Here is a 56,359-nt window from a genome sequence, read left to right on the forward strand (position 1 = left end):
AAAATGTGTTCCGAAAAGTACAGGCTGTGTGGTAGATTGAGTCATCAAAAAGCCTCTTTTGTGGTATGCAACTTGATTGGTCTCAAGTAGTTATACGCACGAAGGGGCTTTTTGTTTTATCTCTTCATGAATTTTTCGGGTTAGGGTTGCTCACCTTTTCGGGTTCACACTTTTCTTTCCTGGGCGCCGGAGCGCGGGGGTTCAGCGGCGCTATCTTAGTACAGGGAGGCGGGAGGGGGCAGCGAAATCGGGGGCTTCTTTTTCGAGCGCCGGGGGCCGGGTTTTGATAGAATAAAAGACTTATTCCATCAGCCAGACGGGGGGGAAACGATGAAGGAGACCATACGTTTTACGCTGAACGGAAAAAAGACGGCGGTCGAGGTCGAGGGGGACCGGAAGCTCCTCTGGGTGCTCCGGACCGAACTCGGGCTGACCGGGACCAAGTACGGGTGCGGGACGGGCATCTGCGGGGCCTGCACCGTCCTGGTCGACAAGGAGGCGGTGCGCTCCTGCATGGCCGACGTCAAGAGCGTGGCCGGGAAGACGGTGACCACCATCGAGGGGCTGGCCGACGGGGAGAAGCTCCACCCGCTCCAGCAGGCGTTTATCGAGCACGGGGCGGTCCAGTGCGGCTTCTGCACCCCGGGGATGCTCATGAACGCCGCGGCCCTGCTCGAAAAGAACCCGAAGATGACGCGCGGGGAGATCCTCGCCGGGATGGAAAACAACCTCTGCCGCTGCGGGGCGCACAAGCGCATCGTGGAGGCGATCGAGAGCGTCGGCCGCGAAAGGAGGGGATGATGAAGGAGAATCCATACGCGCCCCGCTACTCCCGCCGCGACTTCGCGAAATTCGTGGGAAGCGGCATCGTGGTCTTTTTCACCGCCCAGGGACACGCCCAGGCGCCCAAGGGGAAGATGCCGGGCTTCGGCCCCCCCGCCGGGGAGTCGGACTGGAACGCCTACCTCCGGATCGGGGAGGACGGGCGCGTCACCGTCTTTTCGGGCAAGGTCGAGATGGGGCAGGCCAACACCACCGCCCTGGCCCAGATGGCGGCCGAGGAACTCGCCGTCTCCGTCGACTCGATCGACATGGTCATGGGCGACACCGCCCTCTGCCCCTGGGACATGGGGACCTTCGGGTCGATGTCGGTCCGGGTCTACGGCGCCGCCCTCCGCTCGGCCGCGGCCGAGGCGCGCGAAATCCTGCTAGAGCTCGGTTCCGAGCGCCTCTCCCTCCCCGTCACCGGGTTGAAGGCGGAGAACGGCGAGGTGGCGGGTTCGGGCAAACGGGTGGCCTACGGCGAGCTCGCGCGGGGACAGAAGATCGCGCGCAAGGCCGCGCGCAAGCCGGCGCTCCATACCCCGGCCGAGTTCAGGGTGATCGGCCAGCCGGTCGAGCGCCTCGACGGGCGCGCCAAGGTCACGGGGGCGGCGAAATACACCGGCGACCTGCGCTTTCCCGGAATGCTCTACGCCGCCGTGCTGCGCCCCCCGGCCCACGGCGCGACCCTCAAAACGATCGACACCTCGGAGGCCGAGAAGGTCCCCGGGGTGCGCCTGGTAAGGGAGGAGGGGCTCGTCGCCCTCCTGGCTGAGGACCCCGAAACGGCCCGGCTGGCCCGCTCAAAAGTTAAAGCTGAATATGATGTTCCTTCTGTAGATGTTGATCATAACAGTATTTTCACCTATCTGCTCGAGAAGGCGCCCAAGCCCCAGCCCCAGGAGCGGCGGGGGGACCTCGCCGAGGGGGAGAAGGCGGCGGTCCAGATCTTCGAGCATGCGTACTACAACGGGTACGGGGCGCACGCCCCGATGGAGCCGCACACCGCCCTGGCCCGGATGGAGGGGGACACCCTCACCGTCTGGCTCTCCACCCAGACCCCCTTCATGGCCCAGCCCCAGATCGCCTCGCAGCTCAAGATGGCGCCGGAGAAGGTGCGCGTCATCCCCCCCCACCTCGGCGGGGCCTTCGGGGGGAAGAGCATCACCAACGAGGCGCACGAGGCCGCCCGCCTGGCCGTCGTGACCGGGAGACCGGTGATGGTGGCCTTCGACCGCAGGGAGGAGTTCTTCTACGACGCTTTCCGCCCCGCCGCCATCGTGAAAATCCGCTCGGGCGTCGACTCCGCCGGAAAGATCTGCCTCTGGGACTACGAGGTCTACTACGCCGGGAACCGGAGCGCCGAGCAGTTCTACGACGTCCCCCACAACCTGATGCGGGTCTACGGGGGGTGGATGGGGATGCCGGGCACCCACCCGTTCAACACCGGCACCTGGCGCGCCCCGGGCGCCAACATCAACGTGTTCGCCCGCGAGAGCCAGGTCGACATCATGGCCGCCCACCTCCGGGCGGACCCGCTCGAGTTCCGGCTCCAAAACACCTCCGACGCGCGCATGCGGCGCGTGCTCGAGGAGGCGGCGAAGCGCTTCGGCTACTCCCCCGCCCCCGCCCCGTCGCGGCGCGGGATCGGGATGGCGTGCGGCATCGACGCCGGCAGCTACGTGGCCGAGATCGCCGAGGTCGCCGTCGACGGCGGGCGGATCGCGGTGCGGCGCGTCACCGCCGCCCAGGAAATGGGGGTGTCGGTCAACCCGAAGGGGTCCGTCATGCAGATGGAGGGGTGCATCACCATGGGCCTCGGCTACACCCTGACGGAGGATATCGAATTCGAGGGGGGGAAGATCCTCACCACCAATTTCCACCAGTACCGGATCCCCCGGTTTTCCATGCTCCCGAAGATCGACGCGTTCCTGGTAAAAAACGACGCGCTCGACCCGCAGGGGGGCGGGGAGCCGGCCGTCGTCCCGGTGGGGGGAGCGATCGCCAACGCCCTGTTCGACGCGACCGGGGTGAGGGCGTTCCACATGCCGATGACGCCCCAGCGCGTCCGGGCGGCGGCCGAAAACCCCAAGACAGCCAAATAGGACCCCGGCCGCGCACCGCGGCCGGGCATTTTCACGGAAAGGCACATTCATGAAGATCATCGTCACCGAGAGAATCGCAGAGGAGGGGCTGCAGTACCTCCGCGCGGAGGGCTTCGACCTCGACGTCCGCTACGGTATCTCCCGCCAGGAACTGCTCGACATCATAGACCAGTACGACGCCATCATCGTCCGGAGCGTCACGAAGGTGAACCGGGAGCTGATCGAGCGCGGGACGCGGCTCCGGGTGGCCGGGCGCGCGGGCAACGGCATCGACAACATCGACGTCGACGCCTGCACCGAGAGGGGCATCATCGTCGTCAACACCCCCGAGAGCAACACCATGGCCGCCGGCGAGCTCGCCATCGCCATGGCCTGCGCCCTCTTCCGCAACCTGACCCGGGCCAGCGCCGCCTGCCGCGCGCGCGACTTCCGCCGCAACAAGTACATCGGCCGGGAGCTGGACGGCAAGACCGTGGGCATCATCGGGCTGGGGCGGATCGGGTCGATCGTGGCGCGCAAGCTGATCGGGCACAACATGAAGGCGATCGCCTACGACCCCTACATCACCGACGACAAGTTCGCCCGGGTCGGGGTGGAGAAGTGCGCCGACCTCGACGACCTGCTCCGGCGCGCCGACCTGGTCACGATCCACACCCCGAAGACGGCCGAGACGATCGGCATGGTGGGGGAGCGGGAACTGGCCCTGTGCAAGAAGGGGGTTTACGTCGTCAACGCCGCCCGCGGCGGGCTGATCAACGAGGCGGCCCTGGTCGCCGCCCTCCGGAGCGGGCACGTGGCGGGGGCCGGCATCGACGTGCTCGACCCGGAGCCGGGGTACGACAAGCCCCCCGAGGAGCAGACGTACCAGAACCCGCTCCTGGAACTGGACAACGTGATCGTCACGCCGCACCTGGGCGCCTCGACCGAGGAGGCCAACTACAACGTGGGGACCGCCATCACGAAGCTGGTCGGTGACGCCCTCCAGGGGAAGATGGTGGCCGCCGTCAACATGCCCCCGCTCAAGAGCGGCGACCTCGAGCAGCTTCGGCCCTACCTGACCCTGGCGGAGATGCTGGGGAGGATCTACTACCAGGTGGAGAAGGAGACCGTGGAGAAGGTGGAGATCGTCTACTCGGGGGACCTGGCCGACAAGGAGACGAAGGTGCTGTCGCTGTCGGTGCTCAAGGGGCTCCTCGACCCGGTCGTCAAGGAGACGGTCAACTACGTCAACGCCGAGCTGATCGCCACGGGGATGGGGATCGAGCTGGTCGAGAGCCGCAGCACCCACCTCGACAAGTACACCAACCTGATCACCGTCCGCTTCCACTCGAGGAGCTGCACGCGCGAGATCTCGGGCACCGTCTTCGCCCGCGAGGAGCTGCGGATCGTCGACTTCTTCGGCTACCAGCTCGACTTCGAGCCGACGCCCTACGTGATCGCCATCCAGAACATCGACATGCCCGGCACCATCGGGCGGATCGGCACCCTGCTGGGCGGCCACGGCATCAACATCGCCGCCATGCAGTGGAGCCGCAAGGGGGAGAAGGCGGTTTCGTTCGTGAGCGTCGACGGCGAGGTGAGCGACGCCGTGCTCAGGGAGCTGGTCGCCACCGAAGGGGTCCTCAAGGCCACGATGATCCACCTGTAAGCCCGCATCACGGCCGGTTCCCGGGGCTGCGGCCCCGGGAACCGGAGTCTATTCATGCCTGCCGTTGGTCGGGCGGATCTCCTTTTCGTAGGTGGACAGGTCGGTCGGGATCAGGTGGGAGACCTCGGGGACCAGGTACTCGTACACCTGGGCGGCGGTGGCCAGGGTCAGGGCGCGTTCGGCCACCCGGCGGGCGTCCTCGAGCGGGACCTCCCCGAGGGCGCGGCGGATGGCGGGGATGGCCAGGGGCGTCATGCTCAGCTGCCGGAACCCCATCCCCACCAGGAGGACGGCGAAGAAGGGGTTCGAGGAGATTTCGCCGCAGATCCGCACCGGCTTCTGCATCCGCCCGGCGACCTCGGCGATGCGCCCGAGGCACGAGAGCACCGAGGGGTGCAACGGCTGGCAAAGGTAGGCCACCGCCGGGTTCCCCCGGTCGGCCGCCATCACGTACTGGATCAGGTCGTTGGTCCCGACGCAGAGGAAATCGGCCTCCCGCGCCAGGTTCTCGAGCACCAGCACCGCCGCCGGGACCTCGATCATCACCCCGAGCGGCACCGGGACGGGCGAAAAACCCGAGTCCTCGAGCTCCGCCCGGACCCGGGCGACGAGGTCCCGGGCCTGCCAGATCTCCTCCACGGTGGATACCATCGGGAGCACCATCTCGATGTTCCCCTCCCCCGCGGCCCGCAGGATCGCCTCGACCTGCTCGCGGAAAACGTCCCGGTGCTCGAGGCTCAACCGGATCCCCCGCAGCCCCATGCTCGGGTTGGTCAGCCGCTCCTCCCCCTCCGGCAGCCGCTCCGCCCCGGCGTCCAGGGTGCGGATGGCCACGGGGTGGGGGCTCATGGCGAGCGCCAGGGTCGCGTAGACCGACCGCTGCTCCTCCATGCAGGGGAAGCCGTTCGGGTGGGCGAAGTAGAGGAATTCGGAGCGGTAGAGCCCGATCCCCTCGGCGCCGCAGGCCACGGCGGCCGTCAGCTCGTGCGGGAGTTCCGTGTTGGCCCTGAGCGAGAGCGCCACCCCGTCGGCCGTCGCCGCCGCCGTCCCCTCGGGGCCCGGGGATTCGGCCGCGGCCGCGAGCGCTTCCTTCTGGTGCCGGGCGTTCTCGAGGTGCCCGGGCGCGGGATGGACGATCACCTGACCCCCGTCGCCGTTGACGAGGAGCAGGTCGCCCGTCGCCACCGAGGAGAGGACGTCGCGGAGCCCCATGACGGCGGGGAGCCGCAGCCCGCGGCTGAGGATGGCGGTGTGGGAGGTGCGCCCCCCCGACTCGAGCACCAGCCCCCGCACCCGCCCGAGGTCCATGGTGGCGAAGTTCGAGGGGTTGAAGTCGCGCGCGACCAGGATGACGTCCTCCGGCAGCCGCTCCAGGCTGAAGGAGCGGTCGCCCGAGAGGTTCACGAGCATCCGCTCGGCCACGTGCTCGATGTCGCTGTGCCGCTCGCGGAAGTATTCGTCTTCGAGCGACTCGTAGGCCGCAATCAGCCGGTCGGTCGCCTCGGTGACGGCCCACTCGGCGTTCGCCCGCTCCCCGCGGATGGCGGCGATGATCTCCTCGTGCAGCACCCGGTCGTCCAGGATCAGGAAGTGGGCGTCGAGGATGACGCCGTGCTCGACCCCCACCTTCTCCTCGAGCCGCCCCTTGAGCCCCTGCAGCTGGATCTTCGACAGCTCGACCGCCGCGAGGAACCGGGCGATCTCCGCCTCCGGGTCCGCCACCTCCACCTTCGGGATCACGCGGTTGTGGCTGTCGATCTTGAGCGCCCGCCCCCAGACGACGCCCGGCGACACGCCGTGCCCCCGGAGGATGATTTCAGGCTTCGGCGCCATCACGCCTCCTCCCCGAACCCGCTCTCGAAAAGGCGGCGGATCGCGCGCTCCGCCTCCGCCTCGTCCTCCCCCTCGACGCTCACCACCAGGCGGGTCCCCCGGGAGGCGGCCAGCATCAGCACCCCCAGGATGCTCTTGGAATCGATCCGCTGGTCGGCCCCCTCGCGCGCGAGGTGCACCTCGCTCTCGAAGCGCGAGGCCAGGCGCACCAGCTTGGCCGCCGCGCGCGCGTGCAGCCCCAGCCGGTTGGACACCTCCATCGTGCGGCGGATCATGCGTCGAGGAAATCGCCGGCGGTGGCGATGCTCCTGCGCCCCTGGTCGCGCACGGTGCGGGCGAGCGATTCCAGCGAGTCCGCCTCCTTCTGGCTGACGATCTTGATGATCATCGGGAGGTTGACCCCGGTCACGATGTCGATCTTCCCCGGTTCGTGGAGCGCGAAGGCGATGTTGCTGGGGGTGCCGCCGAACATGTCGGTCAACACCAGCACCCCCTTCCCCCCGTCCAGCTCGGCGATGCGGCGCTCGATGTCCTTCTGCGCCTCGTTGACGTCGTCGTGCCAGCCGATCGAGATCGCGCGGATGTGGGCGATCTCCCCCACGATCATCTCCGCGGCCGCCACCAGTTCCTGCCCCAGCTGCCCGTGTGTCACCACCAGCGCCCCGATCATGTCAGCTCCCTTCGTCCCTGTGCAGCACCTGCAGGCTGCGCTTCGGCCCCTTCAGCACCTTTCCGAGCTCCTCGGCGATGAAGACGGAGCGGTGCCGCCCCCCCGTGCACCCCACGGCGACGGTAACCTGGCTCTTCCCCTCCCGCTGGTAATGGGGGAGGAGGTACCGCAGCAGGTCCCCCACCCTCCCGACGAACTCCCCGGTCTCGGGGAAGGAGCGGAGGAAGGTCTTCACCCTCCGGTCCCGCCCGGTCGACCCCCGCAGGCGCGGAACGAAAAAGGGGTTGGGGAGGAACCGGGCGTCGAAGACCAGGTCGGCCTCGAGCGGGATGCCGTGCTTGTAGCCGAAGCTCATCACCACCACCTTCAGGCCCGAGCCCGCGGAGCGGCCGCGGAACTTCTGCGCCACGATCGCCTTGACCTTGTGCACGGTCAGGTCGGAGGTGTCGATCGTCACGTCGGCCAGCTCCTTCAGCTTCCCGAGCCGCCGCCGCTCCCTGCGGATCGCGTCCCGGATCGATCCCCCGCCGATCAGCGGGTGCGGCCGGCGTGTCTCGCTGAAGCGCCGCACCACGACCTCGTCCCGCGCCTCGAGGTAGAGGACGAAGAGGCGGAAGGAGGACTGGCGCAGTTCGGCCAGCATGCGCACGAGGTCGGACAGCCCCTCCCCGGCGCGGATGTCGATGACGAGGGCCGCGCGCTTGAAGACGCCGCCCGAGACGTTGAACACCTCCAGGAATTTCCGCATCAGCGGCACCGGGAGGTTGTCGACGCAGAAGAAGCCCAGGTCCTCGAAGGTCTTGAGGACCGTCCCCTTCCCGCTCCCGCTCATGCCCGTGACGATGACCAGGTCCTCGAGTGCCATGCGCCCCCTCTCTCCCCGCCGGGATTCAGTGCCCGCATTGTACCAGACGGTCAGGAATCGTGCTGCAGCAGGTTGGTCTTGTGCCCCCGCTGCTGCAGCAGGTAGATGCGGGCGGCCACCTCCACCAGGGTGGCGACGTTGCGCCCGGGGGCCACCGGGAGGTCGATCACCGGGACGCTCACCCCGAGCCACTCCACGCTCGAGCGCTCCAGCCCCAGCCGGTCGTACTCGGCGTCGGAGCGCCAGCGCTCCAGGCGCACGATGAAGTCGATCGCCTGGGAGGTGCCGGTCGCGGAGATGCCGAACATCTCCCGGATGTCGATGATGCCCAAGCCCCGCAGCTCCATGTGGTGCGGCAGCGCCTTCCCCCCCTCCCCCGAGAGCGCCTGCGCCCCCTGCCGGGTGATCTCGAGGTAGTCGTCGGCGATCAGGCGGTGCCCCTTGAGCACCAGCTCCAGCGCGCACTCGCTCTTGCCGATGCCGGAGGGGCCGAGGATGACGACGCCCAGGCCGAAGATCTCGAGCAGCCCCCCGTGGACCGTGATCCGCGGGGCCAGGCGCCGCTCGAGGTAGCGCGCGATCTTTTCGATGGAGCCGTCGCCCGGGGCCCCGCTCCGGATGACGGGGATCCGCCGCCCGGCCGCGAGCTCGAGCAGGCCGGCCGGGATCTCCACCCCCTGGGTGACCACGATGCAGCAGATGTCGTATTTCCTGAGCCGCTCGATCGCCCGGCCCCGGTCCTCGTCGTCGAGCGAGGCGAGGTAGCCCGCCTCGGTGCCGCCGATGACCTGCACCCGGTCGGGGTGCACCCCGCCCGAGCTGCCGACCAGGGCCATCCCCAGCTTCTGCGGGCGCGGGGAGCGGATCCGGTTGGAGATCCCCTCGTGCCCCTGCAGGAGCTCGAGGTTGAGCTCCAGGGCGGGGTCGCTCAGCAGTTCGCCGACCGTGACCCCGGAGCCCGGGAGGCCGGACGTGGTGGAATCGTTCATGGCTGTCCCGGGGGGCGCGCCGGGCGCGACCCCGGCTCCGCCCCCCGCTTTCGGTCTAGCGGGTGTGGACGAGGCGCATCGACCCGTCCTTGCGCCGGTACAGGATGTTGACCTCCCCGGAATCGGCATTCCGGAAGGCGACGAAGCCGTAGTCGGAGCCGGCGAGTTCCAGCGCGGCCTCCTCGACCGTCATCGGCTTTTTCTGCACCGTCTCCTCGCGCACGACGGCGCTCTTGGGCGCCAGGGAGCGGCTGGTGGGCTCCCCGATCCCGAGCTTGGTGGCCACCGATTTCGCCTTCGCCCGCTGGCGCTTCCCCTCGATCAGCTTCCCCTTGTGCTTGAGCGCCTGGCGTTCGAGCTTCTCGATCGCCTCCATGATCGAGTTGTACATGTCATCGGACTGCCCCTTGCCGGCGAGGCTCAGCATCTTCGTCTTCAGCAGGATTTCGGCCTTCTGCCGGTTCTTCTCCACGTCGACGACGACGTGGAACTGGATATCCTCCCCGAATACCTTGGTGAACTTGCGCAGCTTCTTCAGGACATACGCGCGGAGCGCGGGCGTAATCAGTATTCGTCTGCCGGTGATTTCCACCTTCATGGTATTCCCCTTCCAGGCTGAATGTTTCTTCCAGGATTCCCATACCCTAGACGGCCCGGGGCCGTCAGACCGGGGCCGGTCAGACCAGGTACTCGAGCCTGCGCTCGCGCGACCCGGCGATCTGCATCTGCTCCCGGTATTTGGCCACCGTGCGCCGGGTGATGAAGATGTTGTCCCGGCGCAGCATCTGCCCGATCTGGTTGTCCGAATAGGGCTTGCTCTTGCTTTCCCCCTCTATGATCGATTTGATTTTGAGTTTGACCTGCACGATCGAGAGGTCCTCCCCCGCGGGGTTTTCCACCCCCATGGTGAAGAACTTTCTCAATTCCATCACCCCCTGGGGGGTGTCCACGTACTTGTTGGTGACCACGCGGCTGATGGTGGAGCTGTGCACCCCCAGCTCTTCCGCCACGTCCTTGATCAGCATCGGGCGCAGGCGGCTCATCCCGTGCTCCAGGAACTCGCGCTGCCGGTTGACGATGGCCACGCTGACGCGGTAGATCGTCTGCTTGCGCTGGCTGACGCTGCGGAGCAGGTCCACGGCGGAGCGGAACTTCTCCTTCAGGAAGGCCCGGGTCTCCCCGTTGACCCCGTTGCTCTTGAGCAGGTCGCGGTAGGAGGGGCTCAGCCGGAGCTGCGGCATCCCGTCGTCGTTGGGGAGCACGAGGAACTCATCGTCCACCTTGACGATCGTCACCTCGGGTTCCACGTAGCTGGGGGCGGCCGCGTTGTACTTCTGCCCCGGGCGCGGGATCAGCCGCCGGATCCCCTCCACCGCCTCGAGCACCTCCTCGAAGGAGGCCCCGGTATGCGCGGCGATCTCCTTGTAGCGGCGGTTTTCGAGGAGCGGCAAACACTCCTCCACCATCCGGCGCTCGAGCGTGTCCATCAGCCCGAGGCTCCCGAGCTGCAGGAGCAGGCATTCGCGCAGGTCCCGGGCGGCGACGCCGATCGGGTCCATCGCCTGCACCACCCGGAGCGCCGCCTCGGCCTCCTCCTCCGTCGCCCCGGCCGTGGCGGCCAGTTCCTCGAGCCCGATCAGGAGGTAGCCGTCCTCGTTCAGGTTGCCGATGATGTGGCGCGCGATCTCCGCCAGGCGCGCGGGGACGTCGGTGAGCCCCAGCTGCCACTCGAGGTGGTCCGAGAGCGAGGGGGCGCGGGTGAGGAAGGCCTCGAACCCCGGCTTGTCCGGGTCCTCCGCCTCGCGGCTGCGGTACCCGGTGTCGAGGTACTCGTCGAAGAAATAGCGGAAATCGATCTCCTCGAAGGAGTCGCGCTCCCCTGCGGGCGCGCTTTCGGCCGGGGGCGTCTCCTCGGGTCCCGTGTCCATCCCGGTGTCGGGCGGCGGTTCCGCCGCCTCCTCGAGGACCGGGTTCTGCATCAGTTCCTGGTTGAGCATCTCCTGGAGCTCCAGCTTGTTCAGCTGCAGCAGCTCGATCTTCTGCAAAAGAGAGGGGGTAAGGGCCAGTCTCTGCGTGAGACGAAGATCCAGACTCTGCCTCAGAAAATGTCTCCGGTTCATAGGCGCCTAAGCCAGCCTGAAATTCTCGCCGAGGTACACTCTTCTCACCTCATCGTCACGCGTCAGCGCGTCGGGAGATCCTTCTCGTAAGATCTTTCCGTTGTTTATTATATAGGCACGGTCGGTGATATTCAAAGTCTCCCGGACATTATGGTCGGTGATGAGGATCCCGATCCCCTGGCGGCTGAGCGCGCCCACGATGCGCTGGATGTCCACCACGGCCAGGGGATCGATCCCGGCGAAGGGCTCGTCGAGGAGGATGAAGCGGGGGGTCAGGACCAGGGCGCGCGCGATCTCCAGCCGCCGCCGCTCCCCCCCCGAAAGGGTGTGGGCCCCCTGGTGGCGCAGGTGATCGATGCCGAATTCCTCGAGGAGCGCGACCACGCGCTCCTCCCGCCCGGCGGGGGTGAGGGGGAGGGTCTCGGCGATGCAGAGGATGTTCTCCCCCACCGTCAGCTTGCGGAAGACGGAAGCCTCCTGCGGCAGGTAGCTGATCCCGGCGCGCGCGCGCCGGTACATGGGGAGCCGCGTGATGTCCTCCCCCTCGAGCAGGACGCGGCCCCCGTCGGGGGAGGCCAGTCCCACCATCATGTGGAAGGTCGTGGTCTTGCCCGCCCCGTTCGGGCCCAGGAGCCCGACGATCTCCCCCGGGGCGAGCCCGAGACTCACGTCGTCGACCACTCGCCTGCCCCGGTAGGACTTGGTCAATCCGGTCGCCTGCAGCATGCACTTTGCCCAATTTAAATATTTGAAATAACAATACTTAGATCAGATCCATCACTCCCCGAGCAGAATCCTATCATCGGCCTGGAAGTATGTCAATCGACGCGCGAGCGAGCGCCCCCGCTCCGGGTCGTCGATGACGGCCGGGCGGCCGACGATGACGAAGCGTCCCTGGGCCGGGAGCCACTCGGCCGAATCCCCCCGCCCCTCTCTCCCCAGGTGCCCGATCCGCACCTCCCCCCGCGCCTCGGCGCGCCGGATGTCGCTTTTCTCCGGGTCGATCCACACGTCGATCTCGCGCGCCTCGAGCCGGACGTCCTCCGACTCGAGCCGCACCCCCCCCGAGTAGGTGACGAGGTGCCGCCGATAGCCCACCCCCTCGCTATGGATGACGGCCCCCCGGAGGGAGGCCCCCTTCCCTTGCGGGCCGGGGAAGATCCGGTGCAGCACCCCGCCCGAAGCCTGGAGCGTCCCCTTCCCGGCCGCGATCTCGAGCGTCCGGGCCTCGAGCTGCTGGCTCTCCCCCAGCACCCGCACCCCCCCCTCGTAGCGGACGGCCCCGGGCTCCCCCCCCTCCGCGCCCCGGAGCTCGAGCCCCGGGGCGGTGATGACCACGGGAGAGCGGCCCAGGCCCCCGAGCAGTTCCCCCGCGCCGCCGGAAAGGACCGACCGGACCCCGCCGGTGAAGCGCAGCACCTTTTCCGCCCGCCCGTAGGTGGCGCGCGCGCCGGTCGTGACGGCAGAGGCCTCGACCACCCTCACCCCGCCCAGGAGGGTCAGGGTGTCCGTGGCGGCCTCGTAGTCGCATCGCTCGGCGGAGGCGGAGTAGGCGGCGTCGCGGTAGGAGAAATCCCCCTCCTGCGCGGCGTGCTCGACGACGCTCTCCCCGTCCCGCTCCGCGAAGCGCACGCTCATCCGCTCGCTCGCGGTCTCCAGCCGATCCCGCCCGCCCCCCTCCGCCGCGGCGGTTTCGAAAAGGGTGCGGACCCCCCCCTCGGCCTCCACCCCGCGCGGACGGCCGCTCCCGGGGAAGAAGGTGAAGCGCATCCGCGCGGAGGAGAGGGTGCGCTCGAGCGCCGACCCCGGCTCCAGCTCCGAAACCCGCACGCCGCCCCCGGCCTCGGCGGTGAGCGGGCGCCCCCCGTCGCCGGCGAACTCGATCTCCAGCCGCTCGGACTCGAGCCTCCGCTCCGTTCCCCCCCCGGCCGCCGGGTGGAGGCCCCAGCGGACAGACCCTTCCGCCCGCAGACGCCGCGGCGCGGCCGGGGCGCCGGCGAAGTCGAGCCGCACCCTCCGCGCCTCGAGGGTGTGGCGCTCCCCCGGGGATCCGGAGAAGGAGAGGAGGCCCGAGCCGTCGACCTCGACCCGTTCGAGCGCGGCGCCCGCCCCGAACACGGCCCGGACGCTCCCGCCCGAAACCTCCGTACCCTCCCCCCCCCCGGATGCCATGAGGAAGCGTACCTCCCCGCGCGCCCTCATTTCACGCGGGGCGCCGGCCGGGTCGAGGTCGAGGTCGATCTCCCCGCCCCTCAGCCGCTCCTGCCGCCCGGCCGAACTCCAGCGCAGTCCCCCCCCCCGGTGACCCGCACCCGCTCGAGCCTCTCCCCCCCCGCGACGCCGAACTCGATCCGTCCCCCCTCGAGTTCCCGCACCCCCTGCCCGTCGGCCAGGAGGGCGGAAGCCCCCCCTTCGGCGGCGAGCGCCTCCACCCGCCTTCCGGGCCCGAGGGCCAGCACGATCCGCTCCCCCCGGATCACGCCCGAGCGCTCCGAGGCGATCTCTCCGCCCCCTTCGAACGTGATCCGGTCCCCGCCGGGCGCCACCGTCGCCCGGTCCGCGGAGGCCCGGAAGCTTTCGCCCCCCGCACCCACCCTCAGCCGGACCTCCTCGAGGAGCTCGATCGTCTCCCGGGCGCGGTCGTAGCGCGCCCCCAGGGCGCTCCCGGCCGCCTCCCCCGATTCGATTTCGATCCGGTCCGGGGTGGAGGCGGTTTCACCCGCGATGTCGTAGTGGAGCGAGCGGGTCTCGAGCCGCAGTCCCTTTCCGAGGCGGAGGCGCACCTCCCCGGAGAAATCGATCGTCCCCCCCTTCGCGTCGTAGCGTGCCTGCCGGCTCCGGATGGAGTGCCGCGCGGCCCCCGCGGCGTCGAAGTCCCCCGCCTCGATTCCTTCGAGGAGGTGGACCCCGGCGCGCGTCTCCAGGAGGCGCTCCGCGCGGATGCGCAGGCGCGCCGCCCCGTCCCGGTTCTCGGAGTACTCGATCCCTTCGGCCGCCCGCCGGAGTTCGGAGCCGAGCTTTCCGGGGAGGTCGCCCGCCCTGCGCATCTTCGCGATCCAGGAGTGGGCCGCGTTCCAGGCCAGGGCCAGGGCCACGGCCAGGATGATGCCGGTCAGCAGCCGGCGCAGGTGGAGAAGGAGACGGGGGTTCATGGTTCAGAACAGGCTGCGGGCATTGAAGCTCAGGGGAGTGATTTCCCCGAGGGAGATCCGGACCTGCCAGATGTACTCCTCCGCCCCGTCCGGGCCGTCGAACGTCACCCGCACCCAGTACAGGTCCTCCCCCCGGCGGACGGCCCCCCACCCCCTGAATTCGAGCCCGGGGTCGTCCCCGGCCACCATCGCCGCCAGCTTCTTCTGGGACTTGAGCACCAACTCGTAGGCCTGCCGCTCGATCTCCCCCTGCCCGTAGGGGAGCCCGTCGTCCGGGGCCTCGGGCGCCGCCGCCGGCGGCGCCGGCGAAGGCGCCTCGCGCACCAGCGGGGGGGCCTTGCGCGCCCCCTCGCCCCCCTGGGGCACGAGGCGCGGGCGCGTCCGGGCGCCCGCGGGCGCCGCGGCGGGGGGCGCCTTTACCGGGGGCGTAGCCGCCCTAGCCGCCGGAGGCGGCGAAGGCGGCGGCGAAGGCGGCAGTTCGAATTCCTCGGGGTAGGGTTCGGCCGCCGCCCCCGCCGTGGCCATGGCGGGCGCCGGCTCCCCCGTGATCGCGGCCCGGAGGGAGTGCGCCCGATCGAAGAGGCGGTGGCGCAGCCCGGGGACGACCCCGAGCGGGATTCCCACCAGCAGGACGAAGACCGCCAGCCCCATGTAAAACCTGCGCCGGATGTCCGCCATATTCTCCTCCCCTTCGGCCCCGCCCCGCGGCCGCCCGCTAGGCGCGGCCCCGCACCCCCCGGTGGACCAGGTACTGGTAGATGAAGTCCTCGATGTCGCCGTCGAGCACCCGGTCGGCGTCGGACGTCTCGTACCGGGTGCGGTGGTCCTTGACCATCCGGTAAGGGTGCAGGACGTAGCTCCGGATCTGGCTCCCGAACCCGATGTCGAGCTTGCTGTCCTCCACGGCCTGCAGCTGCTGGCGCTTCTTCGAAAGTTCCAGCTCGTACAGGCGCGCCTTCAGCACCGTGCGGGCCATTTCGCGGTTGCGGATCTGGGAGCGCTCGTTCTGGCAGGCGACCACGATCCCGGTCGGCAGGTGGGTGATGCGCACGGCCGAATCGGTGACGTTGACGTGCTGCCCCCCCGCCCCCGAGGAGCGGTAGGTGTCGATGCGCAGGTCCTTTTCGTCGATCTGGATCTCGATCCGGTCATCGATCTGGGGGTAGACGTAGACGCTGGCGAAGCTGGTCTGGCGCTTGTCCATCCCCCCGAAGGGGGAGATCCGCACCAGGCGGTGCACCCCGCTCTCGGTCGACAGGTAACCGAAGGCGTAGTCCCCCTCGGCGATGAAGGTGGCCGACTTGATCCCGTCCTCCTCCCCCGGCTGGTAATCCAGCATCTTCATGGTGTAGCCCGCGCGCTCCCCCCAGCGCAGGTACATCCGCACCAGCATCGCGGCCCAGTCCTGGCTGTCGACGCCGCCCGCGCCCGGGTGGATGGTGACGATGGCGTTGCTGGCGTCGTGCTCGCCGCCGAGCAGCATGCGGATTTCGGTGTGCCGGATCTCGGCCTCGAGCCGGGTCACCTCCCCGAGGAGCTCCCCGGCGCAGTCCTCCCCCTCGCCCGCCAGTTCGGCCAGCGCCAGGAGGTCTTCGCCCTCCCGCCCGAGCCGCGAGTCGGTCTCGATGTCCTTCTCCAGCCGGCTGCGCGCCTGCAGCGTCCTCTGCGCATCCTCCTGGTCGTTCCAGAAATCGGGCTTCGCTATCGCCTTCTCCAGCTCGAGAATCCGGGCGCGCTTGTTTTCCGCATCAAAGATAACCTCGGACCATCGTTATCTTTTCCTCGACCGCACTCACCCTTTCCTTCAGCTCCTCGAGCATCATCGCCTCCGAAGTTGTCTCCGCTTTTTCCGTTCCGCCCAGAGGACGGAAACCAGCAGAATGATAGCACACAGCAAAATGAAAACGTCCCCATAACGGGTGTAGACGCCCTGCTCCCGCACGAACCGGAAGCTTCCCCGCCCGAGAGCCTGATGGAGGATCCCGGTGGCGGACTGGATGCGGCCGGTCGGCTCGATGCAGGCGGTGACCCCGCTGTTGGCCGCCCGCAGGAGGTAGCGGCGGTTCTCCACCGCCCGGAATCGGCTGATGGCCAGGTGCTGGAAGGGGGCCGCGCTCGGGCCGTACCATTCGTCGTTGGTGAGGTTCAGGAGCAGCCCGCTCCCGCGGCGGGTGACCTCCCGCGCCAGGGAGGGGAAAACCGCCTCGAAGCAGATGAGGGCGGAGGCGGGGTTCCCGCCGAGCGAAAAGACCCCGGGGTCCCCCCCGGGCGAAAACGCCCCGATGTCGCTGGAGATCCTCTCGACGAAGGAGAGGAAGCCGGACCCCGGGATGTACTCCCCGAAGGGGACCAGGTGGATCTTGTCGTAGATCCCGGCGACCTCCCCGCGGCGGTCGATGAAAAAGGCGCTGTTGAAGTAGCGTTCCCCCTCCAGCCGGATGTTGCTGAGGACCAGCCCGAGGGGGAAGCGGGCCGCCAGCTCCCGCATCGCGCGGCGGTAGCCCGCGTCGAGCTGCCAGATGCTCGGGGCCGGGGATTCGGGCAGGACCAGGAGGTCGATCTCCCCGGGCGGGAGGCGGTCGGCCATGGCGACATACCCCTGCTGGAATTTTTCCGCCTGGGCCGCCTCCGACTCCCCCGCACCGATGTTCCCCTGGAGCATGGCCGCCCGGTAGCGCGGCTCGACCTTTCCCCAGCGCTCGAGCTGGTGCGCGCCGTAGAGGAGGGAGACGAGGAGCAGGGCGCCCGCCGCGCCGAGGGGGGCCAGGCGGGCGCCCCACCCCCCGGCCACGAGGGCCCGGGCCGCGGCCGTGTTGAGCGCGAGGACGAGGAAGGAGACGCCGTAGACCCCGGCGAGGTCGGCGATCTGGATGACGGGGAGCCAATCGGCCTGGGTGTAGCCCGCCAGGAGCCAGGGGAGCCCCCCGAAGGGGGAGAGGGAGAGGGCGTATTCGCCCAGCACCCAGGCTGCGGGGAAAGCGAGGATCCACCCCCTCCCCCCCCGCAGCATCAGGTGCTTGACGAGGAGGCAGGCGGCGGCGGGGTAGAGCGCGAGCAGCGCCGCGAGCGCCGCGTAGGCGCCCCAGGCGGGAACGGGCGCCATGCCGCCGTGGCGCACGAGCACCCCGGGGATCCATGCGAGCAGGATGCCGGTGTAGATCCCGGCGGCCAGGAGGCCCGCCCCGAAGGCGCCCCCCCGGCCGCGCGCGCGGGCGACCGCCACGAGGAGCGGGACCCACGCGACCCACGCGAGCGCCCCCAGCCCCGCGGCCGGGAAGGAGGCCGCGAGGAGGAGCCCGGAGAGGACCGCCGGGAGCGCCCTCTTCAGTTCGCCTTGATGAAACACTTGAAGCCGCTGCTTTTGAGCCGGAGCTGCATGGCGGCCGCCTCGGCCCGGGTCCCGAACCTCCCGACCTTGACCAGGTAGAACCCATCGGGGGAATCGGGGACCTCGATCCTGCCGGTGAACCCCTTCTCCCGGAGGCTGCGCCCGGCGCTCTCCGCTTCGCGCCGCGCCCGGAACGCCCCTACCTGCACCGAATAGGTGACCCCGTCGGAGGCCGCCCGGGCCTGCGGCCGCCGGGCGGGCGGGGAGGCCGGGGCCGCCTGCCTGGGCGCCGCTTCAGCTTTCGGCTCCGGCTCGGCCTTCCCCGCGGGCCCGGGGGCGGGGTCCAGCCTGGGGGCGATCGAGGGATCCCCCTCGCGCCGGTTCACGCTGCGGTACCATTCGAGGTCGCTCTCGGCGATCTCCTCTTTCGGCCCGGCGGCCGCGGATTCCCCCGGCGTTCCGGCCGTCGGCGCCGGGCTTCCGGGCGCCGTTTCGAGCGCCGTCTGCATCCCGTCCTGGAACCCCTGCCGCCGCCCCTCCATGAAGCCCAGGACGAAGAAGGCGCCGCAGATGGCGATCAGCACGGCAAAAGCGATGATGAGTTTTCGATTATCGAGCACCAGTTCGTGTCCGGCCTCAGGTTCGCGATCCGTCATGAAGATTTACCCCTGTTTCCTGGGTTCCATCCAGGCCTTGATCATGTCGATGGGCACGGGAAAGACCACGGTGGTGTTCTTCTCCGTGCCGATTTCGGTCAACGTCTGCAGGTAGCGGAGCTGCAGGGCCACCGGTTCCCGGTTGATGATGCCCGCCGCCTCCGCCAGTTTCGCCGACGCCTGGAACTCGCCGTCGGCGTGAATGATCTTAGCACGTTTTTCCCGTTCCGCCTCGGCCTGCTTCGCCATAGCTCTTTGCATCTCCTGCGGCAGGTCGACCTGCTTGACCTCCACCAGGCTCACCTTGATCCCCCAGATGTCCGTATGCCGGTCGAGAATCTCCTGCAGCCGGACGTTGAGCATCTCCCGGTGGCTCAGCAGGTCGTCCAGGTCGACCTCGCCGAGCACCGAGCGGAGCGTCGTCTGCGCCAGCTGCGAGGTCGCGTAGAGATAGTCCTCCACCTCCACGATCGCCCGCGGGGCGTTCATCACGCGGAAATAGACGATGGCGTTGACCTTGACCGAGACGTTGTCGCGCGTGATGGTGTCCTGCGGGGGGACGTCGAGGGTGACGGTCCGCAGGCTCACCCGCACCATCCGGTAGACGGGCCAGAAAATGAAGACGATGCCCGGCCCCATCGCCTTGGGGACCAGCCGTCCCAGGCGGAAGGCCACCCCGCGCTCGTACTCCTTCAGAATATGGATCGTGCTCCAGAGGTACAAGAGCACGATGATGAGGCCCAACATCCACATCGATCCCATAACGCCCTCCCTTAGGACTCCAGACGGTCAGTCACCCCCGTCGGTCGTTTCCTCCACCGTCAGGGTGAGGTGGTCCACCCCGACGACACGCACCCGCTTCCCCGCCGCGATGGGGGCCTCCGCGCGCGCGGCCCAGTACTCCCCCCGCACCAGGACCCGGCCGGCGGCCCCGATGGCGGTGTCGGCCACCCCCTCGAGCCCCACCATCCCCTCGTCCCCGGTGGCCGCCCGCTGGCCCAGGGACCGGATCAGCGCGACCAGGAGGATGAGCGAGATCACCGCGAAGGGGAGGGCCAGGGCGAGGGCCGTGTAGAGGCCGATCCGGACCGCCGGGTCCGGGGAATCGATAAGCATCATCATACCCATGACCATCGACACGATCCCCCCGATCCCCAGCACCCCGAAACCGCCGACCTTGACCTCGGCGACGAGCAGCCCGACCGCCAGCAGGAGGAGGAGCACGCCGACATGGTTGATCGGCAGGAGCGAGAGCCCCAGGACCGCCAGGAGCACGCAGATCCCGCCGACGACGCCGGGGACGATGAAACCGGGGTTGGAAAATTCGAAATAGAGGAGGATCACCCCCACGAGCCCCAGGAGGAGCGCCAGGTTCGGCTGCGACACGGCCGCGAGCGCCCGCTCGCGCCACGTCATCTCGTAGCGCACCACCGCGGCGCCCGCCGTGGCGAGGATCCGCTCCTCCCCCGAGAACATCCGCACGCGGCGCCCCTCGAGGGCCCCGAGGAGTTCCGCCTCGCTCCCAGCCACCAGGTCGATGAGCCCCGCCGCCAGCGCCTCCGCCTCCGTGAACGACTTGCTCTCGGTCACCCCCTTTTCCGCCTCCTCCGGGCTGCGCCCCCGCCGCGTCACGATGCTGCGCAGGTAGGCGGTGGCGTTGCTGGTGACCTTGTCGGACAGCGTCTTCCCCGCCTCCCCGCCGTCGACCGGGAAGCCCCCGACGGCCAGGAGCGGGTGGGCGGCCCCGGTCGCGCTCCCCGGCGCCATGGCGGCCACGTCCGCGGCGAGCAGGATGAAGAACCCGGCCGAGGCCGCCTTCGCCCCCCCCGGCCCCACCCAGACGACGACGGGGACGCGGCTTCGCAGCATGCGCGCGATGATGGCCTCCATGGAGGCGCCGAACCCGCCGGGGGTGTCGAGCCGCAGGAGCACGAGAGCGGCCCCCTCCGATTCCGCCCGCTCGATGCCGCGCACCACGAACTCGGCCGTGACCGGGTCGATGGCGCCCGCGACCTCGATGCGGGCCACCGGGTCCGCCGCCGGGGCGGCCGGGACAGAGAGGAGAAACATCACCGCGCAGAGGATGCTTTTCATATCGGGAACGACCTTTGTTCCTATCATAGCACAGCGACGGGTTCAGCGCCCCGCGAACGCTTCGTGCGCCTGGTAGGAGGAGCGGACCAGCGGGCCGGAGGCGACGTGGCGGAAGCCGATCGAGAGGGCGTGTTCCCGGAGCCGGGCGAACTCGCGCGGCGGGACGAAGCGCTCCACCGGGAGCGAGGCGCGCGTGGGCTGCAGGTACTGCCCGAGGGTGAGGAAATCGACCGCGGCCCCCCGCAGGTCCGCGAGCACGGCGCGCACCTCCGCGTCCGTTTCCCCGAGCCCCAGCATCAGGCTCGACTTCGTCCTCATCCCGGTCCCCAGGGCCCTGGCGCGGCGGAGCAGCTGGAGCGAGCGCTCGTAGCGCGCCCCGGGCCTCGCGAGCGGGTAGAGGCGCGGCACCGTCTCCACGTTGTGCCCGAGCACGTCCGGGGCGGCCGCGACCACCGTCTCGAGCGCCCCGGGGTCCCCGCCGAAATCGGGAATGAGGACCTCGATCCGGATCGGCCCGGCCGTGGTGCGGACCCGCCGGATCGTCTCGGCGAAGATCGAGGCGCCGCCGTCGGGGAGGTCGTCCCGGTCGACCGAGGTGACGACCACGTACCGCAGCCGCAGCTTTTCGACCGCCACCGCCACCCGCCGCGGCTCGTCCGGGTCGGGCGCGAGCGGCCTGCCGCTCGCGACGGCGCAGAAACGGCACCCGCGCGTGCACACGTCCCCCAGGATCATGAAGGTGGCGGTGCCGGCGCCCCAGCATTCCCCGATATTGGGGCAGCGGGCGTCCTGGCAGACGGTGTGCAGCCGTTCCCCCTCGACCAGCTTCCTGAGCCTGACATACCCCTCGCCGGAGGGGAGTCTCACCTTGAGCCATGCCGGGCGCGGGCCTCGATGTTTCATACGTGCCCCCATCATAGCACAAAGAACCGCTTGAGGCTGGGATCCCTTCTCCCGGCGCGGTATACTGTATCGTTTATGTCTCTACTCGACCGGATCGGCCGGCGCGTAAGCCGGAACGCGAAGCTGCGGGGGCGGGAGGTCTTCGACCGCGGGGGGGTCCGAATCCTCTTCGCGGACGAGGAGTTCGTCTCCGCGCAGGTGGCGGCGGACCCCCCCTCGACCGTGGACCTGGAAAACGAGCTCGGGGAGCTGGTCTATTCCTGCGACTGCGCCCGCTTCGAGAACACTCTCGCGGTGTGCGAGCACGTCTGGGCCGCCCTGCTCGAACTCGAGCGGCGGAACCATTTCGAGCAATGGGCCCCCTCCTTCCCCCGCGCCCTGGCCCCGGCCGCCTTCGACGGCGAGGGGTTCGACCCGGACGGGGAGGAGGACGAGGATTTCGACGACGCGGACCTCGACCGTTTCGAAGACGCGGCCCCGGCCGGCGGAGCCTTCCCGGAGGGAGCCGCCCGGGTCGGGGAGCCGCCCGAGGACCCGGGGGACGAGGGGGGGAGGCGCGGCGCGGGGGAGTGGCGCCGCCTGCTCGAGGGGATGCGGCGCGCGGCCGCGCCCCAGGCGCCGGCCGCTTCCTGGCCCGAGGGGCGGCAGATCCTCTACGTCATCGAGCGCTCCAAGCGGCTGGCCCACGCCCCCCTGGTCATCCAGATCGAGGCGCGCGACCCCAAAAAGAACGGCGGATGGAAAAAGCCCCGGCCGCTCGAAGCGTTCCGCGACGGGGTCCCCGATTTCGGCCACCCCCTCGACCGGGACATCCTCGCGCGCCTCGTCGGGGTCAAACGCGACGCCTGGTATTTCGGCTCCTACCCGTCGAACCTCCGCTTCCAGCCCGCGGCGGCCGATCTCGCCCTCCTCCTCCCGCTCATTTCGGACACCGGCCGCCTTTTCCACCGCGCGGAGGAGGAGGAGCTGCGCCCCCTCAAATGGGACGGGGGGGAGAGCTGGACCTTCGAGGTGGAGGCGCGGCGGGCGCCCGGCGAGGAGCGCTACGAGATTGCGGGCGCCTTCTTCCGCGACGGCGAGCGCCTGCCGGCCGACGCCCCGGACCGCATCTTCGCCGAAGGGGTCCTGCTCCTTGACGAAACGCTGGCTCCCTGCACCGGCCCCCCCGAATGGGTCTCCTTCTTCCGGCGCGAGGGCCCGTTCTTCGTCCCCGCCGCCGAGGCGGACGCGTGGATCGAAACGATGATGGGGATCCGCACGGCCCCCCCCCTGCGCCTTCCCGCGGAGCTGCGCCTGGAGGAGGTGGCCCCCCCCTTGCGCCCGGTCGTGCGCATCCGCACCCGCAAGGAGCCCTGGGGCGCCCCCTACCTCGCGGCGGAACTCGAGTTCGGCTACCTCGACCGGACCGTCGCCGACGGTGACGGCTCGACCTCCATCCCCGTGGTCCGGGAGCGCAGGCGCATCCTGCGCGACCCGGAGGGGGAGCGCGCCGCGCGCCTGCTCCTCGAGCAGGCGGGGTTCCGCCCCCGCCGGGGAGTGCGCGGCGCCACCGCCTGGTCGATCACCGAAAACCGCCTGGCCGGCGCCGTCCGGGACCTGGTCGGCGCCGGGTGGCACGTGGAGGCCGACGGGAAGACGTTCCGCAGCCCCGGCGCGCTGACGCTCCGCGTGACCTCGGGCATCGACTGGTTCGAACTGCACGGGGCCGCCGACTTCGGCGGCAGCAGCGTCCCGATCCCCCGCCTGCTGGCCGCGCTCCGGCGCCGCCAGCGGGCGGTCCGGCTCGACGACGGCGGCTACGGCATGCTCCCGGAGGAGTGGGTGCAGAGATACCGCATCCTGGCGGGGCTGGGAAAGGAGGAGGGGGACCACGTGCGCTTCCGGACCCACCAGGTGGGGCTGCTCGACGCGCTGCTCGAGACCGGGCCCGAGGTGAGCTGCGACGCCCTCTTCGGCCACATCCGCGACGAAATGCGCCGCTTCGAGGGGATCCTCCCCGCCGACGCCCCGCCGGGGTTCCGGGGGGAGCTGCGGGAGTACCAGCGCGAGGGGCTCGGCTGGTTCCACTTTCTCGAGCGCTTCAACCTTGGGGGATGCCTGGCCGACGACATGGGGCTCGGCAAGACGATCCAGGTGCTGGCGCTGCTCGAGGAGCGCCGCACGCTCCGCGGGCCGGGGGGCGCCCCCTCGCTCGTGGTGATGCCGCGCTCGCTGGTCTTCAACTGGGTCGAGGAGGCGCGCCGCTTCACGCCCGGCCTGCGCGTGCTCGAGCACACCGGGAGCGACCGCGAACGAGACCCGGGACGCTTCGACGGCTACGACGCGGTCTTCACCACCTACGGGACGCTGCGGCGCGACGCCCCGCTGCTGCGCGAGAAGGAGTTCGACTACGTCATCCTCGACGAGGCCCAGGCGATCAAGAACGCCTCGACCGCGTCGGCCAAGGCCGCGCGCCTGCTGCGCGCGCGCCGCCGCCTGGCCCTGAGCGGGACCCCGATCGAAAACCACCTGGGGGAGCTCTGGAGCCTGTTCGAGTTCCTCAACCCGGGGATGCTCGGCTCGGCCTCGGTCCTGCGCCTGGGCCGCGGGGCGGACCGGCTCGACGAGGAGACCCGGGCGCTCGTCGCCCGGGCGCTGCGCCCCCTCATCCTGCGCCGGACCAAGGCCCAGGTGGCGCGCGACCTGCCGGAGAAGGTGGAGCAGACCCTCTTCTGCCAGCTGGAGCCGGCGCAGCGCGCCCTGTACGACGAGCTGCGGGAGCACTACCGCCGCTCGCTCCTGGGCCGGATCCGGAGCGAGGGGATGGCCCGGTCGCAGATGCACATCCTGGAGGCGCTGCTGCGGCTGCGCCAGGCGGCGATCCACCCCGGCCTGGTCGACCCCGCCCGCGCCGCCGAGTCGAGCGCGAAGCTCGACATGCTGGTGCCGCAGCTGGAGGAGGTGATCGACGAGGGGCACAAGGCCCTGGTCTTCTCGCAGTTCACCTCGATGCTGGCCATCCTGCGCCGGCGCCTGGACTCGGCCGGGATCGCCTACGAGTACCTCGACGGGCAGACGCGCGACCGCGCCCGCGCCGTGGAGCGCTTCCAGAACGACCCCGGCTGCCCCCTCTTCCTCATCAGCCTCAAGGCCGGGGGCCTCGGCCTGAACCTGACCGCGGCCGAGTACGTCTACCTCCTCGACCCCTGGTGGAACCCCGCCGTCGAGGCCCAGGCGGTCGACCGCACCCACCGGATCGGCCAGACCCGCTCGGTCTTCGCCTACCGCATCATCGCCCGCGACACGGTCGAGGAAAAGGTCCTGGCGCTGCAGGAGAGCAAGCGCGAGATCGCCGACGCCATCATCCGCGAGGACAACAGCCTCCTCGCCTCCCTCGACCCCGAGGACCTGGCCCTGCTGCTCGATTGAACATTCGAAATTAGTCTTGCCTCCGCCGGCCCGTCTGGTTTACATTCGGCCTCAACCAAGGAGGCCCCATGATCCGTCACGGCATCATTCCCCCCTACCTCTTGCGATCGATCGCGGTCAACGGCAGCCGGCGCCAGCAGGCGCTGGCGTGGGCCACCCTGACCGATTCGGAACAGATCCGGGGGGAGCGGCGCGCCCTCCCCCCCCTCACCCGGCTCGCCGTGGTCCCCGGGCGGCTGCGGCGCTCGGTCTACGACGCGCGCAACCGCTACGACCTTCCCGGCAGGCTCGTGCGCTCCGAGGGGAGCGCGGCGAGCGGCGACCCGCGGGTCAACGAGGCCTACAGCGGCGCCGGTGCCACCTACGAGATGTGGCGCAAGGTGTTCGAGCGCAACTCCGTCGACGACCGGGGGATGCGGCTCGACGCCACCGTCCATTACGGGAAGGACTACGACAACGCCTTCTGGAACGGGCGGCAGATGGTCTACGGCGACGGCGACGGGGTGATCTTCGGCCCCTTCACCCGGGCGCTCGACGTCATCGGCCACGAACTGGCCCACGGCATGGTGCAGTACGAGGCCGACCTGGTCTACCGGGGCCAGCCGGGCGCCCTGAACGAGTCGTTCGCCGACGTGTTCGGGATCCTGGTCAAACAGTACCGGCGCCGCCAGACGGCCGAAGAATCGGACTGGCTCATCGGCGTGGGCCTGTTCCGCCCCGGGGTGGGCGCCCGCGCGCTGCGCTCGATGAGGGAGCCGGGGACGGCCTACGACGACCCGGTACTGGGAAAGGATCCCCAGCCCGGGCACATGAGGGACTACGTCGACACGAGCGAGGACAACGGCGGGGTGCACCTGAACTCGGGGATCCCCAATCGCGCCTTCTGCGAGCTGGCCCTGCGCCTCGGGGGGTACGCGTGGGAAAGGGCGGGGCAGATCTGGTACCGGACCCTCTGCGACAAGCTCCGCCCCAACTCCACCTTCCGGGAGGCCTGTTCCCGCTCCGTCACCGCGGCGGGGGAACTCTACGGGCCGAACAGCCCGGAGCAAAAGGCAACGCGGGAGTCCTGGGCGGCGGTCGGCCTCTAATCAGGCCCGCAGCGGTTCGATGAGCGCGCCCAGCCCGGCCGTGTCGAAGCAGGGGGCGACGAGGCGCGCCCCGGGCAGATCGGGCGGCTCGGCGGGGAGAGGGCCGATCACCACCACGCTCCCCCCGTCCTTGGGCTTCAGGTCCCAGAGGTGCTTGCGGACCAGGTCGAGCGCGAAGGAGTCCTCGAGTTCCCCGGCGGCCGCGAACTCGATCATCACGTCGGGGCTCGTGCGGGTGCATTCGTAGATGTCGGCGAAGACGGGGATGCTCCCGGGCGATTCCATGAGCGACAGGAGGATCACCCGGCTGTCGAGGGTATAGGAGGTGTCCCCCGTCTTCTTCCTGGGGCGCACCGCGGGCTTGTAGCGCACGCCGTAGCCGTCCACCTCGCGCGCCAGGGGCACCTTCACCGCGACCAGGCGCCCGGAGCCCCGCAGGCGCAGGACGAACTCCGGCAGCCGCATCGTCGGGTGGTGCGCCTGCCGGCCGAAGGCGATCTCCCTGAGCGGCGCGAGGAAGGGTTTCGAGTCCTCGTCGAGCTCCACCCCGAAGCCCTCTTCCGGGTCGAGCATCCTGATGATGGAGAGCGCGGCCCAGCGCTCGTAGCCGAGACGGTAGAGCTGCACGGCCGCCGCGCGGATGTCCTCCCCCGCCTGCGCCTCGAATTCCTCCCCGCTGAGCTTCCCCTGGAGCAGGTCGAACATCCGGTTGTAGAGGACGCGGGCGAGCCCCTCGGCGGGATTTTCCAGGAAGGAGGCGAGGTCCACCGGCGCGTCGATCCGCTGGAGCCCCAAAAGGCCGGTCACTTCCCTTTCCACTTCGGCCGTCCGCCGCGCCAGCGCCGCCGCGTCCACGGGAAGGGAGTCGAGGTGGGAGACGACGACGGCGCGGCGCGCCTCGTCGAAACGGCGGTAGAACTCCCCGCGCACCTCCTGGGGGATCGAGACCTCGTTTCCGGCCAGGATGATTTCGGGGTGCGCGGCGATGTAGTCCGCGAGCGGGGCGAAGGTCCCTTTGAGCGTCTCGGTCAGTTCCATGCTTTTCCTCCCTTTCCTCGGGCCGTGGCGGTCCGACCCGTGATCTTACCCCAAACCCGCCCGGCGGCGAAACCCCGCCCTATCCGCCTCATCGAAGTTGCCAGGAAGGGCCCGACAGGTTACGATACTTGCGAAACCGGGCGGCGGTTACGCATCCGCCCGATTCCGGAAGATTCCGCCTGATTTTGGAGGACGCATGCACGCACGTTGTTTTCTTGTGGCCCTTATGTTTCTTTTCGGGTGGGGGGGCGCGGCGCCCGCCGGCCCGCTCCCCGCGGTCGACGAGGACGCCGTGACGCGGCCCGACGACACCGAGATCGTCGAGTGGATGGGGCGCACGGCGCCGATGACCGAAGCGGAGCGCGCCTCCGCGCTCGACGCGATCCTCGCCCGGATGACGGCCGGGGGCGGAGAGACGCCGCGGACCGATTTCATGACCTGCGCGGCGCTCGCCCACCGGGGGGAGGGCCGGGCGCAGTACTGCGTCGGGCAGGCCTACGAGAACGGGACGGGCGTCGTGGAGGATCCCACCGACGCCTACGTGTGGTACGCGCTCGCCGCCCGCGCCGGATACGGCGCCGGGGCCGAGGCGCGGGAACGGGTGAAGACGCTGCTGGTGTCGGTCTACCCTGCGCCCACCGACGAAGAGCTCGGCGCCCTCGAGGCGGCCGCCCTGGAGGCCGTCGCCCGACTCGGGGCCGAGGCGCGGAAATAGGAAAACCGGAGGAGGAGAGATGCGCTACCGCAAACTGGGGAAGACCGATCTGGATGTTTCGATCCTGGGGTTCGGGGCGATGCGCCTGCCGATGGTGGGCAACCCCGGAGGGCTCGCCGGGTTCGACCCGAAGATCCCGATCGACGAGGAGCACGCGGACCGGATGGTCCGCCACGCCCTGGACGAGGGGGTGAACTACTTCGATACGGCCTACGGGTATCACGGCGGCCAGAGCGAGAGGTACATAGGGAAGGTTCTCCGCCCGGTCCGCACGAAGGTGATGATCGCGACCAAGCTCCCGGTCTGGAACATCGAGAAGCGGGAGGACTTCGACCGGGTGTTCGAGGAGCAGCTCGCCAAGCTCCAGACCGACTACCTCGACGTCTACCTGATCCACAGCCTCAACCGCCCCTTCTGGGACAAGATGAAGGGGCTGGGGGTGCTCGAGTTCCTCGACCGGCTCAAGGCCGAGGAGCGCATCCGGGCGGCGGGCTTTTCCTTTCACGACGAAATCAAGGTCTTCAAGTCGATCATCGACGCCCACGACTGGGACGTGTGCCAGATCCAGTACAATTTCTACGACCGCGCCTACCAGGCCGGCGCGGAGGGGCTCCAGTACGCCGCCGCCCGGAATATCGGGGTGGTGGTGATGGAGCCGCTGCGCGGCGGGCAGCTGGTCCACAGGGTCCCGGCCCGCGTCCAGGCGCAGTGGGACGCAGCCCCGGTCCGCCGCAGCCCCGCGGAATGGGCGATGCGCTGGGTCTGGAACCACCCCGGCGTCTCGACCGTGCTGACCGGCTCGAGCACCCTCGAGCAGCTGCAGGAGCACACGCGCACCGTCCGCGACGCCGCGCCCGATTCCCTCTCCGGGGAGGAACTCGCCCGGTTCGACCAGGTGCGCGCCCTCTACCGGGAGATGGTCAAGGTGGACTGCACCGGCTGCGCCTACTGCATGCCCTGCCCCAGCGGCGTCGACATCCCGCACAACTTCCAGCTCTACAACGACTATTTCATGTTCCCGGGGCGGGAGTTCTGCAGCTTCTTCTACGGCAACCTGATGCCAGCCCAGGAGCGCGCTTCCGGCTGCGTCGAGTGCGGCGACTGCATGGACAAGTGCCCGCAGCAGATCGACATCATCCGGGAGCTCAAGGAGGTCCACGGCCTCTTCGGGGCGCCGCCGAAACAGGACTGATCGGCCGGGCCGCACGCGCCCCCGGGCCGGAAAGGAGAGGAATGACCGAGAGAGAAAAGATGGACATCGCCGCCGCGGCGCTCAAGCACAACGGCTTCGATCCCGTCATCTGCGTCGAGAAGGCCGAGAGCGCGGTCCCCGTCATCCTCGACTGGATCGAGCCGGACGCCCGGCTCGAGATGGCGGGGTCGGTGTCGGTGGGTCAGCTGGGGCTCCTGGACCTGCTGCGCGAGCGCGGCAACCCGGGTCTGGACTTCCCGGCCCCGGGGGAGGAGGATCCGGCGCGCGGGCGCCGCGACGTGCTGCTGGTGAGCGCGAACGCCCTCACCCTGGACGGAAAGATCGTCAACATCGACGGGATGGGAAACCGGGTGGCGGCCATGGCCTACGGGATGCGGCGCGTCATCCTCCTCATCGGCGTCAACAAGATCGTCGCCGACGTCGACGAGGCGCTCGACCGCGTGCAGCACGTCATCGCCCCCTACCACGCGAAGTGCCTGGGGGTCGACACCCCCTGCGCCCGGACCGAAACCTGCAGCGACTGCAGTTCGCCCCAGCGGATCTGCAACGTCACCACCATCATCTCCCGCCGCCCCCCAGGGGCGCAGTTTTCCATCGTCCTGGCGGCAGAGGACCTGGGGCTGGGGTGGGACCCGGCCTGGCCCGCGGAGCGGATCGACCGGATCAAGACCGCCTACCGGGTCGAAATCGACAGATTCCGCGCCGCGCTCGCGCAGGCCCGGGAGGGAAAGGGCGCGCCGGGCGCGTAGGAGCGCCCGACGGATCCGGCGTCAGCGCTTTCAGGGGATGCCGGGGCGCCCGTTCTCCAGCCGCGCCCGGACCTGCTCCGCCTCCGGGGCGTCCGGCGCGTGCCTGAGGTAGAGCCGCATCGCCTCGTCGGCCGCCGCCGGGTCGCGCCGCAGGGAGAACAGGTTCGCCCGGATCAGGTGTATCTTGGGGAACTGGTGGGTACTGTCCCTGAGGACCGTCTGCTCCGCCCGCTTTCCGGCCTGATCGTAATCCCCCAGGTTGTAGTGGGCCAGCGCGCTCAGGTAATAGGCCTCGGGGAAGCTCACCGGATCGAGATCCAGCGCCTTTTCGATGACGTCGGCCGCTTCCTCCCACCTCTGCTCCAGGGCGTTGAGCCACCCCAGCGCCACGTAGGGAGGAACGTACAGGGCGTCTCCGGCGAGGGCGCGCCCGAAGGCCTCGCGCGCCTCGGGGTACCGCTTGCGCTGCTGCTGGAGCTTGCCCAGTTCCAGCCACGCTTCCCCGTAGTCCCCGTACTCGGCGATCGCCTCCCTGAGCAGCGCTTCGCACTCCCCGTCCTTCCCCTTCTCCAGGGCCTTGCGCGCCCGCTTCATCTTCTCCTTCGCCTTCTTCGGCGCCATCAGGCTGGCGGCGCTGACCACGGTGCCGCGCACCCGCTCGAGCGGGTACACGATGATGGTCCCCAGGGTGTTGACCCGGGTGAGGTTGGTGGCGTTGAGGGTGAGCGAACTCGAGCGGTAGCCCGCGATCTGGGCCTTGAGGTCGCAGCCCGAAAGCCGGATGTACAGAGGGGTGGTCGTCTCGATCCGGGAGTCGGAGCTCGATCTCAGCGGGTTCCAGTAGATGGCGTCCTCGTCGTTGATATGACCGGTCCCCTCGCTGGCGTCGGGGACGATCGAACTGAACCGCTGCGCCCCGCCGTACTGAAAGGCGAAATACCCGTTCGGCCCCACCGAAGCCTCCCTCGTCTTGGAACTGCCGCAGTCCAGTTCGATGATGGTGCCGAAGGGAGGAGGGCTCCCGTCCTCGCGCATGACGGTCCCCGCGAGGAAGATCGGCTGGATTTCGCGCGGCGGGAGGCGGAAATCGGGAACGGCGAAGATTCCGGGCTGGGGCACGACCCTGGGCGCGGCGGGCGCGGCGGGGACCGAAGGGGTCGACGGCGTCGTGTCTTTCGGCGCTGAACTCTGCTGGGCAAAGAGCGCGACGGGCAGAAGCAGGAGAAGGAGCAGGGGGATCAAGCGCGAGGGCCGGAGAATAAGCATAAGCACCTCCGTAAAGCGGGGTTTCTGGGGTTTTTAACCCAGACATGATTAATATACACCATCCGCGGAGCGAACACAACCGGCTCCCTCCCCTCCCCCGGGCCGCTGCGGATTTCGTTGCGCGCCACGGGTGTTTGTGGCACCCTTGCGGCCGTACCGGACGGGAGGAGGCGCATCATGAAGGAGGCCGAATGGAACACGCTGCTCGCGGTCGTGCGCGGTGAGGAGCCGGCGCGGATCCCCGTGGGCTTCATCATCGACAGCCCCTGGCTCCCCAACTGGGCGGGGCACGCGATCCTCGACTACTTCACCGACGAGCGGGCGTTTCTCGACGCCAACCTGAAGGCGCTCGAGACCTTTCCCGGGGCGATGATGCTCCCCGGCTTCTGGTCCGAGTACGGGATGTGCACCGAGCCGTCCGCCTTCGGCGCCGTATCGGTGTGGGAGGAGGACGCCTTCCCCTTCGCCCGAAGAACGCTCGCCGCGCCCCGGGACGTCGAGCGCCTGGAGCGGCCCGATGCGCGCCGGGAGGGGCTGCTCCCCTTCGTGATCCAGCGCCTCAGGCACCTCGAACCCGAAATCGTGAAGGCGGGGCACCGCATCCGCTTCGCGGTGGCGCGCGGGCCGCTCAACATAGCGAGCTTCCTCATGGGGACGACCGAGTTTCTGACCGCGCTCCGGACCGACCCGGAGCTCATGCACCGGCTGCTCGATGTCGTCACCGGCTTTCTCGTGGACTGGATCGAATGGCAGCGGGAGTGCTTCCCCTCGATCGACGGGATCCTGCTCCTGGACGACATCGTGGGGTTCGTCGGCCGGGACGATTTCGAGCGGTTCGCCCTTCCCCGCCTCGCCCGCGCGTTCGACGCCGGCGTCGCGGTGAAGTTCTTCCACAACGACGCCCCTTCGAAGGCCTCGGCCCCCCTGCTCGCAGACGCGGGGATCAACCTGCTCAATTTCGGGGTGCAGCACACCCTGGAGGAGATGAGGGAATGGACCGGGGGCAAAGTGGCGCTGGTCGGCAATCTCCCCCCGCGCGACGTCCTCGCCGCGGGGACCCCGGAGGAGGTGGCGCGCGCCGCCACGGAGATGTTCGGCGCGCTCCGCGACCGGTCGCGCCTCGTGGCCTCCTGCGGCGGGGGGATGCCCCCCGGCGCGCCGACCGAAAACATCCGCGCCTTCATCGACGCCGTCGCCCGGCTGTAACCCCCCTCGGGCGCCGGAGGGGACCGGTGCCGGGACCAGGAGGGATGGGGGTCAGCGCACCCCGGCCTCTTTCACGATCTCGGGGACCGACTCCTCCCACTCGATCGCCATGATGTGGACCCCGCGGACCCCGGGGATTTCCCGGAGCTGCCGCACGGTCTCCACCGCGATGCGGATCCCCTCCCCGGCCTGCTTGTCCCTCGGCACCCCCTTGACCCGGGCGATGACGGCCTCGGGCACGTCCATCCCCGCCACATGGGTGGCCATGTACTCGAGCATGGCGGCGCTCCGGGCCGGGGTGATCCCGGCAAGGATGTGGGTGGCGGTGTCGAGTCCGCGCTCCCGGACGTCATTCATCCATTCCTTAAACTTTTCAATGTTAAATACACATTGAGTTTGAATAAATTCAGCTCCGGCCGCGACCTTTTTGGCCAGGCGCGGGACCTGGATCTTGGCCGGGTCGGCGAAGGGGTTGGCCGAGGCGCCGATGAAGAGTTCGAGTTTTCCCTCGAGCGCCTTCCCCCCCGCGAAGAGCGACGCGTCCCGCATCTCCCGGGCGACCTTCACCAGCTGGATCGAATCGAGGTCGAACACGTTCTTGGCCTGCGGGTGGTCGCCGAAGCTCTGGTGGTCCCCCGTCAGGCAGAGGAGGTTGGGGATCCCGAGGGCGGCCGCCCCCAGGATGTCGCTCTGGGCCGCGATCCGGTTGCGGTCCCGGCACACCATCTGCATGACGGGCTCCACCCCCTCCTCGGAGAGGATGCGGCAGGCGGCCATACTCGCCATCCGCACCACGCTCGTCTGGTTGTCGGTGACGTTGCAGGCGTCGACGCTCCCCTTGAGGAGGCGCGCCTTCCGCCGCACCGCCTCGGCGTCCGGCCCCCGCGGGGGACCCGCTTCCGCGGTCACGGCGAATTTCCCTGCTTCCAGTACGGACTGCAGCCTGCTTGGACTCATGAGCTTTCCCCCGACAATTCTATTGGAGATCCTTGCGGATCAGCTTGCGCGGACCGCCGTCCCGTGATTTGGACCAGTCGGCCGGGGGCTGGATGACGTCGTACTGGTCCAGCCGCCCCAGCGCCTCCAGCCGGTCGACGATGAGGTTCCAGGCGCAGGGGATTTCGGGATCGACTTCGCACTTGCCGTCGCGCGATCCCCCGCAGGGCCCGTTCATCAGGCTCTTCGAGCAGCGCGTGACCGGGCAGATCCCGCCCGTCACGAACAGCTTGCAGTCGCCGCAGGCCTGGCAGCGCTCCCCCCACTCCCCTTTGCGCTCCACGGCGCCGATGAAGTTGGTGTCGAGCGCCGGGAACACCTCACGGCCCTGGGCATGCTCGGCCACGAGCTGAACGCCGGCGCCGCACGCCATCGAAAGGACGGCGTCGTGCTCCCCCGCCAGGGCGAGCAGTTCGGGCAGGAATTCCGGGTCGCACTGCCGCTCGACGGTGATCTTCGTGATCCGGAAAGGGCGCCCCCGCCTCTTCCCCGCCAGGTCCAGGATCCGGGCGAGCATGTCGACCTCCTTCTGCCCCCCCGCGTTGCAGACCGTGACGCAGCCGTTGCAGCCGGCGATCAGGATGCGTTCGCGCTCGGCCAGGTAATCCAGGATGGTCTCGATCGGTTTCCAATCCCCTACAATCATGTCTCTACCTCCTTGCCTGGTCCCGGACGACGGGGATGGTCAGGCTCCCGTCCATCAGCACGAGGACCGAAGCGTCCGGCCCCTTCTCCCCGAGGGCGGCGTCCACGGCCTCCTGGAGCCCGGCGAACGGGCGGATGAACACGCTCTCCAAAAACGCCGGGTCCAGGTCGGTCACCGCCCAGACCTGGGCCCAGAGCCCGATCTCGGCCATCTTGGCCGCCTTGTGATAGCCCAGGACGAAGCCTTCCTCGATGCGCCGGAGCGCGTCCGCGGGCGAACTGGCCGACCCGAGCAGGCGGGCGAACGATTCGTCCCCGATCCCCATGCGGCACTTGGCCACCAGGAGCAGGATCCCCCCCTCCTTGAGCGCGTACTTGGCGTTGTCGATCCCCTTCTGGGCCTGGTACAGGTCGATGTCGGAGGGGAACTTCGCCACCGAGATCACGATATCGGCCTTGCGGGGGATTTCGGCGACGAAGACCTCGTTGGCCCGGGCGACCGCGGGTTCGAGTGAGCCGTAGATGTCGCCGGCCACGGCGGCGTAGATCCGGTGGTCCCGGTCGAGCACCGTGTTGATGGCGAAGATCTCCTTCTTGACCGTCGAGAGGGCGTCGATCATGTCCTCGTGGACCGGGTTCCCCTCCAGCCGCAGCGCCGAGGCCTCCCGCCTGAGCGCCAGCTTGTGGTTCTGCTCGATCGTGTCGAAGGCGGCGATCCCGGGGAGGAACGATTTGCGCCCCCCGGTGTAGCCGGCGAAGTAGTGGGGCTCCACCGAGCTGATGATGAGGATGCGGTCCGCCTCCACCCCGCGGCGGTTGACCCTCATCTCGGTCCCGTTCTTCGAGGTCCCCAGGTGGACCATCTCCTCGCTCCTGCGGGCGTCGTGCACGAAGATGCGGTCGCGGTACCGGGCGTAGTGCCGCTCGGAGAAAATCTGCACGTACTCCTCGGGCGTCGGCGCCCGGTGGGCGCCCGTGGCCACGATGAAGCTGACCTCCAGGCCGGCCAGTTCGGGCTCGAGGTAATCGAGCACCCGCGCCGTCGGCGTCGGCCGGGTCGGGTCGTTGACGATGACGAGGACGTCCCGGGCGCCGGCCAGAAACGCGCGGACTCCCGCCGAGCCGACCGGGTGCTCGAGCGCCCGGCGGATCACCTCCCCCTCGTCCCCGATCGGGACGCGGTTCGGTTCGATGATCCCCTCGATGCGCGCCTCGTCGATGGCGGCCTCGAGATATCCCTCCTTCCCGTAGGGCAGCCGCAGTTTCATGCCTCGCTCCTTACCAGCAGCGGGCCCAGGGCCCGGACATCCTTCATGAAAGCCTGGGTCGCCTCCAGGAACTTCTTGGGGTTCCCCTGCGCGACCTCGGCCACCTGCACGCGCCCGGGGTCGACCCCGATCGCCGCCAGCGGCTTCAGGAGAGCCTCCAGGCGCGCCTTCACCCGCGGGCTCCCCCCGTGCTCGCAGTCCTCCTCCGGGCAGGAGACGACCAGCACCCCCCAGGCGCCGGCGTCCAGGGTCGACAGGATGGTTTCCGAGCGGATCCGGCCGCTGCAGACCGTCACCAGCACCTTGTACTCGGCCGACGCGGCATCGGGCTCGTAGCTGGCCGTCTGCATCCCCGGGTAGTTGGACCAGCCGCAGGAGAAGACGACGGCCTTGGCCTCCGGGTTGCGCCCGTCGGCGAAAAACGCCGCCACCTCCCGGTCGAGTTCGTCGGGGTTGGTGCCGAAGCCGCGCCCGATCGTGACCCCCTGCTTGGGGCAGATGTCGAGGCAGCTGCCGCAGGACTGGCATTTCAGCAGGTCGGTCACGATCCGGCCGTCCACGAAACTGCGCGCCTCGTGCTTGCACATCCGGACGCAGTTCAGGCAGAGGGCGCAGACGTCGGTGTCGGTCCGGGAAGTGGTGCCGGGGACCTCGAACCCCGCCTCGACGAGGAGTTCCCGGGCGTCCTGGTAGACGTCCTGGATCGGGACCCCGGAGGAACACGCCTTCTGGCAGCGGCCGCAGTGGAAACACTCCATCAGCTTGCCCGCCACGTACTCCGACGGTTCGATCTCCCCGCTCAGCAGGCCGTAGAGCAGGATCAGCTTCCCCCGCGGGCTGTCGATCTCCCACCGGGTGGATTTGTAGATCGGGCAGTGCTCGTAGCAGTAGCCGCAGCGGATGCACTTGTTGAGCGCGCCCTTCCATTTTTCCAGTTTGCCCATATCGCCCATGTTCGCCCCCGCCTACGATTTCTGATAGCGCAAATGCGTCTCGCCGACCCAGTCGTCCGGGCCGTCCATCAGCTTGCCCGGGTTCATGATGTTGTTCGGGTCGAACACCTTCTTGATGCCCCGCATCAGGTCGAGCACCGCCGCCTTCTCGCGCCTGAAGGCCCCGGCCTTGCTGAGCCCGATCCCGTGTTCGGCCGAAGTGGTCCCGCCGACCGACAGGACGTATTCGTAAATCTCCTTGACCGCCTGCCGGGCGCCCTCCCACTGCGTCCCCTTCTCCGTGTCCATCAGGATCTTCGTGTGCATGCACCCGGCGCCGCAGTGGCCGTACGCCGTCATGACCAGGCCGTTGCGCTCGGCGATCTCGTGGATCTTGTTGGCGGTCTCGGCCATCTTGGAAAAGGGCACCGCCATGTCGTCGGCCAGCGACGTCGAGGCCAGGCGCTCGTCGTACTTCGAAAGCGAGGGGAAGAGCTTGGAGCGGGCGGCGAAGATCCGCGCACGCTCCTTCTCGTCGTAGCTGAACTCGAGGCCGAAGCCGTTGTGGCGCTCGCAGATGGTGCGGAATCTTTCGATCTCGGGATCGATCGTCTCCTTCGCCATGCCGTCGGCCTCGAACAGCAGGATGGCCTCGACCTCCGGGAGCCCGAGGTTCTCCGCCTTGTTGGCGGCCGTGATCGCCACCTTGTCCACCAGCTCGAGCATCGACGGCTGGCACCCGCTCCCCATGATTTCACTGATGGCGTCCCCCGCTTCCCCGAGCACGTTGAACATGGCGATCCCGAGGCAGCGGAGCTTGGGGATGGGTACGAAGCGCAGGGTGGCCTCGACGATGACGCCCAGGGTCCCCTCCGAGCCCACCATGAGGCGTTCGAGCGGGTAGCCGCTCGCCGCCACCCGCGTGGTCGCCCCGAGCGAAACCAGCTCCCCGCCGGCCAGGACCACCTTCATCGCGAGGATGGCGTCGCGCGCCGCCCCGTACTTGACCGAACGGGTGCCGGAGGCGTTGTTGGCGATCTCCCCGCCGATCGTGGCCACCACGCTCGAGGCGGGGGTCGGGGGGTAGAAGACCCCGTGGGGCTTCAGCGCCTTGTTCAGGTCGTCGTCGACCACCCCCGGCTCCACCCGGCAGTAGCCGTCCTGCGGGTTGATCTCCAGGATCCGGTTCATCGCCTTCATGTCCAGGATGATGCCCCCCCGGACGGGAACGGCCTGGCCGCACATGCCGGAGCCGGAGCCGCGCGGGATCACCGGGATCCGCTCCTCGTCGGCGTAGCGCAGCAGCTGCTGCACCTGTTCGGTGTTCCGCGGGCGGACGATGGCGTGCGGCGTTCCCTCGTGCACGCTCGAATCGGAGCCGTAGACGTAGAGATCGGCCGGGTCGGAGAGGACGCCGCCCTCCCCGACGATGGCTTTCAGTTTCTCAAAGTTGATGTCACTCATCGACCACCTCTCGCGATAATAGGGGATGACGACCGAAACAGAAGAGGGGAATGCGGATCCGCGCCCGTAAAAACGGGTATCAAACCATTCTCGAGACGACGCCGGGACAAATAACCCTCCAGTCCTCAGGGGGGCCTACGCCAAACTCACGACACTTCAGGTTATCACAGCCCGGAGGAAAAATCCGGGGCCATTTTCGGGAAACCGTCAGGCCCGGGAGGGAGCGAAGCCGAGCAGAAGCCACTCCCCGCGCCGGCGCCGGGAACGGACCGCGAACCCCGCCCGGTCGAGCTCCCCGCGGATTTCGTCCTCGTCCTGCTCCTGCAGCCCCGAAAGGCAGCCGATGCCGCCGTCCCCGAGCAGGCGCGGGAGGAGGGGGCAGAGCGCCGGAAGGGTCCGGCCGTCGATATTGGCGACCAGGATGTCGCCCCGCTGCCCGGCGCACTCCTCGAAGGAGCCCGCCCGCAGCTCCAGCTCCGGCCCGAAGCCGTTGGCGGCCGCGTACCCGCGCGCGCACTCGATGGCGATCGGGTCGTTGTCCACCCCGAGCGCGCTCCGGGCCCCGAGCCGGAGCGCGGCCATGGCCAGGATGCCGCTCCCGGTGCCGATGTCGAGGACCCGCTCCCCGCCGCGGATATTCTCCTCGAGCCACTCGACGACCAGCTGCGTGGTGGCGTGGTGCCCGGTGCCGAACGCGCGCTTCGGGTCGAGGACCAGCTCGATGCCGTCAAAAGCGGGGTCGGGCTCGTGCCAGCTCTGACGGACGCGGATGCGGCCGCCCAGCCGGATCGGCTGCAGGGACGCCGCCCAGGCCGCGTTCCAGTCCCGGTCCGGCACCGGCTCCACCTCCAGGCTTCCCGCGTCGATGCCGAGCGCGCCCAGCGCCCGCTCGAGTCCTTCGAGGGCCGCACCGTCCCACCTTTTTGCCGGCCAGAAGAGGTGCACCACCCCGTCCCCCCCCTCCCAGGCTCCCAGCTCCTCCCCCCCGTCGAGCAGGGCCAGGATCTCCCCCGCATCCACACCGGTTCGCAGGCGCACTTCCACGTAGTCTTCAGCCATGGGGGAAGGATACCCGCAACCGCCCTCCACCCGAACACAATTATGGACATCCACTCTTTGAACAAATCCTGGACACCCACTCTTTGAGCCAGAAGGTGGATGTCCAGGACTGGCTCATCGCCGGTTTTGGGGCAAAGGGTGGATGTCCAGGATTGGGCGTTGTATCCTGTCCTCATGCCTTACTGGTTTGACGGCAACAACCTGATCGGGCAATCGGCGGCGGCGGCGGCCGCCGACCCGCGCCCGCGGCGGGAGTTCCTGGCGGCGCTGGCCGCCTATCGCCGGGCGGGCGGGGGCCGCCTGCTGGTCTTCTTCGACGGGGACGACCCCGGGCGGTCGGACCTCCCCCCGGGGGTCGCCGTGCGTTACGCCGCACCCGAATCGGCCGACGCGGCCATCCTCCGGCGCCTCGGCGAAGCCTCCCGCCCCGCCGAAGTCACCGTCGTCACCAACGACCTGGAGCTTCGCGCCCGCTGCCGCCGCGCCGGCGCCCCGACCCTCGACTGGCGGGAGTTCGCCGCGAGGATGCGCCTTCGTTCAAGCCGCCCCGGCCGTACCCGGAAGCGCCCGGAGGAGGCGGTCGACGTGGCGGAGTGGATGCGGTGGTTCGGCCTCGACGGCGGGGAGGGCTAGGCCGCCCCAGGCCGCCGTGGTTTCGGCGCCTTTTTTTTGATAGACTTCTCCCGGTTGCGCGGACCCTTACCCCTACTGCGTCGGGATCTATGGAACAGACATCGAAGAGCCGTAACACCGCTTCCGTCGTCAACGATTTCAGCCTCCAGATCGCCACGGTGAACGGCTCCGGGAGCCAGTCGGCCAACGCGATCCTGATGCGGGCGATCTTCCGCATGGGGATCCCGGTCAGCGGCAAGAACATCTTCCCCTCCAACATCTCGGGACTCCCCACCTGGTACGCCATCCGGGTGAGCGAGCGGGGCTACGCCGCCCGCAAGGCCGGCATCGACATCGCCGTCGCCCTCAACCCCCACTCGGCGCGCGAGGACGCGCTCGCGGTCAGCCCGGGAGGGGTGCTGCTCGCGGAATCGGCCCTGGGCCTGGGCAGGCTGCGCGACGACATCCACTGCTACGAAGTCCCCTTCGCCCGGCTGGCGGAGGAGGTCACCGGCAACTTCCGGCTCCGCGCGCTCCTGGCCAACATGGTTTACGTGGGAGCCCTCACCCGTCTCCTCTCCATCGACACCGCCGAGGTGGAAGCGGCCATCCGGCGGCAGTTCCCGGACAAGGCCGGGGCCGTCGATCTCAACCTTCGGGCGCTCGAGGCGGGACGCTCCCATGCCGAGCGCCACCTGGAAAAGAGAGACCCCTTCCGCCTCGAGCCGCGCACCCTCACCCGGGGCCGGATCCTCATCGACGGCAACGGCGCGGCGGCGCTGGGGGCGATGTTCGGGGGATGCACCGTGGCCTCGTGGTACCCCATCACCCCCTCCACCTCCCTGATGGAACAGCTGCAGGGGTTCCTGCGCGAGTTCCGGACCGATCCCCGCACGGGGAAAGCGTCGTTCGCCGTCATCCAGGCCGAGGACGAAATGGCGGCCCTCGGCATGGTCGTGGGAGCGGGGTGGGCGGGCGCCCGCGCCATGACCGCGACCTCCGGTCCCGGCGTCTCCCTGATGACCGAGTTTTCCGGCCTGGCCTATTTCGCCGAAATCCCCGCCGTCCTCTGGGACGTCCAGCGCCTGGGACCCTCCACGGGCCTCCCCACCCGCACGAGCCAGGGGGACCTGCTCTCCTGCTACTTTCTCGGCCACGGCGACACGCGCCATATCCTCCTCCTGCCGGCCACCCCGGGGGAGTGCTTCGATTTCGCCCAGCAGGCGCTGAACCTGGCCGAGCGCTTCCAGACCCCCGTCATCTGCATGAGCGACCTGGACCTGGGGATGAACGACTGGGTCGCGGAGGAGTTCCCCTACCCCGACCACATCCCGCTGGATCGCGGCAAGGTACTCCGGGAGCCGGACCTGGAGGCGATGGCCGACTTCGCCCGCTACCTCGACAGCGACGGGGACGGGGTCTGCCCCCGCACCCTGCCCGGGAACCGGCACCCGGGCGCCCCCTATTTCACCCGCGGGAGCGGCCACAACCCGAAGGCCGAATACAGCGAACGGCCCGGGGACTACGCCCGGCTCATGGAGCGCCTCGCGCGCAAGATCCGGGGAGCCGTCCCCTCCCTCCCCCCCCCGGTCATCGCCGACGGCGCGGGGGGCCCCGTCGGCATCGTCTCCTGGGGCTCCACGCACGCGGCGGTGGAGGAGGCGCGCGACCGGCTGCGGGAGGAGCATGGCGTCGAAACGGGATACCTGCGCCTGCGCTCCCTGCCGCCCGGGGAGGACACAGCCCGCTTTCTCGAGCGCCACGAGAGGGTGTACGTGGTGGAACAGAACCGGGACGGGCAGATGCGGGCGATCCTGCAGATCGAATTCCCGGCGGCCGCCGCCCGCCTGCGGTCCGTCCTTCACTGCGACGGCGTCCCGGCCGACGCGGCCTCGATCGCCGGATCGATCCTGGAAGGGGAAAGGAAAGGGGAAGACCATGTCGCCTGACAAACCGCGCCCCGGGGCGCCGAACCGCGCCGGCCTGACGATCGAAGCCTACAAGGGGCGCCCGTCCACCCTGTGCAACGGCTGCGGCCACGACGCCATATCGAACCAGCTCGTCCGCGCCTTCTACGAGTACGGGATCGACCCGGCGGAGGTGGTCAAATTTTCCGGCATCGGGTGCAGCTCGAAGACCCCGGCCTATTTCCTGGGACGCTCCTTCGGCTTCAACGCCATCCACGGCCGGATGCCCTCGGTGGCCACCGGCGCGCTCGTGGCCAACCGCCGCCTGAAGGGGCTGGCCGTAAGCGGCGACGGCGACACGGCCTCGATCGGGATCGGTCAGTTCGTGCACGCCATGCGCCGCAACATCCCCCTCGTCTACATCCTCGAAAACAACGGCGTCTACGGGCTGACCAAGGGGCAGTTTTCGGCTACGGCCGACCGGGGCTCGCGCCGGAAGGGGGGGGAGGCCAACGAACTCCCCCCCGTCGACTGCTGCGCCCTGGCGATCGAACTCGGGTGCGGCTATGTCGCCCGCTCCTTCGCGGGGGACCCCAAGCAGCTCTCGGCGCTCCTGAAGGGGGCTTTGGGCCACCGGGGGACCGCCTTCATCGACGTGCTCTCCCCCTGCGTCACCTTCAACAACCACGAGGGGTCGACCAAGAGCTACCCCTACCTGAAGGGGGCGGAGGAGTGGCTGCACGATGTGGGCTTCATCCCCTATTTCGAGCAGATCGCGGTGGATTACGCCGACGGGACCACGAGGGAGATCGCGCTCCACGACGGCTCCCGGCTCACGCTGCGCAAGCTCGAACGGGAGTACGACCCGACCGACCGGGCCGGGGCGCTCGCGAAGCTCCGCGCGTCGTCGGAAGAGGGGACGTTCCTGACGGGACTCTTCTACATCGACGGCCGGAAACCGGACATCACGGAACTCCTCGACCTCGACGACGAACCCCTGGCGGCCCTCCCACCGGAAAAGCTGCGCCCCTCCCGCGCCGCGTTCGAAGAGATCCTGGCGCGGCTCAGGTAGGGGGGCGGACCGGGCGGCGACGGCCCCCCCTCACTGCGAACGGTAGTTGCCGAACTTGAGCTCGATCGAGAAGTCCTTCTCCTTGAGCAGGCGCATCACGGTCTGCAGATCGTCGCGCGAGGGGGAGGAGATGCGCACCTGGTCCCCCTGGATCTCCGACTGGAGCTTCTTGATCTTCTGCTCCTTGAGGTATTTCACGATGGCGCGCGCCGTCTCGGTCGGGATCCCCTGCTGCAGGCTCACCTCCTCGACCACCGTCCCCCCGGCCGCGGGCTGCGCCTTGCCGTGCTGGAGGTTCCGAAGGGGCACCTGCCGCCGCACCATCTTCTCCTCGAGCACCTCCCAGGCCGCCCGGAGCTTGTATTCGTCCGGAGCGCGCACCACCAGCTTGTTTTCCGAGCGCCGGAACTCGATCTCGACCTTCTGCCCCTTGAAATCGTAACGCTGCCGGATCTCCTTCATCGCCTGGTTTACGGCGTTGTCCACCTCCTGGAGATCGCAGCCCGAGGTGACGTCGAACGATTGCGTGGCCGCCATGGCACCCTCCTCAGGGTTCGGGGGACGGCTGCGCGTCCCGCGTCCGTTTCAATTCCTCCAGGGCGGCCCCCAGCCTGCGGAGCTCCTCCCCGTACTTCGCCCAGTCCCCCTGGCGCTGCGCCGCGACGGCGCGGCTGTAGGCTTCCCCGGCCTCCTCGACCAGGCCGAGGGCCGAGGACGGCGGACGCGGCGCGGCCGACTCGCCGTCAGCCCCCCCGGCCCTGTCCGGGAGGGAGAGCTGCCCCTCGAAGATCCGGGCGATGGAAGCCTCGAGCGTCTCCTCCATGACGATCCGGTTCTCGTAGGCGACGATGACGCGCTTGAGCTCCGGGATCTTGCCGTTCTGGGCCCGCAGGTAGAGCGGGCGGATGTACAGCAGCGCCTCCTCGATCGGGATGATCAGGAGGTTCCCCTGGATCACCTGGGACCCGCGCTGGTCCCAGAGCGCGATCTGGCGCGCGATCTCGGCGTCCTGGTTGACCCGGGCGACGATCTGGCGCGGCCCGTAGACCAGCTTCTGCTTGGGGAAGCGGTAGACGACGAGCTTGCCGTAGTGCTCCCCGTCGCTGCGCGCCACCATCCAGGCCGACAGGTTGTCCTTCCGGCCGGGCGTGAACGGGAGCATCAGGATGAACTCCTCCCGGCTCTCCTGCGGCAGGCGCATGATGGTGTAGTAGGGGGACATCGGGTTTTCCGTGCTCCCGGTCGCGAGGGTCGGAATCTGCCACAGGTCTTCCTTGTTGTAGAAGATCTGCGGGGCCCCCATGTGGTAGACCGAGTACATGTAGGTCTGCACCGTGAAGATGTCCTCCGGGTACCGCAGGTGCCGCCGGAGGTGTTCGGGAATCTCGGAGAGCGGGCGGAAGACCCCGGGAAAGATCTTCTGGTAGACCCGGATCACCGGATCTTCCGCGTCGGCCACGTACAGGTCCACGCCGCCGTTATAGGCGTCGACCACCACCTTGACCGAGTTGCGGATGTAGTTGCCCACCCCCGGCGTGCGGGTGGAATAGGGGTAGCGGTCCGACACCGTGTAGGCGTCCTGGATCCAGAAGAGCTTCCCGTCGGAGATCACCATGTAGGGGTCCTGGTCCAGCATCAGAAAGGGCGCCAGCCGGTTGATGCGCTGCCGGATGTCCCGGAAGTAGAGGAAACGGCTGTCGCGCGTCACCAGCGGCGACAGGAGGATGTTGGGGTCGCGGAAGTAGAAGGCGAACAGGAGCTTTCGCAGCAGGGAGTGGACGCGCACGCCCCCCTCCCCCTGGTAGCGGGCGTAGACGTTCTCCTCGCCGGAGGGGTAATCGAACTCCTCCTGCCCCGTGTGGACCAGCGCGTAGCTCTGCGTCAACTCCCCGTAATAGATTTCGGGGCGGTCCACCTCCAGAAGCGGGTAGGAGGACTCCGGCGGGATGTTCTGCACGTGGAGCACCGGCAGCCCCTCCGACGTCATCCGGTTGACCGGCCCCACCGCGATCCCGTAGCCGTGGGTGTAGCTCAGGTGCTCGTTGATCCAGTTCCGCTCCGGGAGGCTCGCGCTGTTCAGTTCGCGCGCCGAGAGCATCAGCTGCTTGAGCTGCCCGTCGATCAGGTAGCGGTCGTTGTCGACCGAGACGAAATCGTAATAGGTCCGGATCTCCTGGATCTGCTTCAGGGCGTCCAGCAGCGGCTCGTGGTCCCACAGCCGGATGCTCTGGATGGTGGCGGAGTTGTCCTCGATGTCGCGCGCCGTGAGCGCGGTGTCGCCCGACAGGTCGCGCTCCTCGACCGCCTCGAGCTTGTAGGCCTCGAGCGTCGCCCGGATGTTATGGGCGATCTGCGGGCTCTCCTTGTCGAGTTCGTTGGGATCGACGAAGAACTTCTGGATGAAGGCGGGGTAGAGGTTCCCCCCGAACATCACCACGAGGTAGAGGAGGATGGCGATGACGGCGGGGCGGCTGCCCCTGAGGAACGCGTTGGCTATCCACAGGAGGGCCCCGGCCAGGGCCGCCAGCGCGAGCAGGCTGAGCATGGGCAGGCGCGCGTGCAGGTCGGCGTACCCGGCCCCGGAAAACACGTCGTGGGTGCCGTAAAGAAGCTCGAACCGGTCGAGGTACGCGCTCGCGCCGAGCAGCGCGAAGACCAGCGCGGCCAGGAGCGAAATGTGGACGCTCGGGCGGCTGCGCCCCGCGTCCCCCTTCAGCTGGCCCCAGCTGAGCGCCCCCTTGAAGTAGTAGAGCACCGCCACCCCGATCAGGGCGAGGAAGGAGAGCATGAGGCCGAAGCGCACCACGTCGCGCAGAAACGGCAGCGTGAAGAAGAAGAAGGAGACGTCGCGCCCGAAGACCGGGTCGGACGAGCCGAAATCGACCCGGTGGAGCCACCGCCAGACCCTCTCCCAGTTGGCCGCGTACCCGACCCCGATCAGAAATCCTATCGCGAGCGAGGCCAGCCCGGCGAACCGCCGCACGGTTTCGGGTTCGACCCGGTAGGCCGTGATCTGCCCGTTGGGCGTCGGTATCCCGATCTCGATCTGGCCGGGGCCGCGGTTGGCGAACAGGAGGTTGAGATAGAGGAAGAGGAATGCGGCCAGCAGCGTTGTGGACCCGAGCAGGCTCTTGGCGTACAGAACCGTGGTGAACACCGCGGTCTTGCCCAGTTCCGCAAACCAGAGGTAATCGAAGTACAGGCCCACGCCGAACGACAGCCCGCCGAAAAGCACAAAAAGCGCGATGAGAACGACCATCCAGGTGATTCTTTTGTGCATAACTCTCCTATCCCGGTTTATCGATTGTCGATGCGGTCCATCATACACGCTTCGGCGCACCGGTTCCACCGAAACAGCCCGGGCGCAAAACCGCGCCGGGCTTGTGCGCGGAAGGCGCATCGGGTATTGTGAAATTTTGCCCGTGGTCGGACCGGAATCCCGGCCCGGATCCCGCGTGATCCGGGCCGCCACAGAAGGGAATGCCAGTGACGCGCAGAGAGGGGGCTCCCGGAAACGGGATTACGAAAAAGGTATGGATCCAGGCTTCGGCCGAAACCGTCTACCGGGCCCTGACCGAACCGGGCCTGCTGGCTCACTGGTTCTGCGACAAAGCGTCGTGCGACCCCCGCGAGGGCGGGGAGCTGCTCGCCGAGTGGCACCACGGGAAAGACCGGCGCAGGGGGCGCGCCGTCATCACCCGCCTCCAGCCGGGGCGGGCGATGGACCTCGCCTGGATCGACGACGGGCAGGGGGCCGATCCCCCGTCGCGCCACACCCTGAGCTACGAGATCCGGTCCAAGTCGGGAATGACGGAACTGGTCATGACCGACCGCGACGACGCGCCCACCGACGAGGAGACGCTGGAGTTCCTGACCGACGGATGGAATTCGGTGCTGCTGGAGCTGAAGGATTTCTGCGAAAACCGGGAGCGTACGGCGAAAAAGGGCGCGGACGCCCGCTCCTGACCCCCGGCCCCGGGCCCCCGGGGCCGGAAAACGGGCGTGCACGCATCTTTTCCGAACGGGTAAATTCCAAGGCCACAGGCGCTTGCAATCTGCCGGGCGCTTCTGCTAGGATATCGGGTTGATTGGGTCGGCCCATATATCCGGAGGCATAAATTATGCGAAAAGTCCCTTTGGGGGAGTCGTTGCGCATCATCGGGAGGGGATCACTGAACTGGATGGCGCAGCGGCCGATCGTGGTGTCCTTCGAAGTGACGGACGCATGCACCTGCTACTGCAAGCACTGCGATCACGGAGGCCCCCGGGACATGTCGCGGGATCTCCAGCCCGCCGAATACCGTAAATACATGAAGGTGCTCCGCCCCTGCGTGGTGCAGATCTCCGGAGGGGAACCGCTCATGCGGGAGGACCTCGAGGACGTGGTCCGCAACATCAAGTCCGATTCGGGCCTTCCCTACATCATCCTCGTCTCCAACTGGTCCCACATGACCGAGGAGCGCTACCTGGGCCTGCGCCGCGTGGGAGTGGACGAATTCTGCGTCAGCCTCGACTTCCCCGACGAGCGTCACGACGAGTTCCGCGGGCTGCCGGGGCTGTACCGCCACCTCGCGGAGGTCGTCCCCAGGGCGGCGGCCCACGGTTTCGACGACATCGTCATGAACAACTGCATCACCGCCGCCAACGTCGGCGAGCTCCAGGCGATCGCCGACCGGGTGGCCGAGTGGGGCGTCAACGTCAACTACAGCGCCTACTCCCCGCGCCGCACCGGGTGCCGCGACCATTTCCTCACCTCGGCCGACCAGCTGGCGGTCCTGGACCGGGGCCTCAGGAAAATCAAGGAGCGCATGGACGCCTCCCACTGGATCACGAACAACGAGTCGACCCTCGACGCCACGAGCGAATACTTCCACCGCGGCGGCATGCCCTCGTGCAAGGCGGGGCTCCGCTGGCTCGTCGTCACGAGCGACGGTTGGCTGCAGCCCTGCTCGATGCAGTTTCAGCGCTACGCCCTCCACGAACAGGCGCGCATGGTCCGGGAGTTCACCCGCAACAACACCTGCGACGAGTGCTACGTCTCGATCCGCTCCTACCTGGACAAGTCGTTCCCGCAGCTCCTCAGGGAGAACGTGTCGGAGTTTTTCTCCTTCAAGTCCCGGGCGTAGACACCGGAAAACCGGGCGCGGACGTCCATCCCCCGAGGGGGTGGATTCCGCGCCTTTTTTGTCCCCCTTCGATCCGCCGCGCGCGTGTGCTACCCTTTCCGGTACACCCATGAAGGAGGCGCCGTGAAAAGAATCGTGCTGTTCGCCCTCGCCGGATTGTTCTGCGTCCCGCCGCTCGACGCCGCGACCGAAGTCCACGACCGCGTGGTGCGCGGGGCCATCGTGCTCCGGGAGATCTCCGCGGCCCCCGACAACGGGATCCCCCAGGACCTGCTCGACAGGAGCGCGTGCGTCGCCGTCATTCCGGGGCTGAAAAAGGGGGGCTTCATCTTCGGCGCCGCCTACGGCAAGGGGCTCATGTCCTGCCGCCTCGACAACGGCGCCGGCCCCTGGAGCGCCCCCAGCATGTTTTCGCTGAAGGGGGGGAGCTTCGGGCTGCAGCTGGGCGCCCAGAGCGTGGACCTGGTGCTGGTGATCATGAACCTTTCGGGGATGGCGAGCCTGCTCGACAGCAAGTTCACCCTGGGGGCCGACGTCAGCGTCTCCGCCGGTCCCGTGGGGCGCACCGCCTCGGCGGAAACCGATGCCTGGATGTCGGCCGAGATCCTCGCCTACGCCCGTTCGCGCGGGCTGTTCGGGGGCCTGACGATCAAGGGGAGCGCCGTGCGCCCCGACCGGGACGCCAACCACGTCCTGTACGGGCGGGAGATGAAGCCGCGCAGCCTGCTCCTGTACCGGACCGACCCGGTCCCCCGCGACGCGGAAATCTTTCTGGACGAGCTCAACCGCATGAGCCCTCCCAAGGCCGCCCGCTGATTCAGCCCCTCGAGGCGCGGTTCAGGTCGTAGAGGATCCGCAGGCCCTCCAGGGCCAGCCAGGGCTCCACGATATCGATCACGCTCGTTTCCCTGGCGATGGTCTCCACCAGCGCCCCGGTGCCGAAGGTCTTCATGCCCGCCCCCAGTTCGGCGCGGAAGCGCGCGACCATCCCCTCCACCAGCCCCACGTAACCGAAGAGGAGCCCGGACTGCAGGGAGTGGACGGTGTTGCGGCCGATGGCGGAGGGAGGGCGCGTGATCTCCACCCTGGGGAGCTTGGCCGCCCTCCGGAAGAGGGCGTCGGACGCGATGCCGATCCCCGGGGCGATGGCGCCCCCCAGGTATTCCCCCTCGGCCGAGAGGGCGTCGAAAATGGTCGCCGTGCCGAAATCGACGATGCAGGCCGCGCCCCGGTAGATCCGGCGGACGGCCACGGCGTTGACCACCCGGTCGGCCCCCACCTGCTTGGGGTCCTCGTAGCGCAGCGGGATCCCCGTCCGCGTCCCGGCGTCCACGACCAGGGGCTCGGCGTGCAGGTAGTCACGGCAGGCGCGCAGGAAGGTCCCCGTCAGCGGCGGCACCACCGACGCGATCGCGATCCGCGCCACCCCGCCCGCGGAGACCCCCGCGCGCTCGAGCAGCTGCGCCACGAGGAGGCCGTACTCGTCCGAGGTGCGTTCGTTGTCGGAAGCCAGGCGCCAGCGCGCGCCCAGCGTTTCGGCCTGGAAAAGCCCCAGGGTGATGCTGGTGTTCCCGATATCCACCGCAAGAAACATGGCTACCTCCCGCGCCGCTCGAGCGTCAGGTTGTCGATCAGGCGCGTCCGGCCGATCCGCACGGCCAGAGACAGGAGCCCCCCGCCCTCCACCCGGTCGAGTTCGAGAAGCGTCTCCGGGTCGGCGACGGAGACGTATTCCTCCCGCGCGAGCGGCTCGGAGCGGAGCTCCTCCCGCATCGCCGCGCGCAGCGCCTCCCCCGCCCTCTCCCCCGCGTCGTACCGGGCGCGGGCGGCGGCAAGCGCCCGGTAGAGCACCGCCGCCGCCCGCCGCTCTGCGGCGCCGAGGTAGGCGTTGCGGCTGCTCAGCGCCAGCCCGTCCGGTTCCCGGACCGTGGGGCAGACGACGACTTCGATGGCAAAATCGAGGTCGCGCACCATGCGCCGGATGACGGCCACCTGCTGCGCGTCCTTCTGGCCGAAATAGGCCCGGTCGGGGGTGAAGGCGTTGAGGAGCTTGGCCACGACCGTGGCCACCCCCCGGAAATGTCCGGGGCGGCACCCGCCCTCGAGCGGGCGCGTGATCTCCTCGACCGTCACCCAGGTCTGGTAGCCCGGCCCGTAGAGGCTCGCGGCCGCCGGGGTCCAGACCAGGTCGGCCCCCAGCCCCTCGAGCAATTCGAGGTCCCGGCCGATGGGGCGCGGGTAGGCGGCGAGGTCCTCCCCGGGGCCGAACTGGGCCGGGTTGACGAAGATGCTCACCCCCACGGCGTCGCACTCCTCCCGCGCCCGCCGGACGAGCGACGCGTGCCCCTCGTGCAGCGCCCCCATCGTCGGGACCAGGCCGAAGCTCCCCCGCAGCGACCGGCGGGAGTCCCTCAGCTCCTCCAGGCTTTCCGTCACGCGCATCGATTCCCCTTCCCTTCGGTCGCGGCCCGCACCAGGAGCCAGAGCAGCCCGTTGACGGGGGCCGGCACCCCGCGGCGCGCCCCTTCGGCCGCCACCGCCCCCTGGATCGCGTCGCACTCCGTCGGCGCGCCGCGCTCGAGGTCCTGGAGCATCGAGGACCGGTTCGAAGCGGTGCGCGCGGCCACCGCCCGCGCCTCCTCCGCCGCGTCCTCGAACGGCAGCCGGATGCCGGCGGCTTCGGCTACCCGGGCGCATTCGCGCGCCGCGCGGGCCACCAGCTCCAGGGCCGCGGGCCGCGCCAGCAGTTCCCCGTTCGGCACCCCCAGCAGCGCCGTGAGCGCGTTGATGCCGCAACTGGCCGTGAGCTTTGCCCACAGCAGCGCCTCGACCTCGCCCGGGTCGCACGCGCGCGCATCGAACCCCGCCCGCCCGAGGAGCCGCGCCACCCATCCCGGCGCCGCCACGACCGTGGGCCCGCCGCCGGCCGCCCGCACGTGTCCGGGCCCCAGGAGCGCGGCCCCCTCCGTGGTGCTGCCGCCGAAGGCTCCCGGGCCGAGCCGCTCCAGGTTCCCCAGCCCGTTCTGCAGCGTGAGGGCCACCCCCCCCTCCCCGAGCGCGGGGCCGAGGTGGGGGGCGATCGTTCCGGTCCGCCACGACTTCACCAGCACGAGCACGAGATCGGCCGCCGGCGTTCCCTCCCCGAGCCGGGCCGTGCCGACCCGGACGCTGCGGCTGCCGGCGCCCTCCTCGAGGAGGATGCCCCGCCGGCCGATGGCATCGAGCGCTTCCGTCCAGCTCCCTACCAGGGTGACCTCGGCCACCGGGGCCAGCCTGGCGCCGAAGAGGCATCCGAGCGCCCCGGTGCCGAATATGGTGACATGCATCCCGGCTCCTCGACCGCGGCCGCGTCAGTGAAACCGGCCGGGCGCGCCGCCGTCCGGTCCCGTCTCCGATTCCAGCATCTCGATCTCCCGCACCAGGTCGCGGAATTCCTGGGGGTCCATCGTGTGGGAATGCTCCGGCGCCGGGAACCGGCGCTCCTTCACGTCCCCGATATATTCCGTGAAGGCCCGCTGCATCTCGGAGAAAAGATCGGCGTACCTCTTGACGAAACCGGGCGTGAAGCGGTCGAAGAGTCCGAGCAGGTCGTGCACCACCAGCACCTGGCCGTCGCAGGCGGCGCCCGCGCCGATACCGATCGTGGGGATCGCCAGCCGCCGGGTGACGAGCCCCGCGAGTTCCGCGGGGACCGCCTCGAGCACCACCGCGTAGCAGCCGGCGTCCTCCAGGATCAGGGCGTCCTCGATCAGGCGCCGGGCCGCGGCGGCCGTTTTCCCCTGCACCCGCCACCCCCCCAGCTGGTGCACGCTCTGAGGGGTGAGGCCGAGGTGGCCCATGACGGGGATCCCGGCCGAGACGATGGCCTTGACGGCGGCCGCCCGCTCGCGCCCCCCCTCGAGCTTGACCGCGTCCATCCTCCCCTTTTTCATCAGGCTGCCCGCGTTGCGCAGCGCCTCCATCGGGGAGCCCTGGTAGGTCATGAAGGGGAGGTCGGCCACCAGCTGCGCCCGGCGCGCGCCGCGGGCGACCGCGCGGCAGTGGTGGATCATGTCCTCGAGGGTCACCGGCAGGGTGTTGTCGTATCCCAGGACCACCATCCCGAGCGAGTCCCCGACCAGGATGCCGTCGATGCCCGAGCGGTCGAGCGCCACCGCGGTGGAGTAATCGTAACCGGTCAGGAAGGTGATCGGCTCCCGCCGCGCTTTCTTGGATTGCAGCGTGAGGGTGGTGACTTTCTTTACCGCGGATGCGGAATCGCTTGAGGCCATGGCTATCTTCTCCTTCCGAGTAAGATGCCTGTATATGCCGCAACCAGGAGCGGACAGGCAGCGCCGTCCCGGTCCGTCCCGGATCCAGGCGGCACCCCATATCATAGGCGACCGGACGGGGTTTGAGAAGGCCGAACCCCCTTTCCCCCGCCCCGCGAAAGATGTGTCGGGCGGGCCGCCGCTGGAGTAGAATCAGGGCATACCGCCGTATCCGAGGATCCGCGGGCAAGGGGGGGAGCCATGAAAGCACTGGTGAAGAAGGAAGCGCGGCCGGGGTTGTGGCTCCTGGACGTGCCCGAACCCGAGATCGGGATCAACGACGTGCTGATCCGGGTCGACCGCACCGGCATCTGCGGCACCGACCTGCACGTCTACGAGTGGGACGCCTGGGCCCGGCGCACCATCCCCGTGCCCCTGGTCGTGGGGCACGAGTTCGTGGGGGACGTGGTCGAGGTCGGCTCCAACGTCTCCGACTTCCGCCCCGGGGACATGGTCAGCGCCGAGGGGCACGTGGTCTGCGGCCGCTGCCGCAACTGCCTCGCCGGGCGGCGGCACCTGTGCAAGGCCACCTGCGGCATCGGCGTCAACCGCCCCGGCGCCTTCGCCGAGTACATCTCCGTCCCGATGACCAACGTCTGGCACCACCAGGACACCGTCGACCGCGACGTGGCCGCCATCTTCGACCCGTTCGGCAACGCGGTGCACACGGCGCTGGCTTTCAACGTGCTGGGTGAGGACGTGCTCGTCACCGGGGCCGGCCCGATCGGGATCATGGCCGCGGCCGTGGCGCGCCACGCGGGCGCCCGCTACGTCGTGATCACCGACCTGAACGAGTACCGCCTGGAGCTGGCGCGCCGGCTGGGGGTGACCGAGGCGCTCGACATCCGCACGGCAACCCTGGAGGAGACGCAGCGCCGCCTGGGGATGCGCGAGGGGTTCGACGTGGGGCTCGAGATGTCGGGCAACCCGGAGGCCTTCCGCTCCATGATCGCCAACATGTGCCACGGCGGCAAGATCGCCCTGCTCGGCATCCCCTCGGAGCCGATCGAGATCGACTGGAACACCGTCATCTTCAACATGCTCACCATCCGCGGCATCTACGGCCGCGAGATGTACGAGACCTGGTACAAGATGACGGTCATGCTCGAAAGCGGCCTGGACATCCGGCCGGTGATCACCCACCGCTTCCCCGCCGCGGAGTTCGAGCGGGGGTTCGAAGCGATGCGCACCGGCCGCTCGGGGAAGGTCCTCCTCCACTGGCGATAATTTTCGCCCGGCGGCGATAATTTCGCCCGGCGCCCACATGTTCCATTGACTTCGCCCGGGGTTATTGCTAGTTTATTGCCCGTGCCATTTTGCTCCTCAGTAGCTCAATGGTAGAGCATTCGGCTGTTAACCGAAGGGTTGTAGGTTCGAGTCCTACCTGAGGAGCCAGAACACCCCCGCAAAGCCAATAAACACAACAACTTACAAAATCCAAAAATCTGGCACCCAACGATCTACCCCACGATTCCAAAGCCGTGAACCACAAAAAAGGCCCGGTTTCCCGGGCCCTGGTTCAGCGGTCGTCTGTCCCCCCTACTCAAGGTTTACGCCCTCTTTCATGATGCGGAGCAGCTCCTCCCGGGGTATGACGGTCCTCCGCCCATATCGAATAAATCGAATCTTTTCCTCCTGGCACCAGCGATACACCATCCGCTTGGAGACGTATTCCAGATACCGGGCGACCTCATCGGGTCGGAAAAACCGCTTGTTCGGGATCTCAGGCATATCATTCACGGTCGGACCTCCCGGGAAGCCACTCAGAAGCGAGCCAGATATTGCTCATTCATCACCCCCTTCCGGGGCGGCGGACCCGATCTCGTCGAGCTCCTCGATCAGGTCGCTGCCCTGTTGCGCTACCATCTCCAGGAGCGCTTTGGGGAAATGCTCGGCGTCCATTTCGGCCAAGTCATTGAAGACCATAGTCAGCGCGAGGATGGTCTCGTATTGTTCGGTTGTGATCGTGATTCCCGCGTTTTGTGGGGCAGTGCGCGAAATGGTATTCTTACGTCCAGCCATGCGTTCCTCCAATCAGGAATGCAGGGTCAGGAACCGGCCCGGGTTGGCGCCCGATCCGGTTCCGCTCCTTGCAGTTTATTTTTTCTTTGCCTTCCTGAGGTATTCGCGGAAGAGCTCCGCTGCGATTTCGGTTATCGTCCGATTCTCCTTTATAGCCTGAATCTTCATGGCCGAAATCAATTCGGGCTCCACCCTCAGGTTGAACGACTTTTTCTTTTCCATGCATGGCAGTATATACCTAGGCGCCTAGGTGTCAACAATATTTTCGCCCAGTATCACGCCCAGGTCATCTATCCCCCCTCCGTGCGGTAGTATGCCGGGAGATCGCTTTGGATGTTCGGCTGTTGGCGTAGGCCAGGTCGGCGGCGATCACCTCCGGGCCCCGCTGGGTCAGCACGCTGAGCGCTTCGTCCCGGGCAATAATCCGCATCGTCGCCGCGTCCGCCATCTCGATATCGAAGGTCTTTGAGGTGCCGTAATTGTAGACACTGACCTGCAGCGGCGGGCGGGACATCTCCCCCAGGTCGAATGTCCCGCTGCTGCCAATCTGCCTCTCCTCCGGGACCTGGCCGGCGTTGAGCGCCTCGAGGAGGGGGCGGTAGCGCCGCGTCACATCGGCGTCCATGACGAATTCCTGGCCGTGGACGAACCCCGCCACCTCATCCGGGGAACCGAAACCGGTGAAGCCGCCCTCCTTGAACCCCTGGGAGCTGATCGCGGCCACCTGGGCGAACCCTGCCGCCATCACGGCTGCCATATTGAGGGCACCCCAGATTCCGCCCTGCGCCAGCGCCTTGGTCGCGCCGACGTAGGTGTTAATGGTAGCCTCGGCGATGGCGGCTGCCTTGCCGATGGCGGCGATCACCCTGATATGAGAGCTCTGGATTTCCGCCAGATTTCCGAAGAAGGTCTTCGCGTTCGCCAGCTTGACGCTCGCTTCCTCAGCGGCGATGCGTTTCTTGGCGGCGGAGTATTCCTCCTCGCTGATCAGGTCCCTCTCCCTGAGCTCCTCGATCTCCGCATAGTATTGGCGGATCGTCTCCAGCTGTTCTTCCTGGGCCGTCGTCGTGAAATCCATGGATCGTTCCATCATCTGCGTGATGCGATCCTCGGCTTCTCCCAATATTGCGGCGTCGATCTCGGTCGCCTCGATGGTCGCCTTCCCGATTGCATCCCAGGATGCCCGGAACTGTTCGGTGCTTATGGAGAGCTCCTGGTATTTGTCGAGAGCGTTTTGCAGTTCGGCGTTGAATGAGTTCAGGTTCTGGGCGCCTAGGCGGCGGGAGGTTTCCTGGGGGTTGAGGTCGAAAGGCTGGGGGAGACTGTTGACGCCTCCGAAGCTGCCCCAGTAGGACTCATTGAAGAGATCCATCATTTCCTTTGCCTGGGCTGCCTGTTTATCCTGCGACTTTGACAATTCATTGACTACTTTCAGCTGCTCGTTCAGACCGCGGAGCACTTGCGCCTGGGCCGCCAGCTGCTCGTTGGTCCCCTTCTGGATGAGGTTATCGAACGTCTTCTGTGCCTCCGTGATCCTCATCCGCAATTCTAGATTGTCCGCGTTCTGGGCGATCAGCCGTTGCTGCTCGACGAATATTGCCCTCGCCTGTTCCGCCGGATCATATTGCTTCCGATCCAATGGGGGAGTCGGAGGACTCACCACATTCTGGAAGTTTTTATCACGTTGCAGGTATTGCCACGCACCCTGCTCATCCTCTGGGGCTCTAAGTCCGGGTGCATCCCAAAGGGTGTAATCCTTGCTGCCTTCAATGATGAATTTAAAGAAAGGGTTGTTATTGGCCGCTTCGCCGAGCTTCGCCATATAACTGAGTGTTTCTCCGATCCCTACTTTTTTGTTTGTCACCCATCTAGCCCAGGCCCTGTCGACTTTATCCAGCGCCTCGTCGAACTGCATCAGCTTCTGCTGGGTAATCTCATCCCATACCGGTCCGCTCGACTCCATGATTTTGATCTGCTCCGCCAGGCTATCATTGCTGGACATGAGAAGTGGAATCAGGGTGCGCAGCTCGCCGCCCAATGCGGCGTTCATGGCCTGGGCCCGCTCGATCGGATCGACGATGCCAGCGAACTTCCCCCGCAACTCATCGAGCAGGGCTACAGCATCCCTAGCGTTTCCATTCGCATCGATCAGGGCGATGTTGTTCGCCACGAGAGAGCGGGTGAAGTGGCCCCCCTCCCGGCTTCCGAGCTGCTTGTTGAGCTCCCCTATTGTTCCTGCCAGGTCGATCCCTTCGAGGCCCGCCTCCTTGCTGATCTGCCCGAGGGCCTGAATCGTCTGGGTGGTCAGCCCGGTAGATATTGACAGGTTGTAGAGCGCCTCGGCCTGGTTGGCCATATCGGCGCCCATATCGAACAGCGCCTTGCCGGCCAAACCAGCAGCCGCGGCCACGGCTCCCATCCCGATAGCCACAGGGCCCAGGCCCTCCAATATCGAGGCCAGTCCTGCCTTCGCCGCGGCCATCGGATTCCCGGCAAACTCCTGAATGGACTTGCCAAGGTTCTCGAAATCGCGCATTCCTCCGGCGACTTGTTTATTCTGCTCCATCAGCCGCTGGACCGTCGGGTCGATAGCGCTGCCCATTTTCTGCTGGGCCTCGGACGCCTGCTTCACGCGGTCCTCGTACACCTTCCAGATTTCGGACGATGACTTCCCGGCCTTTTCCAGCAGCTGGATCTGCTCCCCCAACTCCTTCGTGGGATTCAGCGCCCGATCGAAAGCGCTCAGCATCCGCTGCCCGGAGGCCGTCACCTTGATTCCTGCCTCCTCGGCCGCCTTCATGCTCTCGCGCATCGACTGGTTCATCCGGTCGACGTCCTTCCCAATTTCGACGAATAGTCTTGAGATTGCCATATCTTTGCCTCACTCGAGTCCCGACTCGTGCCCCGGATAGTATGGACAAAATTTCAGTGAACAACTGTTTCCGCATCAGCAGGGGCCGCGGCGATCATTTTCCGCAGCCCCTCCAGGTCCTTTTTTATCGCCTCGATCGCAATAATCACGGCCACCTGAACTGCTGCAATCTGGAGCACCTGTTTCTCTAAGTCAGCAAACCTTTT

52 protein-coding genes and 1 tRNA gene (1 of these 53 cut by a window edge) are annotated in these 56,359 nt (G+C 68.4%); 17 read left to right on the plus strand and 36 right to left on the minus strand.

From position 1 onward, the window contains the following. Positions 1–330 precede the first annotated feature (330 nt). From GXY47_13095 to GXY47_13105, 3 genes are read left to right on the plus strand one after another with little or no spacing between them, the layout of a single operon-like run. Positions 331–801: a (2Fe-2S)-binding protein gene (locus GXY47_13095; GenBank protein NLV32079.1), complete on the plus strand. Its 471-nt coding sequence runs from the start codon at positions 331–333 to the stop codon at positions 799–801. After that, entirely contained in the window at positions 798–2,927 is a 2,130-nt protein-coding gene (locus tag GXY47_13100) for a molybdopterin-dependent oxidoreductase (GenBank protein NLV32080.1), read from the plus strand. The genes GXY47_13095 and GXY47_13100 overlap by 4 nt, the downstream gene beginning before the upstream one ends. 49 nt (positions 2,928–2,976) lie before the next feature. Beyond that, positions 2,977–4,575 carry a phosphoglycerate dehydrogenase gene (locus tag GXY47_13105; protein ID NLV32081.1) on the plus strand — a complete coding sequence of 533 codons (1,599 nt, stop codon included), beginning with the start codon at positions 2,977–2,979 and terminating at the stop codon, positions 4,573–4,575. 48 nt (positions 4,576–4,623) lie between these two features. Here GXY47_13105 and ptsP read toward each other — a convergent pair whose 3' ends face one another. From ptsP to lipA, 17 genes are all read right to left on the minus strand, one after another. Beyond that, positions 4,624–6,408 carry a phosphoenolpyruvate--protein phosphotransferase gene (gene ptsP, locus GXY47_13110; GenBank protein ID NLV32082.1) on the minus strand — a complete coding sequence of 595 codons (1,785 nt, stop codon included), beginning with the start codon at positions 6,406–6,408 and terminating at the stop codon, positions 4,624–4,626. Then, complete coding sequence (locus GXY47_13115) at positions 6,408–6,683, minus strand: HPr family phosphocarrier protein (GenBank protein NLV32083.1); 276 nt, start codon at positions 6,681–6,683, stop codon at positions 6,408–6,410. Before GXY47_13115 ends, ptsP begins: the two co-directional genes overlap by 1 nt. Further along, on the minus strand, positions 6,680–7,078 hold the full coding sequence (locus GXY47_13120; GenBank protein NLV32084.1) for a PTS sugar transporter subunit IIA: 399 nt from the start codon (positions 7,076–7,078) through the stop codon (positions 6,680–6,682). The genes GXY47_13115 and GXY47_13120 overlap by 4 nt, the downstream gene beginning before the upstream one ends. A 1-nt stretch (position 7,079) precedes the next feature. Then, positions 7,080–7,943, minus strand: a complete 864-nt coding sequence (gene rapZ, locus GXY47_13125; protein ID NLV32085.1) for an RNase adapter RapZ — start codon at positions 7,941–7,943, stop codon at positions 7,080–7,082. A gap of 50 nt (positions 7,944–7,993) precedes the next feature. Continuing rightward, the gene (gene hprK, locus GXY47_13130) at positions 7,994–8,932 is read right to left on the minus strand and encodes an HPr(Ser) kinase/phosphatase (protein NLV32086.1); all 939 of its coding nucleotides are present in this window, start codon (positions 8,930–8,932) and stop codon (positions 7,994–7,996) included. Between the two features lie 55 nt (positions 8,933–8,987). Beyond that, positions 8,988–9,530, minus strand: coding sequence for a ribosome-associated translation inhibitor RaiA (raiA, locus tag GXY47_13135; protein NLV32087.1), 543 nt, complete (start codon positions 9,528–9,530; stop codon positions 8,988–8,990). A gap of 79 nt (positions 9,531–9,609) precedes the next feature. Further along, positions 9,610–11,052, minus strand: coding sequence for an RNA polymerase factor sigma-54 (rpoN, locus tag GXY47_13140; GenBank protein ID NLV32088.1), 1,443 nt, complete (start codon positions 11,050–11,052; stop codon positions 9,610–9,612). A 6-nt stretch (positions 11,053–11,058) separates the two neighbouring features. Further along, a complete protein-coding gene (lptB, locus tag GXY47_13145) occupies positions 11,059–11,778 on the minus strand; it encodes an LPS export ABC transporter ATP-binding protein (protein ID NLV32089.1) in 720 nt (239 codons plus the stop codon). A 51-nt stretch (positions 11,779–11,829) separates the two neighbouring features. Then, positions 11,830–13,224 carry a hypothetical protein gene (locus GXY47_13150; protein ID NLV32090.1) on the minus strand — a complete coding sequence of 465 codons (1,395 nt, stop codon included), beginning with the start codon at positions 13,222–13,224 and terminating at the stop codon, positions 11,830–11,832. Between the two features lie 80 nt (positions 13,225–13,304). After that, entirely contained in the window at positions 13,305–14,204 is a 900-nt protein-coding gene (gene lptC / locus GXY47_13155; protein NLV32091.1) for an LPS export ABC transporter periplasmic protein LptC, read from the minus strand. A 3-nt stretch (positions 14,205–14,207) separates the two neighbouring features. After that, positions 14,208–14,882 (minus strand): hypothetical protein, encoded by a 675-nt coding sequence (locus GXY47_13160; GenBank protein NLV32092.1) that lies wholly within the window; start codon positions 14,880–14,882, stop codon positions 14,208–14,210. 37 nt (positions 14,883–14,919) lie between these two features. After that, a protein-coding gene (locus GXY47_13165; protein NLV32093.1) for a peptide chain release factor 2 occupies positions 14,920–16,027 on the minus strand; the annotation gives its coding sequence in 2 pieces (ribosomal slippage) (positions 14,920–15,954 and positions 15,956–16,027; 1,107 coding nt in all). Next, positions 16,024–17,550 (minus strand): apolipoprotein N-acyltransferase, encoded by a 1,527-nt coding sequence (gene lnt / locus GXY47_13170; GenBank protein NLV32094.1) that lies wholly within the window; start codon positions 17,548–17,550, stop codon positions 16,024–16,026. Before lnt ends, GXY47_13165 begins: the two co-directional genes overlap by 4 nt. Further along, positions 17,529–18,188 (minus strand): hypothetical protein, encoded by a 660-nt coding sequence (locus GXY47_13175; protein NLV32095.1) that lies wholly within the window; start codon positions 18,186–18,188, stop codon positions 17,529–17,531. The genes lnt and GXY47_13175 overlap by 22 nt, the downstream gene beginning before the upstream one ends. Positions 18,189–18,194: 6 nt before the next feature. After that, on the minus strand, positions 18,195–18,950 hold the full coding sequence (locus GXY47_13180; GenBank protein NLV32096.1) for a slipin family protein: 756 nt from the start codon (positions 18,948–18,950) through the stop codon (positions 18,195–18,197). Positions 18,951–18,977: 27 nt separating this feature from the next. Continuing rightward, a complete protein-coding gene (locus GXY47_13185) occupies positions 18,978–20,282 on the minus strand; it encodes a nodulation protein NfeD (protein NLV32097.1) in 1,305 nt (434 codons plus the stop codon). A gap of 42 nt (positions 20,283–20,324) precedes the next feature. Beyond that, positions 20,325–21,200: a lipoyl synthase gene (gene lipA, locus GXY47_13190; protein ID NLV32098.1), complete on the minus strand. Its 876-nt coding sequence runs from the start codon at positions 21,198–21,200 to the stop codon at positions 20,325–20,327. A 60-nt stretch (positions 21,201–21,260) separates the two neighbouring features. On the opposite strand from lipA, the gene GXY47_13195 reads away from it, so the two are divergent. Both GXY47_13195 and GXY47_13200 read left to right on the plus strand, forming a co-directional pair. Then, positions 21,261–24,593 carry a DEAD/DEAH box helicase gene (locus tag GXY47_13195; GenBank protein ID NLV32099.1) on the plus strand — a complete coding sequence of 1,111 codons (3,333 nt, stop codon included), beginning with the start codon at positions 21,261–21,263 and terminating at the stop codon, positions 24,591–24,593. Between the two features lie 68 nt (positions 24,594–24,661). Then, positions 24,662–25,681 (plus strand): peptidase M4 family protein, encoded by a 1,020-nt coding sequence (locus GXY47_13200; protein NLV32100.1) that lies wholly within the window; start codon positions 24,662–24,664, stop codon positions 25,679–25,681. On the opposite strand, the gene GXY47_13205 is transcribed toward GXY47_13200, so the two are convergent. Continuing rightward, positions 25,682–26,719 (minus strand): hypothetical protein, encoded by a 1,038-nt coding sequence (locus tag GXY47_13205; GenBank protein NLV32101.1) that lies wholly within the window; start codon positions 26,717–26,719, stop codon positions 25,682–25,684. Between the two features lie 196 nt (positions 26,720–26,915). On the opposite strand from GXY47_13205, the gene GXY47_13210 reads away from it, so the two are divergent. From GXY47_13210 to GXY47_13220, 3 genes are read left to right on the plus strand one after another with little or no spacing between them, the layout of a single operon-like run. Further along, positions 26,916–27,434: a hypothetical protein gene (locus GXY47_13210; GenBank protein ID NLV32102.1), complete on the plus strand. Its 519-nt coding sequence runs from the start codon at positions 26,916–26,918 to the stop codon at positions 27,432–27,434. 19 nt (positions 27,435–27,453) lie between these two features. Continuing rightward, positions 27,454–28,626 (plus strand): aldo/keto reductase, encoded by a 1,173-nt coding sequence (locus GXY47_13215; protein ID NLV32103.1) that lies wholly within the window; start codon positions 27,454–27,456, stop codon positions 28,624–28,626. A 41-nt stretch (positions 28,627–28,667) separates the two neighbouring features. Beyond that, positions 28,668–29,396, plus strand: a complete 729-nt coding sequence (locus GXY47_13220; GenBank protein NLV32104.1) for an LUD domain-containing protein — start codon at positions 28,668–28,670, stop codon at positions 29,394–29,396. A 30-nt stretch (positions 29,397–29,426) separates the two neighbouring features. Here GXY47_13220 and GXY47_13225 read toward each other — a convergent pair whose 3' ends face one another. Next, positions 29,427–30,662 (minus strand): tetratricopeptide repeat protein, encoded by a 1,236-nt coding sequence (locus tag GXY47_13225; GenBank protein ID NLV32105.1) that lies wholly within the window; start codon positions 30,660–30,662, stop codon positions 29,427–29,429. 177 nt (positions 30,663–30,839) lie between these two features. On the opposite strand from GXY47_13225, the gene GXY47_13230 reads away from it, so the two are divergent. After that, positions 30,840–31,868: a uroporphyrinogen decarboxylase gene (locus tag GXY47_13230; protein ID NLV32106.1), complete on the plus strand. Its 1,029-nt coding sequence runs from the start codon at positions 30,840–30,842 to the stop codon at positions 31,866–31,868. A 51-nt stretch (positions 31,869–31,919) separates the two neighbouring features. On the opposite strand, the gene GXY47_13235 is transcribed toward GXY47_13230, so the two are convergent. From GXY47_13235 to GXY47_13260, 6 genes are all read right to left on the minus strand, one after another. Continuing rightward, positions 31,920–32,825, minus strand: coding sequence for a methylenetetrahydrofolate reductase (locus GXY47_13235; protein ID NLV32107.1), 906 nt, complete (start codon positions 32,823–32,825; stop codon positions 31,920–31,922). Positions 32,826–32,844: 19 nt separating this feature from the next. After that, positions 32,845–33,510 carry a hypothetical protein gene (locus tag GXY47_13240; GenBank protein ID NLV32108.1) on the minus strand — a complete coding sequence of 222 codons (666 nt, stop codon included), beginning with the start codon at positions 33,508–33,510 and terminating at the stop codon, positions 32,845–32,847. Positions 33,511–33,514: 4 nt separating this feature from the next. After that, positions 33,515–34,777, minus strand: coding sequence for a nickel-dependent lactate racemase (gene larA, locus GXY47_13245; GenBank protein NLV32109.1), 1,263 nt, complete (start codon positions 34,775–34,777; stop codon positions 33,515–33,517). Then, positions 34,774–35,730 (minus strand): hydrogenase iron-sulfur subunit, encoded by a 957-nt coding sequence (locus tag GXY47_13250; protein NLV32110.1) that lies wholly within the window; start codon positions 35,728–35,730, stop codon positions 34,774–34,776. Before GXY47_13250 ends, larA begins: the two co-directional genes overlap by 4 nt. Positions 35,731–35,742: 12 nt before the next feature. Beyond that, positions 35,743–37,173 (minus strand): FAD-binding oxidoreductase, encoded by a 1,431-nt coding sequence (locus tag GXY47_13255; protein ID NLV32111.1) that lies wholly within the window; start codon positions 37,171–37,173, stop codon positions 35,743–35,745. 207 nt (positions 37,174–37,380) lie between these two features. After that, entirely contained in the window at positions 37,381–38,232 is an 852-nt protein-coding gene (locus tag GXY47_13260) for a 50S ribosomal protein L11 methyltransferase (protein NLV32112.1), read from the minus strand. Positions 38,233–38,391: 159 nt separating this feature from the next. On the opposite strand from GXY47_13260, the gene GXY47_13265 reads away from it, so the two are divergent. The 3 genes from GXY47_13265 (at position 38,392) to GXY47_13275 (ending at position 41,823) form a co-directional block, all read left to right on the plus strand. Continuing rightward, complete coding sequence (locus GXY47_13265; GenBank protein ID NLV32113.1) at positions 38,392–38,865, plus strand: NYN domain-containing protein; 474 nt, start codon at positions 38,392–38,394, stop codon at positions 38,863–38,865. A gap of 89 nt (positions 38,866–38,954) precedes the next feature. Next, on the plus strand, positions 38,955–40,793 hold the full coding sequence (locus GXY47_13270; GenBank protein ID NLV32114.1) for a 2-oxoacid:acceptor oxidoreductase subunit alpha: 1,839 nt from the start codon (positions 38,955–38,957) through the stop codon (positions 40,791–40,793). Beyond that, entirely contained in the window at positions 40,783–41,823 is a 1,041-nt protein-coding gene (locus GXY47_13275; GenBank protein NLV32115.1) for a 2-oxoacid:ferredoxin oxidoreductase subunit beta, read from the plus strand. Before GXY47_13270 ends, GXY47_13275 begins: the two co-directional genes overlap by 11 nt. A 30-nt stretch (positions 41,824–41,853) precedes the next feature. Here GXY47_13275 and GXY47_13280 read toward each other — a convergent pair whose 3' ends face one another. Beyond that, entirely contained in the window at positions 41,854–42,360 is a 507-nt protein-coding gene (locus tag GXY47_13280; protein ID NLV32116.1) for a YajQ family cyclic di-GMP-binding protein, read from the minus strand. Between the two features lie 10 nt (positions 42,361–42,370). Next, complete coding sequence (locus GXY47_13285) at positions 42,371–45,103, minus strand: UPF0182 family protein (protein ID NLV32117.1); 2,733 nt, start codon at positions 45,101–45,103, stop codon at positions 42,371–42,373. 206 nt (positions 45,104–45,309) lie between these two features. Between GXY47_13285 and GXY47_13290 the strand changes: the two genes are divergently transcribed. From GXY47_13290 to GXY47_13300, 3 genes are all read left to right on the plus strand, one after another. Then, positions 45,310–45,789: an SRPBCC domain-containing protein gene (locus GXY47_13290; GenBank protein NLV32118.1), complete on the plus strand. Its 480-nt coding sequence runs from the start codon at positions 45,310–45,312 to the stop codon at positions 45,787–45,789. A gap of 155 nt (positions 45,790–45,944) precedes the next feature. Then, positions 45,945–46,949: a radical SAM protein gene (locus tag GXY47_13295; GenBank protein NLV32119.1), complete on the plus strand. Its 1,005-nt coding sequence runs from the start codon at positions 45,945–45,947 to the stop codon at positions 46,947–46,949. A gap of 123 nt (positions 46,950–47,072) precedes the next feature. Beyond that, complete coding sequence (locus tag GXY47_13300) at positions 47,073–47,765, plus strand: lipid-binding SYLF domain-containing protein (GenBank protein NLV32120.1); 693 nt, start codon at positions 47,073–47,075, stop codon at positions 47,763–47,765. 1 nt (position 47,766) lies between these two features. Here the strand turns inward: GXY47_13300 and GXY47_13305 are convergent, their stop codons facing one another. From GXY47_13305 to panB, 4 genes are read right to left on the minus strand one after another with little or no spacing between them, the layout of a single operon-like run. Continuing rightward, complete coding sequence (locus GXY47_13305; protein NLV32121.1) at positions 47,767–48,543, minus strand: type III pantothenate kinase; 777 nt, start codon at positions 48,541–48,543, stop codon at positions 47,767–47,769. 2 nt (positions 48,544–48,545) lie between these two features. Next, positions 48,546–49,391: a pantoate--beta-alanine ligase gene (locus GXY47_13310; protein NLV32122.1), complete on the minus strand. Its 846-nt coding sequence runs from the start codon at positions 49,389–49,391 to the stop codon at positions 48,546–48,548. Beyond that, positions 49,382–50,275, minus strand: a complete 894-nt coding sequence (locus tag GXY47_13315; GenBank protein NLV32123.1) for a ketopantoate reductase family protein — start codon at positions 50,273–50,275, stop codon at positions 49,382–49,384. Before GXY47_13315 ends, GXY47_13310 begins: the two co-directional genes overlap by 10 nt. 24 nt (positions 50,276–50,299) lie before the next feature. Beyond that, entirely contained in the window at positions 50,300–51,220 is a 921-nt protein-coding gene (gene panB, locus GXY47_13320; GenBank protein NLV32124.1) for a 3-methyl-2-oxobutanoate hydroxymethyltransferase, read from the minus strand. 240 nt (positions 51,221–51,460) lie between these two features. On the opposite strand from panB, the gene tdh reads away from it, so the two are divergent. Together tdh and GXY47_13330 are read left to right on the plus strand one after the other, a co-directional pair. Continuing rightward, entirely contained in the window at positions 51,461–52,486 is a 1,026-nt protein-coding gene (gene tdh, locus GXY47_13325; protein ID NLV32125.1) for an L-threonine 3-dehydrogenase, read from the plus strand. Positions 52,487–52,579: 93 nt separating this feature from the next. Continuing rightward, positions 52,580–52,654, plus strand: a tRNA-Asn gene (locus GXY47_13330). 144 nt (positions 52,655–52,798) lie between these two features. Here the strand turns inward: GXY47_13330 and GXY47_13335 are convergent. The 5 genes from GXY47_13335 to GXY47_13355 all read right to left on the minus strand — a co-directional run. Then, complete coding sequence (locus GXY47_13335) at positions 52,799–52,999, minus strand: helix-turn-helix domain-containing protein (protein NLV32126.1); 201 nt, start codon at positions 52,997–52,999, stop codon at positions 52,799–52,801. Positions 53,000–53,044: 45 nt separating this feature from the next. Further along, positions 53,045–53,281, minus strand: a complete 237-nt coding sequence (locus tag GXY47_13340) for a hypothetical protein (GenBank protein NLV32127.1) — start codon at positions 53,279–53,281, stop codon at positions 53,045–53,047. Between the two features lie 75 nt (positions 53,282–53,356). After that, positions 53,357–53,503, minus strand: coding sequence for a toxin-antitoxin system HicB family antitoxin (locus GXY47_13345; GenBank protein NLV32128.1), 147 nt, complete (start codon positions 53,501–53,503; stop codon positions 53,357–53,359). Positions 53,504–53,567: 64 nt separating this feature from the next. Further along, entirely contained in the window at positions 53,568–56,153 is a 2,586-nt protein-coding gene (locus GXY47_13350; protein NLV32129.1) for a hypothetical protein, read from the minus strand. A 53-nt stretch (positions 56,154–56,206) separates the two neighbouring features. Next, positions 56,207–56,359 carry the 3' portion of a hypothetical protein gene (locus GXY47_13355; GenBank protein ID NLV32130.1) on the minus strand. The gene runs 9 nt beyond the window's last position, so only the last 153 of its 162 coding nucleotides appear in the window; its start codon lies off the right edge, out of view; its stop codon occupies positions 56,207–56,209.

This window comes from Acidobacteriota bacterium (assembly GCA_012729555.1).
Taxonomy (GTDB): domain Bacteria; phylum Acidobacteriota; class UBA6911; order UBA6911; family UBA6911; genus UBA6911.

Coding starts and splice junctions, on each gene's coding strand:
- GXY47_13095 (NLV32079.1), top strand. CDS start 331: ATGAAGGAGACCATACGTTTTACGCTGAACGGAAAAAAGACGGCGGTC.
- GXY47_13100 (NLV32080.1), top strand. CDS start 798: ATGATGAAGGAGAATCCATACGCGCCCCGCTACTCCCGCCGCGACTTC.
- GXY47_13105 (NLV32081.1), top strand. CDS start 2,977: ATGAAGATCATCGTCACCGAGAGAATCGCAGAGGAGGGGCTGCAGTAC.
- ptsP (NLV32082.1), bottom strand. CDS start 6,408: ATGGCGCCGAAGCCTGAAATCATCCTCCGGGGGCACGGCGTGTCGCCG.
- GXY47_13115 (NLV32083.1), bottom strand. CDS start 6,683: ATGATCCGCCGCACGATGGAGGTGTCCAACCGGCTGGGGCTGCACGCG.
- GXY47_13120 (NLV32084.1), bottom strand. CDS start 7,078: ATGATCGGGGCGCTGGTGGTGACACACGGGCAGCTGGGGCAGGAACTG.
- rapZ (NLV32085.1), bottom strand. CDS start 7,943: ATGGCACTCGAGGACCTGGTCATCGTCACGGGCATGAGCGGGAGCGGG.
- hprK (NLV32086.1), bottom strand. CDS start 8,932: ATGAACGATTCCACCACGTCCGGCCTCCCGGGCTCCGGGGTCACGGTC.
- raiA (NLV32087.1), bottom strand. CDS start 9,530: ATGAAGGTGGAAATCACCGGCAGACGAATACTGATTACGCCCGCGCTC.
- rpoN (NLV32088.1), bottom strand. CDS start 11,052: ATGAACCGGAGACATTTTCTGAGGCAGAGTCTGGATCTTCGTCTCACG.
- lptB (NLV32089.1), bottom strand. CDS start 11,778: ATGCTGCAGGCGACCGGATTGACCAAGTCCTACCGGGGCAGGCGAGTG.
- GXY47_13150 (NLV32090.1), bottom strand. CDS start 13,224: ATGGCATCCGGGGGGGGGGAGGGTACGGAGGTTTCGGGCGGGAGCGTC.
- lptC (NLV32091.1), bottom strand. CDS start 14,204: ATGAACCCCCGTCTCCTTCTCCACCTGCGCCGGCTGCTGACCGGCATC.
- GXY47_13160 (NLV32092.1), bottom strand. CDS start 14,882: ATGGCGGACATCCGGCGCAGGTTTTACATGGGGCTGGCGGTCTTCGTC.
- GXY47_13175 (NLV32095.1), bottom strand. CDS start 18,188: ATGACGGATCGCGAACCTGAGGCCGGACACGAACTGGTGCTCGATAAT.
- GXY47_13180 (NLV32096.1), bottom strand. CDS start 18,950: ATGGGATCGATGTGGATGTTGGGCCTCATCATCGTGCTCTTGTACCTC.
- GXY47_13185 (NLV32097.1), bottom strand. CDS start 20,282: ATGAAAAGCATCCTCTGCGCGGTGATGTTTCTCCTCTCTGTCCCGGCC.
- lipA (NLV32098.1), bottom strand. CDS start 21,200: ATGATGGGGGCACGTATGAAACATCGAGGCCCGCGCCCGGCATGGCTC.
- GXY47_13195 (NLV32099.1), top strand. CDS start 21,261: ATGTCTCTACTCGACCGGATCGGCCGGCGCGTAAGCCGGAACGCGAAG.
- GXY47_13200 (NLV32100.1), top strand. CDS start 24,662: ATGATCCGTCACGGCATCATTCCCCCCTACCTCTTGCGATCGATCGCG.
- GXY47_13205 (NLV32101.1), bottom strand. CDS start 26,719: ATGGAACTGACCGAGACGCTCAAAGGGACCTTCGCCCCGCTCGCGGAC.
- GXY47_13210 (NLV32102.1), top strand. CDS start 26,916: ATGCACGCACGTTGTTTTCTTGTGGCCCTTATGTTTCTTTTCGGGTGG.
- GXY47_13215 (NLV32103.1), top strand. CDS start 27,454: ATGCGCTACCGCAAACTGGGGAAGACCGATCTGGATGTTTCGATCCTG.
- GXY47_13220 (NLV32104.1), top strand. CDS start 28,668: ATGACCGAGAGAGAAAAGATGGACATCGCCGCCGCGGCGCTCAAGCAC.
- GXY47_13225 (NLV32105.1), bottom strand. CDS start 30,662: ATGCTTATTCTCCGGCCCTCGCGCTTGATCCCCCTGCTCCTTCTCCTG.
- GXY47_13230 (NLV32106.1), top strand. CDS start 30,840: ATGAAGGAGGCCGAATGGAACACGCTGCTCGCGGTCGTGCGCGGTGAG.
- GXY47_13235 (NLV32107.1), bottom strand. CDS start 32,825: ATGAGTCCAAGCAGGCTGCAGTCCGTACTGGAAGCAGGGAAATTCGCC.
- GXY47_13240 (NLV32108.1), bottom strand. CDS start 33,510: ATGATTGTAGGGGATTGGAAACCGATCGAGACCATCCTGGATTACCTG.
- larA (NLV32109.1), bottom strand. CDS start 34,777: ATGAAACTGCGGCTGCCCTACGGGAAGGAGGGATATCTCGAGGCCGCC.
- GXY47_13250 (NLV32110.1), bottom strand. CDS start 35,730: ATGGGCGATATGGGCAAACTGGAAAAATGGAAGGGCGCGCTCAACAAG.
- GXY47_13255 (NLV32111.1), bottom strand. CDS start 37,173: ATGAGTGACATCAACTTTGAGAAACTGAAAGCCATCGTCGGGGAGGGC.
- GXY47_13260 (NLV32112.1), bottom strand. CDS start 38,232: ATGGCTGAAGACTACGTGGAAGTGCGCCTGCGAACCGGTGTGGATGCG.
- GXY47_13270 (NLV32114.1), top strand. CDS start 38,955: ATGGAACAGACATCGAAGAGCCGTAACACCGCTTCCGTCGTCAACGAT.
- GXY47_13275 (NLV32115.1), top strand. CDS start 40,783: ATGTCGCCTGACAAACCGCGCCCCGGGGCGCCGAACCGCGCCGGCCTG.
- GXY47_13280 (NLV32116.1), bottom strand. CDS start 42,360: ATGGCGGCCACGCAATCGTTCGACGTCACCTCGGGCTGCGATCTCCAG.
- GXY47_13285 (NLV32117.1), bottom strand. CDS start 45,103: ATGCACAAAAGAATCACCTGGATGGTCGTTCTCATCGCGCTTTTTGTG.
- GXY47_13295 (NLV32119.1), top strand. CDS start 45,945: ATGCGAAAAGTCCCTTTGGGGGAGTCGTTGCGCATCATCGGGAGGGGA.
- GXY47_13305 (NLV32121.1), bottom strand. CDS start 48,543: ATGTTTCTTGCGGTGGATATCGGGAACACCAGCATCACCCTGGGGCTT.
- GXY47_13310 (NLV32122.1), bottom strand. CDS start 49,391: ATGCGCGTGACGGAAAGCCTGGAGGAGCTGAGGGACTCCCGCCGGTCG.
- GXY47_13315 (NLV32123.1), bottom strand. CDS start 50,275: ATGCATGTCACCATATTCGGCACCGGGGCGCTCGGATGCCTCTTCGGC.
- panB (NLV32124.1), bottom strand. CDS start 51,220: ATGGCCTCAAGCGATTCCGCATCCGCGGTAAAGAAAGTCACCACCCTC.
- tdh (NLV32125.1), top strand. CDS start 51,461: ATGAAAGCACTGGTGAAGAAGGAAGCGCGGCCGGGGTTGTGGCTCCTG.
- GXY47_13340 (NLV32127.1), bottom strand. CDS start 53,281: ATGGCTGGACGTAAGAATACCATTTCGCGCACTGCCCCACAAAACGCG.
- GXY47_13345 (NLV32128.1), bottom strand. CDS start 53,503: ATGGAAAAGAAAAAGTCGTTCAACCTGAGGGTGGAGCCCGAATTGATT.
- GXY47_13350 (NLV32129.1), bottom strand. CDS start 56,153: ATGGCAATCTCAAGACTATTCGTCGAAATTGGGAAGGACGTCGACCGG.